A 57,671-nucleotide genomic window follows, 5' to 3' on the forward strand; every position below is an offset into this window, starting at 1 on the left:
AAAACCCCGGAGGACCCCCGTACAATCCATTTTAAGGGAGGCCCTCATGCCTTCTTTGAGGGTAGTAGAAAGAAGTACCGTAGAAAGCAGGGCCTGTCCAAGGGCTACCGTCTCGAGAATTCCGAGGCCATGATTTGCCTGAGCCTGGGCCACAAGATGGGTCCCCGAAACAAGGGCCCCCCGAATACTGCCCGATAAGAGGGTAAAGCGACACACCTCATCGGAAGGGATAGCCTCCAGATGGGTTTTAACAAATGCATTGTCTATAGGAGCAACAACCATGATTTCCATCCATACCCCTTTCTTCTCCCTTCGTCAAGCACTATGATAGAACCATGTGGGATCACTGGGAAGAAACTTTTAAGGTGTTTACCACCCCTGGTCAGGATAGGTTTCGGGTACTACAGAATCTTTTAGAACATCTAGGTCTCGAGAGTCGTAGCTGTACCATCGCCTCAGCGACCCATCTTATTCTTGGACCGGGTACGACAGAACCGCTGGTGCACAAAAATCCCACGGTGCTTATCGCCCATTACGATTGCGTGGAAGGGAGTCCCGGGGCAAACGACAATGGGGCAGCGGTCTTTGCCCTCATAGAAACGGCTCGACAATTGAAAAAAGAGGGGGTCCCCGACTGGTACATCATCTTTACCGATAAGGAAGAACGAATACAGGGAAGTGGGTATCACAGTCAGGGGGCCTATACTCTTTCCCTGGGACTAAAATCTATCGGCCTCCAGAGGGCCCGGTACTTCATTTTTGATGTGTGCGGGCGGGGAGATACCCTCATTTTTTCTACCACCCTCGATAAACTCCTTGCCCAACACCCCCAGCTCAGAAAAAAATCTCTGCACCGGGCCACGGTAGAACTTCGCCAGCGGGCCCTCGAAGCGGCCAAAAACATAGGATATACCCATATCCTCTTAGTCCCCACCCCTTTTTCCGATGACCTGGGTTTTGCGGCCACAGGCATTGCCGCCCAGACTATCACCGTCCTTCCCCGGAAAGAGGCGAATACCCTTTTGCAACATTCTCGACGGTCTGACCCAGGTCCTGTAGGCCCCAGGACTGACAAAAATCAACGCACCGCTTATCCAGAAACCTGGCACTACATCAACAGCGCCCTGGATACCGTAGATACCCTTACTCCTGCTATTTTGCCGGTCATATCCCGTTTTGCTTACGACCTCTGCCTACACTCATGAAGGTTTCTTTGCGACATCCTCTTCTTCATCAATTTTGAAGAAGGAAATTTCCTCTTCCAGCTGGCGGGCCTGAGAAGATAGCTCCTCTGCCATGGAAGCCAGTTCTTCTGAAGCGCTGGCGTTATGCTGAATCACCTGGTCTAGTTGAAGAATCGCCGCGTTAATCTGCTCTATCCCGGTGTTTTGTTCTTTGCTGGAAGCACTTATTTCCTGCACCAGTTCGGCGGTCTTCCGTATGTCCGGAACAATCCGGGAAATAAGGGACCCCGCTTCATCGGCGGTAAGCACACTCTTACGGGTAAGCTCGCTAATTTCGGCCGCCGCCTGCTGGCTCCGTTCTGCCAGTTTTCGCACTTCCCCAGCCACTACGGCAAAACCTTTGCCGGATTCGCCAGCCCGGGCGGCTTCGATGGCGGCATTTAAGGCAAGAAGGTTCGTCTGCCGGGCAATTTCCTCGATAATAGAAATCTTCTCGGCAATTTGCTTCATCGCTTCCACGGTCCGAGAAACCGCCTGTCCACCCGCTTCCGCATCCTGGGCTGTTCGCTGAGCGATAGCTTCAGTTTGCAGGGCGTTATCCGCATTCTGCCGAACGGTGGAATTCATCTCTTCCATAGAGCTGGATATTTCTTCGGCACTGGCCGCTTGTTCTGTGGCCCCCTGACTTAATTCCTGGGCCGTGGAACTAATTTCGTTACTGCCCACCGATACTTGCTGAATAGAAGAACGGATACCTTCGATAATCCGAAGAAGGTGTTCCTTCATGTCCTTTATCGATCGGAGAAGATCCCCAATCTCATCGTTTCGGGTAAGGTACCGCTCAGCCACCGTAAGTTGTAAATTCCCGGAGGCAATCTCTTTAGTGTATGCTGCAGCCCGGAGCACCGGCGTACTAAAGGAACGACCAATAAGAAACGTCAGGATAGAAGAAAAAGCCAGCCCCCCCACCCCAATGATAACCAAGAGGAAGGAGAACCGATACAGGGGCTGATAGATATCCGATAGGGGGCCCATGCTTACCACCCGCCAGGGCGTATTCTTGATGTGCACTGATACCACATACTGTGATGTTTCAGGAACAATAGTATAAAAATCATTTTCTGAAAGGATAGATTGTTGATATTTTTTTAAATATCCTTCGGCAAAAATATTCTCCTTAAGGATGTTTTCGGTTTTTTCATGGGTAATGAAACGCCCCTGGGGATCAATCAGGTAGGTGGTTCCCCCGGCGGAGATCTTCTTTGCCCCCACGATGGTCTTTACATCATCGAGGATCACATCCAGACCTACCACTCCTTTATCTCGCCCCTCCTGATCCTTTACCCGCTGAGAAATCGACACTACCAATTTATTGGTTATAAGGTCCACATAGGGGTCGCTACATACCCATGAAGAGGTTGCGAGGGCTGCTTTAAACCAGGGACGGACCGTCTGATCGTAATCCGCCGGAGGTTTCCACCCGCTTGACTCCAATACTTTGCCTCCAGTTTTATATGGAATCATTCCCATAAAATAAATAGAAGACAGGTCCTCATCGGCCTTCTGAAGAGCGGCTAATACGGCCCGAGCCGGTGTATCCTGAATCTCACCATAGGCAAAAAGGGTAACCAAATCCTCGACTACCTTAGCTTTTGCTTCTATCCATCGGCTCAGTTCTTCTTCAATAAGGCGAACCGTAAGGCGGGATTTCTCCTCTAATTCTTTATCCAGATTCTGCTTAAAGACGATATATACCGTCGCGGAAACAAGACCCACGAGGAGCACCAACAAGAAAATGCTTAATCCTATAAGGCGTGTAGCCATCCCAATCTTGCGCTTTTCCATAGGGAACCCCCCTTTATCATACTCTCCTAGTATAAAACATCCTACGAAAAAGCGCAAAAAATAGTGGTTTTAGTGATCCGGCAGAAGCTTTTTCTTTCCCCCATGGAAAGGCCTTTTGCCGGCGCAGGGCTTTCTTTCTCTATACGGCAGGGGCCTTCTCCCTGTGGAAGGCCCCTCGTTCTCCAGGATGAAACCACCTTCAGCACCGGATAAAGGTGGGGGTCCGGCTATGCCGGAGATATTCAAAAAATAGTGAAAGAGGTCTCGAGAAATGTACAGGCCTGCACCGGCGGTACCACTTATATGCCCAACAGCCCTGCGTAGGCATCAAGGGCCCCATCCCCCGAAGAATGGGAGAGGACCTTCTTGGTAAGCACCTTCCCTAGCTGCACCCCTTCCTGATCAAAACTATTCAGATTCCAGATAAAGCCCTGGAACATCACTTTATTTTCGAAGTGAGCAAGCAGGGCCCCTAGCGCCCGGGGAGTCAGGAGTTCTCCGTAGATTAAGCTCGAAGGCCGACCGCCGGGGAAATGCTTATTTGCATTTTCATCCTTTTTCCCCTTGGCAAAGGCCACAATCTGGGCAATAAGGTTGGCCTTAAGCTTTGTCTGGCTCGTAGAACCATCCACCTCCACATCGTCCTGTCGCTGGCTTTGCATGAAACCAATGAATTGAAGGGGAATAATGTCGGTTCCCTGATGCAGTAGCTGATAAAAGGAGTGCTGCCCATTGGTTCCCGGCTCGCCAAACACCACCGGTCCGGTACCATAGGAGAGGGGCTCTCCCCGGCGATTTACCCGCTTTCCGTTCGATTCCATATCTAACTGTTGAAGATGGGCGGGGAAACGGGAGAGGGCCTGACTGTAGGGCAACACGGCCGTACAGGGCCAGCCGAGGGAATTCCGCTCCCACACACCGATAAGGGCATCAAGAAGTGATGGGTTCCGTCGGATATCCCGTTCCAGGGCCAGCCGATCTGCTTCATGGGCTCCCGCAAGCAGTTCTGCAAAGACCTCCGGCCCAAAGGCAAGGGATAAAATCACCCCTCCTACCGCAGAGGTCGAAGAATAACGGCCTCCAATAAAGTCATCAATATAGAACGAATCCAGATACCCCGGGTTATGGGCTAAAGGACTGGTTTCACTCGTGACGGCCACCATGTGGCGAGCGGGGTTAAGACCGGCCTTTTGCAACTTTGCTTTTACAAAGAGTTCATTCGCCAGTGTTTCCTGGGTGGTACCGCTTTTTGAAACCAGCACAAAAAGGGTCGTCGCCAGGTCAAGCTGGGACACCACCTGGGAAGCATCGTCAGGGTCCACGTTAGAAATAAAGAGGGCCTTCATTTTTTGCTTTCCTCGGCTTTCTGCCCAGTTTTCCAGGGCCAGATACAACGCCCGGGGACCTAAATCGGACCCCCCAATGCCAATCTGCACCACCGTTTTAAAGGGTTGATTCGTGGAACCCCGGATTTCTCCCCGGTGGACCCTTTCTGCAAAGGCAGAAAAACGCTGGCGCTGCTCCGCGTAGAACTCGCCGAGGTCTTTTCCTTCGTGGATTACCGGTTTTCCCAGTTGGCCCCGAACCAGATGGTGGAGCACCCGCCGTTGTTCTCCCGTGTTCATGAGTTCCCCATCTAAAAGGGCCTGGTATTTTTCGATACATTGCTGTTCATCCGAAAGCTGCTGCAACGTCTGAAGGAGTTCTTCATCCACCGCTTTGGCCGCATAGTTATAGGTAAGCCCCCCACCCACGCTGACCTGATAGGAACGCACCCGTTCCGCTGTCAAATGGGTGCCAAAATCAAAGGTCCGAAGGCGTTGCACCTGGCCCTGGAGCCTCTGATACACCGTCGTTTCATCAAGATTACGATACTGAATCATAAAGCACTCCTCTTCTCCACAATATTTTATTTTTAAAAAAACTCGCCCCGAGGGCCTTCATCGTTCCTCAGTAACGACGGATCCTCCCCTGACCCATCGGACCGTTATAACAAAAAACAAAAGATAGACGAAAAGTCTTCTTGATGTCCCTTAACAGTATATAATTTTGGCTTTCTTTTCCAGAGACCCTGATCGCTTAATCTTCAAGCTCGGGGATTTTTTCCTTCATCCGGGCAAGGAATTCTTCCCCCGTCACGCCCTCTCGCAGACAAACAAAGACCGTATTATCCCGGCCCGCAATGGTACCGAGGACCTCATCAAGGGCCAAATTATCCACCGCTAAAGCCACCGAATCGGAATGGCCCGAATAGGTTCGAATCACCACCATATTTCCGGACCAATCAATAGAAATATAGCCCCGCAGAAAATCGTTGATGTAGGTTCGCTCACTTTCTTGCCGTTCATCTTCTCCTGGTAGGGTATAGACATACCCATTATGACCATCCGAGATTTTTCCTACCTTAAGAAGCTTAAGATCCCGAGAAAGGGTGGCCTGGGTTACCTGGAACCCTTCTTTTTGAAGGTATCCGAGAAGAATTTCCTGGGATTCTATCCGATATGTTTTAATGAGTTTTCGTATCGCCTTGAGCCGTGCAAGCCGTTCTTTCACCTGGCACTCCGCAACTACCCTTCGAATATTTATACTTCAGAACTGTATAAACATACACAAAAATAGGTTTCTTGACAAGGGTTAGTATAGGTTTTTGATATTGTTAAAAAATATTCACCCCGACACTATCCGATAATTCCCAATGTATCGTTTCCCTTATTCTATACCCTTAGTTTGCCGATATAGAGACCAGGGAATCTATGGGAACTCCTCAAAAATCAGAAAAACAGCCACCATCTCAGGACTCACAGGAACAAAAGAAGGGATCTGAAGGATCGGCGCCCAAAACAGAGGAAGAGCTTCGGGCTACCATTACGGGGATCCATCAAAATGATGGCACGATGGTGATCACCATCTCAGAAGACCACCTTTCAGCCCGGGCTGATTTTTATCCTCCCCTGGGAGACGGGAATCCCCTCAACCCCGACTATATTGCAGCCATGCTTGAAAAACTTTCCATTATCTATGGTATCCGATGGGACGCTATTCAGGAAGCGGCTCTTGAATGCAACCTGAACAGAAAGATCATAAAGGATGTCCTGATTGCCCAGGGGGACAGCCCGGTAGAAGAAATCCTGCCCTACTTTGAACTGGATAGCCGGTTTAAGAGTTCCACCCCCACCTATCGAGAAGAGGGGGGCCGGGTAGACTATCGGGCCATCTCTCATTTTTTCGTGGTAAAAAAAGACGAATGCATCGCCCATTATAAAGAAAAGGTCCCAGGGAAAGAAGGAAAAGATATCCACGGGAAAACCATCCCCATGCCAATCCGAAAAATGGAGTCCATCGTACCGGGGAAAAATACCAAACAGACCACCGACGGCATCGTGGCCACAGTGGATGGACGGCTTTCTATTAATGGCAATGAAGTTTTGGTAGAAGAGGTCCTGCAACTGAAAGGAAATGTAGGCTATGGGACAGGACATATCATTTTTCCCGGCGATGTGATCCTGGAAGGGGAAGTCTCCGATGGCTTCAAAGTGTACGCCGGAGGGTCTATCACCGCAAAACAAACCCTGGACGCCACCGATGTGGTTGCGAAGAAAGACCTGGTCGTTGCCGGCGGCATCATCGGGCGCGGGAACGGGGTAGTCAAAGTAGGGGGAAACCTCCGGGCCCGTTTTATTCAAAATTGCTACATTTTGTCTCGCGGAACCGTATGGGTAAGTGGGGCCATCGTGAATTCCCGGGTCTACAGCATGGATCGTATAGATCTGGGAGATAAGGGTAAGATTCTCGGCGGAGAACTCTATGCCATCCATGGGATCCGGGCCGAATCTATCGGGCGAGAAGGCGGCCGGGTCACCAGGATTCACTGCGGCATCGATTTTATTTCTCAACAAGAATTAGATAAACATAATGAAAGTCTGCGGCTTTTGGCGGGGAAAATAAAAAAGGTTCAGGAGGTTCTTAAAAATCCTGAGATTCCAGGGGAACAGAAAAAACGATTCCTTCTGTATTTACAAAAACTGCAGGAAGAACAGGGAAAGCTCCAGAACCGTATTGTAGAACTCTTACCCAAAATTAACGCGGACGAACAGGCGATGATAGAAATTTTTGGGTCCGTCGCAGAAGGAACGATCATCGAAATTTGTCATGTAGCCCTTTTCATCGAAAAACCCTTGAAAAAAGTACGGTTTCGCCTGAACAAGCAGGAAGGGAAGCTGGTATCCGAACCGTTAAAAGAACGGTAAAACGCCATCTTTATAGGTCCCCGTTACAGGCCGAAACCCTTGTCCCTTTAAGAAAATCCTGACAGTAAGGCCCTCGCAAAAAAAGCGGCCCGTTACGGTTCCCCGTAACTTGTCCTCTCTACGGCGAACATGATAGTATAGATACAGAGAGGTGTTGGCCTGTGTATAATCTTTTTATCGCCTACCTGTTGTGGTTCCTGTCTGGTTTTGGAGCCTTGGGATTCCATCGCTTTTATCTCGGAAAGATACCCACCGGGCTTCTGTGGATGTGTACGGGGGGTCTGGGGATGGTCGGTGCCATCTACGACTTTTTTACCCTGCCCGCCCAAGTGGCCGAGGCAAACATGAAACTTGCCCTCCAGGAAAGACAGGGGTCTTATCCAGGACCAGGGGGTTATACAAGCGGAGGCTGGCGCTATGCGGAGGATGCAGAGGCAAGAATCGTTAAAAAGGAAAGCCTTGAACGGGTTATTCTCCGGGTGGCCAAGGCAAACAAGGGGCTTGCTACGGCAAGCGAAGTGGCTTTAGAAGCGGACATTCCCCTTGAAGAGGCCAAGGCAGCTCTGGAAAAGCTGGTTGATAAGGGCTTTGCGGAACTGCGGGTTAAGAATAATGGCACCCTGGTATATGCCTTCCCCGACTTAATGGATCCCAAAGCATCCTACGAGGATCTTTCATTTTAAAACCGTCAATGTTGGTTATCTGAGGGCTACCGAACTCTTATCCGGGGGATCGAAGGGAGAGCCCGGGGAGGCGAGAAGAGAGGAATCTTCCGGCGCTGAGCAATTGAGAAGGAGCAAGCCCCTTTCATGCTTCGCCAGCCAGTTTTGGCATGAGGATAGCTCCCGCCAGGCAGCGGGTATCATCGTTTTAAGAGCACCACCGTCTTTCCAAAACCACCCTGCTCGGGGTGAGCAAAAGCAAAGGAAGCTACCAGGGGATGGTTTCTTAAGTAGTCCTGAACACCCTTCTGGAGAATTCCTTCTCCCTTCCCGTGAATTATAGAGAATTCCGAAAGCCCCGCCAGGGCAGCCCCCTGGATTTGCCGTTCCACCGCATCAAGGGCTTCGTCAAGCCGCATACCCCGCAGATTCAACTCCAGCACCGGTGGCGGCCTATCATCCCGCAGTTCTACCTGAGCGGCAACGGGTAAGCGCTGTTTTTCTTTTTCCTCTTTTATTGGTACGATGGAGCCTTCCTCTACCGTGATTTTTACGGCCCCCACTGCCACGACCCAGCGTTTTTCCCCCTTTCGGGAATGGCCGGCCTCTCGCACCAGTTCTCCCCGTTGTTTCGCCGGTAACACCAGGACCGCCATCCCCGGTTGCAAGGAAGATTTCTTTTCAGAGCCCTTTCCTTCCCCCGAAGATACCGTCCCTTCTTCTGGAGAACTCGCCTCACGCTCCCGCTGCAATTCCTCATGCTCCGCTTCATAGGACAGGACTTCTTTTTCAAGATGTTCCTCCAGGGATGCGAGGAATTCCTTTACCTGACGGGTTTTTTCTCTGGTAAGTTCCCCTTCCCGGATCTCGCGAACCAGGTTTTCCAGGGTTTTTCGGCTTTCCTGGAGAAAACGCTGGAGGGCCGATAAATCCTCTGAACGACGGAGGAGCTCCGCTTGTTTGAGTTTTAGGGACCTGAGGTCCACCCTTCGCCGTTCTTCCCATAAAAGGGCCTGTTCTTTCTGCAGCTCCTGCCGCAGGGCTTCTACCTCTCGATGCTTTTCTTTAAGCCCCACAATAAGATGGGCCACATCGGTCCGCTCTTCCTCTATGTAGTGGCGGGCCTGCTCCACAATTTCCCGGGGAATACCGTTGCGAAGCGCAATGTCCAGGGCCCGACTTTCGCCGGGTATTCCCATGAGAATGCGGTAGGTAGGGGAGAGGGTGGTACTATCAAATTCCACGGAGGCGTTCTCCACCCCCTCATGGGTATACCCATAATTTTTAAGCACCCCATGATGGGTGGTCACGAGGAGCCGGGCCTTTAGCTGCACCAGATAATCCATGAGGGCCATCGCCAGGGCGCCCCCTTCTTCGGGGTCCGTACCAGCCCCCAGTTCATCAAGAAGAATTAAACTGGAAGCGGTAGCCTTCTCGAGGATTCCCGCAATATTCACCATATGGGCAGAAAAGGTAGAAAGGGACTGACTTATGGACTGTTCATCGCCGACATCAGCGTAGACCCCATCAAAAAGAGGAAGCTGGCTCCCCTCTGCGGCGGGAATGGCAAGGCCATATTGATTCATGAGAGCACAGAGCCCCACCGTCTTAAGGGTTACGGTTTTTCCTCCCGTGTTCGGGCCCGTAATAATCACCGCCCGGATCCCCTCCCGGAAGGCTATATCGATGGGAACCGCCCGGCTCCCCAACAGGGGATGTCGGGCCTGACGCAAAACGAGGGGCCCCTGCTCCCCCGGGCTTTCCTCTGCAAACACCCCCCTGCTCTCCCGGCTATACCGCGAACGGGCCCGGAGGGTTTCCAGATACAAAAATTGACGGTGAAACAGTGCAAGGCTTTCCTGATAGGGGGCTATTCGCTGGGTAAGTTCCCGGAAGATGCGATGGATCTCTGCCTCTAGCCGTTGCTGCTCCAGGACGATCTGATTATTCTTTTCCACAATATCCAGGGGCTCGATAAAAACGGTCTGTCCTGTGCCACTGACCTCATGGACAATCCCCTTGATTCGTCCCCGAAAATTTGCCTTTAGGGCAAGCACAATCCGGCCATCCCGCTGGGAGGGGAGCTCCGATTGGAGCATCCGCCGGATCTCTTCGTTAGTGGTGTACGATCGAACTCGCTGGTCCAATTCCCGGGAAAGCCGCCCGATATTTTCCCGGATCATGCGTAATTCGGGGAGATCCCGCAGGTTCCCATCCCGATCGAGGATCTTGAAAATCTGTTCCTCCACGGGTTTACAATCCGGTAAGGAGGTCACTAAGGGCCAGAGGGGCGAATCGGGATATTCTTCAAGGGCCTTATAAAGCCATTTTCGAACCCCTTCGGCCCGATACAGAAACAGCCCCAGGGCATAGGCTTCTTCTATCTCCAGGGAAACGCCCTCCCTTGCCAGCTTGGCAAGGATCGAACCGATCGAGGGAAGGGTTTCCCTCGGTTCTTCGCCCAGTCGGTCCACCGCAGCCCCAAGGTGGGCTACCATGGTCTTTAGGTTTCGTACCGCTTCCCAGTCCAGGAGGGGTTGTTGTTCCATGACAAGGGCCGCCGCTTCTTCACTGTCGCACCGTTCGGCTACCCGCCGCTGGATCACCTCAAATTCTAAGATTCGTATCGTCCGTTCATTCATACTGTCTCGTTATAGGTTCTCGTAGGAACTACGCTCCGTAAGCTCTTGCACAATACTCTGAAAACTTTCGTAGCGATCCTCATGGATATAGCCCGCATCCAGGGCTTCTAAAATTTTACAGCCCACTTCAAACCGATGGGAACAGGAGAGTCCATAGGAACACTGACCGACAAGGGGCGCAAATTCCTTAAAATACAGGGCTACCTCTCTACTGGTAATGCCGTCGATCGTAAGCCGTCGAATGCCAGGGGTATCAAGGACCCAAAAGGAATGACCCCCATAGGTGCAGAGGATCATCTGAGCCATGGTAGTGGTGTGGGAACCCCGCTGGTACTTTGCTGAAAGGGCCCCTACTTTTAACGGAGGAGAGGCCCCCAGGGCGTTAATAAGGCTCGATTTTCCCACCCCCGATTGTCCGACAAGAAGGACCCGTTTCCCCTGCCAGTGACGGGTAAGTTCTTCAAGCCCTGCCCCACTGAGGGCTGAAACTCGAAACACCGGATAGCCTATGCGAACAAAATCACTGAGTCGTTCTTCCATATCAAGGAGAACACCCTGGTCTCGGAGCTCTTGATCCGTCTTATTTAGGATAATGGCTGCCGGAACATGGGCTATCTCCGCCTGAACCAGGACCCGATCGATAAAGCGGGGACGAAAGGGGGGCTCCTCGGCGGTGGTGACACAGCACAAAAGATCGATATTTGCGGCTATCACCTGGGGGGCATCCCCCTTCTGGTTAAAGCGGGTAAAAACGGTGCTTCGAGGCAACAGTTCAAGGATACGGCCCCGTCCGTCAGGAGAGGTCACCTCAAAAACAACCCGATCGCCCGGAGCAAGGGGGTTGTAAAATCCCTGGGAGGCCTTAAGGATCTTTCCCTTTATTTCACACATAACCCGTTCCCCTTCATCGCTTTCTACGAGGAACGAATTTTTAGAACAGCGAAGCACCATCCCCGTTAACGCCACGGCTCTCTCCTAAAGTTGTACAACCGCATCAAAGAGGACCAGCCAGCATCTAAGTCCTGACTCCCCGTAACCACAAGTCTATCAGGGGGAACAGAAAAGGGAAACGAACGGTGGGGTTGCGCTTCCCCTGCAGAAAGGACCTCTGAAACCATGGAGTTTCCCGTACCTTCTCCAGAAACCGACCGCTTCTCAGGTAACCCCATCCCCTTAAGAAGGGTAACCACCCGCTGGGCCACCCCATCCAGGGAATGGTAAATGGCAAGCTCCGGAGGAGCAAGGGCCTGAAATTCTTCGAGCAAAAATAGAAAATGGGTGCATCCCAATACCAGCCCGTCGCACCCCGCCTCAAGGCTCTGGACGAGGTAGGGACGGACCATTTCTTCCCGCATCGTTTTTGAAGCATGCACATACTCCCGTTCCACAAACTGCACCAGTTCAGGAGCTCCCTGCCCTATAACAGCACACTGAGCATTAAACTGTCTTGCCAGATCGTAAATATACGGATCCTGCACGGTCCGCTCAGTGGCCAGCACCAGGACGCGGTTTTTCTGAGTTGCCAGCACGGCAGGTTTAACCGCCGGCACGGTTCCCACAAAGGTAAGGCCAGGGAAAGAACTGCGAAGATATCCAAGGCTTGTTACCGAGGCGGTATTGCAGGCCAGGACCACCAGGGCTGGATCATAGCGAGTTACCAGTTGTTCCACCAGCTTTGCGAGAAGAGATGAAAGAAGCTCCTTCTCTTTTGGCCCATAGGGAAAATTTGCTCGATCCGCCACATATATCACAGGGTAGGTGGGCATACTTTTTTTAAAACTTTCATAATAGGGTAAGCCTCCCACACCCGAATCAATAAAAATTACCGGTTTATGCTGATTCATAGGTATTGCATGCTCACAGGCTTTTTACGATTCGTCATTAAAGAGTCGCAAAAAAGTATCCCGGGCCGAACGTTCCTGAGAACGACGGTGCAGGTCTCCCTCATGGCCAGTACGCAGGGCCTGATGGACCCGAAACCAATCACAGAAATTGGCCCGTTCTTTGTCTGCTGGCATCTCTGCCTGGCTTTCCCGGCAAGAAGCAGAAGCACTATCATAAAAAGCACAGTTCCGACAACAGCGAAGATCCCGTCCACAGGAATCGCATCGTTCTGAACGACCTACGGGATCCGGTAAACTAATAGGACTTCCACAGTACCAGCACATAGCAGGTATGATACTCCGGGCCGACAATTATCGCAAGGCCCTTGCATGAGGAGAGCACACCCTTTATTATATTTCTATGTTTTCACTTATTCCCTGTGTGGCAGGCTGTGGCCAGGCGGCCCTTTCAGGAGCAAAGACCTGTGCGCTCCATTCGATGAATCAAGAACTGGAAACCCTCCGATTTCTTCAAATTTTTCAGCAACAAAGGACTATTAAAGACTTAAATTTAGCGGGGCTTACCTTTGAAGCGGTGGATTTTTCCCAGAAACGTTTTTTTGGATGTAATTTTTCTCATGCCCGCTTTATTCGCTGTATCTTCTCCGGCGTGTTCGTTCGGATGAGTTTTTTTGATTTTGTTGAATGTCTCGAATGTGACTTTTCCCATTCGGATATGCAGTTTGTATCCTTTGGAGGAAGCCATATTCAGGATTGCACCTTCGAGGGTTCTGAACTTGTCCACGTAAACTTCGGAGGTTCCCGGATTACCGATTGTACCTTTAATAATTCGAACCTATATAACAGCCGCTTTGTTAACGCAAACCTTCGCTCGGTAGACTTCATCGATTGTAATATAAAAAAGACCTTCTTCGTTCGGGCCATGCAAGAGGGAGTCTCGTTCCGATCCTCCAATACGGCAGAAGCGGTGTTCGAACTGGGAGAAGGCCTATGAAAGTATACTTTCATTTTTGTCTTCCCTCCTTTACGAATTGCTACATTTTAGGAACAGAAGAAGGGGACGCTTCTCCCGGGGCTCTTATTATCGATCCAGGTTGTATCGCGGAGGATATTATCAATTTCCTGGAAGACCACTCGTACCCTCTCCTTGCCACACTCCTTACCCATGACCACAGCGGGCACTGTCAGGGGTTACGTACCCTCCGAAGGATATATGAGTTTCCAGTCTATGCGGTAAATCATGAAATAGGAGAGATTGCCACCCAGGTTATTCATGATGGGGATATCCTTTCCATAGGGCCCTTTAAGGTAGAAGTTATTTCCATCCCCGGTCATTCTTCAGATTCGGTGGTGTACAAGATTGGCCATTTTCTTTTTACCGGGGATGTTCTTTCGGCGGGTCTTACGGGAAGCACCTTAAGTTCCTATGGGCAAACCATTCAGATTAATGCTCTTCAGAGTAAAATCCTTTCTCTTCCAGGGGATTATCAGATTTTTCCCGGCCATGGGCCACCAACGACCCTTGCAACAGAACGACAGTACAACATAGGGTTTGACCGTAGAAATCATTCCCCGTTGGGCCGCTCCCCATGGCTACGGGAATTTTTGTAAGCCCCTGATAACGTCTCTTGTGTTTCCCGGTTACGGACTATTACTCCCGGCGAATCGTAAGGCGCCATACCTTACCTGCGGTAAGGCCATACCGTTCTTGCACAAAACGATTAAAAGCCTGAGCTTCGGCGGTAAATATGCGTCCTAAGAGGGGCCACGTACCTGATGTGGGGTGGCGGGGAGGTAAGAAGGAACGGCCCCAGCCAGTCTGGTATAACCGAGAGGGGAGTACCGTTCCAAAATAATGAAAAGTGGCAGCAAGGTTTTGTTGCAATACGTAGGCCATCAACTCATTCTTCATAAGATATTCATTCGTAGTATCATATTGCAAAGAATCGAGCGAAAAATAGCCGGTAAGAAATCGTTTTGCCCTGGAATCAAGGGATTTCCAGCGAGTTTCTGCAAACTTCTGAAATTCCGGATCAATAAAGAAAAGGCCATGAAAGCTTTCGTGAACCAAAAAAAGAATTCGCAGGTACTCCTCCGCCCCCCGAGCAATAGAGAGGACCGCACCTCTCCCAGGTACATAGGGAGAAAGGCCATCCCCTTTTTGAATGATTCCATTTGCCAAAAGGATTTCTTTTAGTTCCTTTTCCTCCTGGTTTAATGAGAAAGCGGCCTCTGCTGCTACAGAAAAAAACTGAGCCAAATCTTCAGCGCGATAGTCATGGGCATTCCAGCCTCGGAATTCTTCTATTTCTTCATTGTTCCACAGTTTTCCCCGGAACCCCTTTTTTTCCACAAAAAAGGCAAGCCGTTTAAAAAAACGATCCTGAAGGGCATAACTTGCCATGTCAAAAATAAGGATAGAAGGATAGCGGTCCCAAGAAAAAAGCTCATATCGGGGGTCTCGCCATCGGTTCTGGTGGTACGCAAGAATCACCGCGGGATCCACCGAAAGAGGACGAGGAAGAGGAACTCCTCCACTCCGGATCATCAGGCATGAGGGGGCCTGTGAAGCAGTATAAACAATAGGGGAAGGTTCTTCTGGCAAGGCTCCCCAGGGAATAAAAAAAGAACCAGCCCCCTCGTACTGAAAAGAATCCACCTGCAGCTTCCCCCCCACTGACGGTTCTTGGTGAACCTCAACTTCCTGGGGCCCCAGACAGTGATATTCTTTTGGAAGCCGGATAACAAAAGAAGGGCCCTCTCGGGAAACAAAGGGAGAAAAGAAAAGGGTTTGTCCTTCCTGTTTAAAACCAAACCACCGGGGCACAAGCCGGATTCCCCTTATTTTTAACTTCTCTGCAGAAAGAAAGGCCCCATCCCGAAAAGGAGCAACCCGTACTGTAAGATGCGTAAGGATTCCGGGCCTAAGAGGGATAGCGTATTGAATGGAAGTTATCAATGCTGAGCCTTGCCGGGAAGTATCAAAATCCAACGGCAATTCCCAAAAGACCCGGGCATCGCCAGCCTTAAGAGAAACCAGTCCCGCTCGGCCCCCTTGCGTTTCACGAGGAGTGTTTTGTTTTTCTGTCTTTTCCCGATAAGAATATTCCAGGGTATATTCAATTTCTATACTGAGATTCTCCGTTACCGTATAAGGTTGTTGGAGCGTCCAGACATATTCTCCCGGTTGAGCAAGAGAAATAGTTCCCTCCCTTAGTTCTAAGGCCGCAGAGTCCCGGGTATGGGAGATAAGCGAAATAGGCCCTGCCTCTGTCTCGAGGGTAAAGGGCAAAAAAACCGTCTGACTACAGGCACTTTCTACCGAAAGGGCGAGGACCAGGAGAAAAACCAGGCCTACTCTCATACGCCCTTACCTCTCGTCTTGTTATGGTAACGCTATAATAGAACGGGCAATGAGTTGGGCCACGGAATAACGCCGTTCCGGCGTAATGGATGGCTCATTCCGTAAAAAACTTTCGAATCGGCCTGCAAATTCCGCCGGGAGCACCGGGAGCTTTACCACTTCTTCGTAATAATATTTATGGGAGGGTTCAAATCGATGATTTATACAGAAGAGAACCGCACAGGCGCTCCGAATAAAGCCAGCGGCAGAAATAAGATAATAAAAGTCATCATTTTGTAAGAGAGCTGCCCCTAAATCGCTTAAAAAATGTTCCATTTTGGATTGATAGCTTTCCCGCATTTCTCGCCAGAAGGGTTCACTCAAACTGGTAAGGCGGCTCCGAAGACTTTCTATCCAGGGGGTTCGCTCGAATAATACCTCCCCATGGGTAAGCCGGTAAAACCCATAGGTACCGCTGTCTTTGATAAGCCAAAGGTTCTCCGGATGAGCGGTAGCAATATCCACCAATTCTTCTATTTTATTTTTATTTTTGAATTCAATCCGTACGGGTAACGAATTCAGAATAAACCGATCCTTATTTTGCTGAGCAGAGGTTTCAAAGGCCGCTACCTGGGACCCATACAAACCCTGGCGCTCCGCTGGCGGAGGAACCTGATCCCGGTAATACACATCAAGGATAAGAGCAAAATAGGGATCCAAGACATCCGGCTGAGCAGCCTCATTTAAACAAATACACTCCACCGTAGGCCAGCTCGAAAGGGCCTTAACAAGATGATCACAGAGGAGCTTGGTCTTACGTTTCATGGGTCTTCCTTCCTTTCGGTAGTTCTGATACACTCTATCATGATTTTATTCTTTTGAGAATATGAAAAAGAGCCCTTTTGCAAAGAAGAGCATAGTACGCCTCTTGGTGCTTATTCCTCATCCAGACATCCAGCGAATTGCCCGCCAGTACAGCGGCGAGCTTTTAAGGGCAGGATGGAAAGGAGCCCGCCTTTTTCCTCCGGTCATCCCTCTTGCAGTCCTGGATAAGCCCATACCACTACTTCTGGTCCAGAAGGGAGCCCACAACCTCGCCTTCATACAGAATCAAGAAGCAGGAACGCCCTTTTTTTATCCCCGCCGGTGGGAGTCCCTTGCCATCACGCCCTTTCTCCATATCGGAGGAATTTCTTTTTCCCTACCTCCCATCGAAAAATGGCTTTCTCCCGGGCTCTATCAACAGGGGCTTTCTCCCCTTCTGGCCCTTAGCCTCTGTACCCAAGCTGCCGGGAAAACACTCCCGGAAAACCTTGCGCGGAGATTCGATACCTCTCTATCGCAACTCCGTTTTCGGGCCGCGGCCCTCGCCAACTGTGTGATCCACCTGAGTCAAATACCGGGCCAGCCCAATGCCCATGCGCGGAGAGAACCGGCGGAGGTATACTTCAACCTTCTGCCCCCTTTTTCCGTTGAACAGCCGGAAGAAAGAATACAGTGTTCGTATTCTTCCCGCTGGATAATAGGAAAGCCCTGCTGGCTTCCCAAGAAGCCTTCGATTGCCAGGGAATTCTCTTAGCCTTGAAGTATCAATATAGTTGTTAGGAGTCCTTTGATGAAGAGCTTTTACGAAATACAAGGGGAGTACATTCTTATTCACTGCAAAATAAACGCCGGAGCCTCCCATACGCAGATAATGAAACACGAACAGGGACGCCTGTATATTCGAGTGGCTGCGGCCCCCGAGGACGGCAAGGCTAATCGGGAGTTGCTCTCATTCCTTGCAAAAACCTTTCATTGCCCTAAAAGGAACATCTCTCTTATTCAGGGAGAGCGGAGCCCCCTTAAAACACTAGCCCTTCCCCTCTCATGCTTAGAAATCTGCAGGGAAATAGAAAAAAACACCGCCCCTACCCCGCCACCTGCCCATGCTGCCGACACCTGAAACCCTCTGGGGATTTTCGTTTTTATTGCATCAATGTTTGATAGATCCGATAATTTTCTTCATCGAAGCACACAAAAAATACTTCCTCCACCGTAGAACAAAGGGAGAGACCTTCCTGCACCGCCTTGAGAGCAATAGGGGCCGCCCGTTCTTTGGGGAAGCCATACACACCGGTGCTAATGTTGGGGAAGGCCACCGAACGGCACCCATGGCGCTCGGCCAATACCAGGGACTCCCGATAACAAGAAGCAAGGAGGGCATCCTCTTCCTGGTTTCCTCCCCGCCAGATGGGCCCCACCGTATGAATCACATAGCGACAGGGGAGCCTCCCCGCCCTGGTAATGACCGCCTTTCCCGGGGGACAGGGGCCATCCCGTTGCACAATGGCTCTGCACTCTTCTAATAGGGTAGGCCCCGCCGCTCGATGGATAGCCCCATCTACCCCGCCACCTCCCATGAGACCCGAATTAGCCGCATTCACAATAGCATCAACGGAAAGGGTGGTAATATCCCCTTTAATGAGACGAAGCTTTGTTTCTTTTGCCATACCTAACCCCTTCTAAGGGAATCTGGACTACCGCTGACGTTGTTTCTTGTTTTTCTATGACAGAGAAATTTCCTTTCAACTGATCTACCATCTGTTGCAGCAAGTAACGGCCAAAGCCGATACTTTCTCTTTTTTCTTCTCTTCCCTCTACTTTTGCTTTTTTATTAGTCACCGAGAGAAGCATAGTTCCCTTTTCAGTGGCCAGGGATACTTCAATAGAGCTGTTAGGGTCCCCATGTTTAAGGCCGTTGATGATAAGCTCATTCATGATGAGCCCTATGGTAGAAACGGCCTTTGGGGTTCCCCAGAGGGATTCCTTTGGCCCCATGAAATGGATAGTTCGGGAAGAAAGATGATATGCCTTATTAAGGGCATCACACACCTGACGGAGATAGGAAAACAACTCAATCGTTTGTCCCCCTTGATGCTGATATAACAGATCATACAGACTTCCCACCGTTTCGATCCGGGATTGTAGTTCCTGAAGTGCCGTTTCCACCAGGGGATGTTCTGCTTCAGCTATTTGAAGGGACACAAAGCTGGATAAGGTAGTAAAGGAGTTTTTAAGGCGATGTTGCAATTCTCGGTACAAAAGGTGCCGTTCCCGCTCGCGCTGTTCTTTTACAAGGAACAAAACCAGAAACACAAAGACCAGGACCGCCACAACCACCAGAAGAATGAACAATCGCTGATTCCGAGAACGGACCAGAAGGATCTCTTCCGTTTTTTGACGAACCAAGGCATTTAACCGTTGCTGATACAGTACAGAGTCTTCCCGGGCCAGCATCTTTCCCGTTGCATCATGCACAATAGAAAGGAGCAACATCTTCTGCTTCGCCGGGGAATAGACCGGAGAGGAATACACTTCGACGGTTCGAATTTCTCCAGAGGCAAGCCGATGGGGAAACACAAAGTAATTCCGTTCTTCCTGAACGGCCTTTTTTCGCTCCTGGGCAATTTCTTCCGGATTTAGCACATTGATCTCATCTATCTTCATGGTAAGCAGTTTTTCCCGGGGATAGCCATAAAAACGCACCGCCGCTTCATTGGCATTTTCTATGGCCCCCGTATCAGGGTCGATAAGGAGCATGATGGCCACATGATCTTTTAGATAATCAAAAAGAAGCTGCTGTCCAGAAAGAAAAGAGGGAGCCCCCCCTAGTAAAAAGAAGGTCAAACCAATCCTCACAAGGTTTACCCATCCCTTCTTTTTGAGGAAGGTAAACAAAAAAATAGTCATGCTTACATAGTACGCTGTTTTTTAAAAAACGCAAGAGAATCCGAAGAAGCCAAAAGGGATTGCACTTGGAAAGGCACTACAACGTTCCTGGGCTTCCATTCAAGGAACTTACAAAACTTTTCTATTATCAATCCGCCGGCTTACAGGACAAAAAATAAAAAAGGCCCCTTTAGGGCCTTTTATTCCACTGACCAACTATGGTGATAGTCCTGAGCTGCACTGGATTCGAACCAGTGACCCACGCCTTAAAAGGGCGTTGCTCTACCTACTGAGCTAGCAGCCCATGTAGGCAGTACCATACCGAAATTACTAACTTTGGTCAAGCCCCCACGGTACCTTTCTCCGGAAGAAACGGGATACCGAGGGGACAACCGGGTCGCAGTAAAATTTACTCAATACCGGAAAAGCAGATTGAGGTCAACCCCATAGGTGGGCCGTACCCCCGGATCAAGGCCAAGCTCCACTCCCCGCATGGCAAGATCAAACCGCATAAAAGAAAAATCGATGCCAAGACCCAGGGCAGGGAGAGCATCGGCAATACCGGCTCGTAGTTGGAATACATCCAGCAGGGTCACTTCCATCCCAAGCCCAATATTTAAAATCGGATTCCGGGGAATGAGGGCAAGGAAAAGATCGAGCAGATCTCGGTAGTCCATATAAAATCGGACGCGGGTACTGTATCGTTCAAGGAAAGGAAAAGAGGGAGAAAGGGAAAGGCCCACATCAAACTCTGGTTTTATGGTCACATAGTCGGTAGCCAGGGAAGCATTTCCTTCTAAAAAGTTTTGCGTTGAGGTATAGCGATTCCGCAGGGCCGGAGAATACACGTCATGATAGGTAATTCCCAGGCGTATCCATTGCTCGTATTGGTACAATAATCCCAGATCGGCCCCCACTCCCATAAGCACATCCAGGGGTTTACTCGCAAAGATATTTCCACTAAAGAGGTCTTGCACCGAAAAGATAGAAGAAGAAAGGGGTATACTTCCCCGCACAAAACCCTTGGCAAGGAAGCCCCCGTCAAGAGTGTGGGCGTCCACTTTTATAAAACGGAAGGAATAGCCACCCACCACAAGGATATCCGCCGTCATAGCTCCTGCCACCGAAAGTCCCACTGTTTTAGCATCCAGCGAAACCCGATCAAAGAAACCAAAACCAAGCCCCTTCCCCACATACCCAAAGGAGAGGGGACCGGTAAGGGTTCCTCCTGTTGCAAGGCCCTGGGGGCCTACGATTCCCGAAAGGTCAAGAGAACCGGATCCCCCAAAATACCCCGTAAGGAGATCGAGAATATCAAAAATAGGTCCATATAAAGAAAGACTTACCTCCGCGGCGGACCATTCCTCGGGGCTTGCGAGAAAACCCGCGGGATTCGAAAAAAGGGTGCTAAAACCGTCGGTCATGGTGGTGTGGCGCCCCCCCAGGGCAGCCCACCGGGCATTACCGTAGGTAAAGCCAGAAACGGTTTCGGCGGTAAGAGATGGCGCAAAGAAAACCACCCCCAGCCCCATGAAGATCAGGGATAAAAAAGCTCTTTTTCTTACAGAGTTCTCTAGAGTTTTCCGTTTATAGATGTGCTTCATAGTTTCCCCCTTTCCTGGCCCATTCATCGGCAGCATTCCCTAGAAATCACTGAAGGTTAAAAAGATCAATAAAGGTATCGAGGAGATCCCCCGTCCCTCCGGAAGAGACCGCGGCGTTCACTAACGCCACTGCAATCGCCGCATTACCGGAAGCGGAACTTGGATCAAAACTAGAGATATAATTTTGAACGTCCCCCAAGGCCTGGGCTTCTGCGGCAACAAGGACTATCGCGGCAGCCACCAGATCTTCTGGTGTGGCGGCGGCCACAAAATCAGCATCCAGGGTTATAGATGTTCCCGAACCCGAATAGGGAATTATATCTGCCAGGGTCGCGGCCACTGACTGAAGGGTATCGAGTCCCGCCAGGGTGGCGCTTATTGTGTCCAAGAGGGCATTCTGGTCGATATTCTGTATATTATTGATATCGATGGTGCTCAGGGTTCCATACAGGGCGGTCGTAACCCCACTGGCGTTGGCCGCCACATCCAGGGCTGCCGCCTGAAGCGCCGCCGCATCCTCCGGGGAAGCTCCCGGGATAGCTGCGGCAATACTATCGAGTAAGGCCGCCGCGAGGTCAGGATTATCCGCCGTTTGTTGGGCGAGATCCCCCACATTCGCCGCCGTTACCGTGGGAATTAACGTCGCCGGGTCCCGGGCAGCCCAGGGGGCAAGGCTCGTGGTAAAGAACTGCCGGCATCCACTTGCCACACCTACCGCTATGACAATCACCAAGAATCCTATGGTCCACCCCTTCCCGCGAAGGGAAAAATATCCCTTTCCTTTCATACCCAAACCTCCGGGGAGTGCTATACCACATCCCTATTCAAGTATAACACAAATTCCCCGGCCGTCCACGCTGTCCTCCACAGAAAAGGAAGCTTCTTCCTCGGTAGACAGGGACAAGGAAGGGGGCCCTTCTGTATCGGCTTGTTGTTCCAGGAGAAAAAAGGAACGGGGCGGTACCTCTTGTTCCGGAACCGTGCCGGGGAGGGCTTGCCCTTCGATTCGACAGTAAAAGGCCTGCCCAGGATATAGGTGAGAAACGGAAGGGCTATCTTCAAGGAGCAAGCTGAGATAGTTTTCCGTAAGGGCCCGGTGGATCCCCCCACGGGAAGAGCCCTTTCCCTCATATACGGCCTTTACGGTGCGACCAAGCCACCGAGCAAGGTAGGCCTGCTTTGCCCTACGACTATAGCGTACCAGTGCATCCGTTCGTTGACGGGCCTCCCTTTCGGGAACCCGATGAGGTAATCGGGCCGCCTCCGTCCCCGGCCGGGGGGAAAACGGAAAGGCATGGACATAGGCAAACTCTAGGGATTGCAGGAGATCAACCGTAGCGGCAAAATCTTCCGCCGATTCACCGGGGAACCCCGTAATAATATCGCAGGCCAGGAAGGGATCCTCCTTTACCCGACGGAGTCGCTCTACCGCCTGAATAACAGAGGCCCGGTTATACCGTCGCCGCATGGCCGCAAGAATAGCATCACTGCCGGACTGGACAGAAAGATGAAAATGGGGCCGTATCCGGGGCTCTTGCAAAACCTCTGCAAAGGCTTCGGAAACTCCCTCTGGCTCCGTACTGGATAAGCGAAGGGCAATACGATGGGTATGGATAAGAAGATATTCTAAGAGCCCCCGGAGATCATACTTTTCGTCGTGGTACTGATTCAGGTTAACCCCCGTCAGGACCACCTCGCCAAAGCCCCGCCGTTCTAGCTCTTGAATTTCCTCCAGAACCCGGCTGACCGGTAAACTCTGACTTCTTCCCCGGGCCAGACGCACCCGACAAAAAGAACAGACATTATTACAGCCCTCTTGGATCTTTAAAAAAGGGCGGCTATGAAAAGAAAAATCCCGGACGTGAAAGGCAAAGGGATCCGAAGCCTCGTCAGCCTTTTCTTGAGCAAACCAGACAGAAAGGTGATGCCGGAGATCCTCCGAGGAACCGCCCGCATCGGCAAGATAGGCGGGCAACGAAAGAAGTCGATCCTTACTTATTCCAGGGATAACAAAGAGACGCCCCGCAAAGAGGGGATCCTCCCGTTGTAATTGTTCGATGGCGGCGGCCTCCATCTGGGCATAACAACCGGTAATAAGGAGCACCGCCTGAGGATAATCCCGCAGGGCCTTTCGTATAAGGCGGCGCGCCTTTTGTTCTGCCTTACTGGTTACCGTACAGGTATTCAGCACCTGGATATCCGCACCATTTCCCCAGGGAACGAGGGTAAAACCGGCATCCTGAAACGCTTCGGCGATAGCCTCTGTTTCTACCTGATTGAGTTTACACCCCAGGGTCTCAAAAGAAACGGTCCACATGGCTAACGGGGAATATTCCTATTCTGCAGGGATTGGAGCACCCGTTCTCGCCCCCGCTGAGCATCGGTTAACTGGGAGTTTAAAGAAAGGGCCCGTTCATAGGCCGCAAGGGCCCCCTGTAGTTCTCCCGCATTTTCCCGGGCAAACCCAAGCCGGTTCCACCAAAAGGCATTTCCTTGCACATAACGGACCGCTGTAGAAAGGGCAATATCGGCATGCCGGTACCGACCAAGTCGAATGTACAGTTCCCCCATGAAATAGTAGACCACATCCACCCGTCCCCCTTCTGGGGCCAGGTTGATATACTGCTGAAAATAGCGGAGGGCTTCCTGGTTATTACCCTGGTAATACCGAATTTCTCCCATAATCTCGATGAGCCGGGGATCGTACCGATACAGGGAAAGCCCCTTCTGGGCATAGGGTTCTGCTTCGTTGTAACGGTTAAGTTTGAGAAGGCTCCAGCACAGAACCACATAGGAATCGGCATTATTAGGGTTTTCTTGCAGTTCCTTTTTGCAGATAGCGATTGCCTGCTCGTAATTCCCCTGACGGTACTCTTTCAGCGCGTCCAATTTTTCCTGTGCGGGGAGAGAAAGCCCCACCGCTACGCCGAGGATGAGGCCATAGATCCACCTCTGTCGCATGGGTCCCTCGTTTTATCCTTTTTTCGTCATGGTACACTTGCCATTAAAGGTACAGCCTGTTTCCATATACACCTCTGGGGCTTCCACGTCGCCTAGAATCGTTCCCGAGGCATAGAGCTCTACCTTTTCGGAGGCCCGGACATTTCCCCGCACAAACCCCAAAACAAGCACCCGTTTCCCCGTAATAGAGGCCTCTGCCCGGGCCTCCGTATCAATAACCAGAAGATCGTGGGCAATAATTTCACCCGAAACGGTACCTCTGATAAGAAAGGGCTTATCAAATTCAATGGTCCCTGCAAACTCTATGTCTCTTGAAAGAATCGTATCAAAGTCCTCATCATCTAATCGATCATTCTGGACATCGGTCATAGTACACTCCTAGCGCTAAGGTTAAGATCAAGCGTTTTGCGGATCCTCGGTTCCTCTGGGATCCAAAGAAAAAGTTTCTCCGCTCAAAGAGGCATCTCCCAGGTCTTCCAGGGTTTTTATGATACTTTGTACCACATCCCGCCGCATTTGAGAAGCATAGGGATTAAGGGTTTGCATGTCTTCAAAGAGCTCATGGGAATCCCGCACACACTGCTTTACCACCCCGTGGAGTTTCCGATACCAGCGGGTTGCAATGGGGGTTTCGGGTAAGCCCACCCGGTACAGAGAACGCCCAATAAAATGGGTTAATGCCTGAGAATAGGCGGCCTGTCGATCGTGCTCATCACAGGACATGCGAACCACCGAAAGCCCAAAGGAAGCAAAAATATCTTCCCATTTTTGGGCCTCCGACTCAGAAAGCCTAATGGGATCCATCATGATCGCCAGCCCTTCGAGCCCTTCCCGGGCCGATTCGGGACCAAACATGGGATGGGTTGCCAATAACGGGGTACGGGGCGGCAGAATTTCCTGCATCCACTGGGAAGGTTTCAGTTTAACTGAACAGGTATCGGCCACCATTGTATGCTCCCCAAGATAGGGCGCAATCATGCTGCATACCTCGGGAACCGCCCGGATGGTCACACACAAAAAGACCGCGGGACAGGAACAGACTTCCGCGAGGGTACCCCGCCGGACTCCTTCCGGAGCCCTGATGTCTGGATCCCGATCGTAGGCTACCACCGAGAAACGTCGCGCTAATAGACCCGCCCAAAAGGAACCAAAACGTCCGAGCCCAATAATACCAACGGTCATGATAGGGAAGTATAGCGGCTTTGGGAGATAAAAAACAAGGCCAGGTTAATCAAAAGATCCTTTGATGGCTCTATCATTTTTCCTTGTTATGCTATGCATTCTTAATAGCCCGGCAAAAGGCATCGTAGACCCGCTGGTCAAAACAGCGCCCAATATAGTGCTGCATAAAATCCAGGGCTCGGCCTATCTCCATCTTAGGATGATGGGGCCGATCCGTGGTAAGGGAATCGAAAATATCCGCGATACGAATCACCATCACTTCCCAGGGGTATTCTCCTTTCTTAAGGAAATAGTAGCCCGAACCATCCATCTTTTCGTGGTGATATTTAATCAGATCCCGGATATCATCAAAAATCGTGGCCCCCTCAAGAATCCGAAACCCGATATCCGTGTGTTCCCGGAGTTCTACCGACTCATCCTCTGTAAGCTCATTGGTTTTAGCAATAAGCTCATCCTTAATACCGATTTTCCCAATATCGTGCATCATCGCGGCATAGCGAATTTTTCGTACCGTTTCGGGCATCAGTTGGAGTTCCTGCGCGGTCATCACCGCATATTTCATGACCCGTTCGGAATGTCCATGGGTATAGGCGTCCTTGGCTTCCAGGGCGTTGGTAAGGGCGCAAATAGTAGAAAAGTAACTTTTCTCTAGCTCATCCCGAATCTTACGGTTGTCTATTTCGAGGGAAAGAAAATTCACCACGATCTGAAGGGCATTCAGGTGTTCCTGGCTATATTGCTCATTGCCAGAACGGATCCGCCGAGAAAGGGTAAGCACCCCAAAGAAGGCCGTTTCGGTCATCACCGGAATAGAGATACAACTTTCGTACAGGAAGGGTTCCTCTTCCACCGTAGTAAAATAGGCATTATACCGGCGATCCGGAATAAGGAGGGCCTTCTTTTTCGCCAACACAAAACCGGATACGGCCTTTCCCCGTTCAATATACTGGGGGACCGTATCAAGATTATAAAACGAAATAGGAGTCAGAACATCCCGATATTCCAGAAAACCATAGTAAATACCATTGTCAAAGGGAATATGGACCCGGATATCATTAAAAATTTGCTGGACAATATCCGTAATGGTTGGATGATTCTTAATCCTCCCCGGATAGGTGGCCAGTTGTAAAAGTTCCTGCTGCTTTTTTTCGGCCATCAAGATAGAATAGAGATTCACCCGCAATCGATCCCCGATGGCCCGAATGTACTCAAGGGTCTCCGGGGGAGGGAGGGGACCATCCCCCGGCGCCTCTTCGTGGTGACAGAAAAAAATAATGGCCACCAGTTCACAGCCATGAATCACGGGGTATAAAAAATGTACCCTGTAGTGTTCTTTAAGAACCTGATAGATCAGGGGATCATTATTTCCATATTCGGTGTAAAAATCATCCAGGAGGGCAAAGTTGTTGTGCATAAAAAGACACGCCACAAACAGAGAATCCTCTGGAATTGCTGCAATCCCCTCCGAAAGGATTTCCCGGTACTCCCGGGATTCGCTGCGATGAACAAAAATCTGAACCTCATAGTCGGTTATTTTTTTCTTAATAAGCTGAATTGCCCCTTGAATCAAACTGGTAGTCGTCGTGTAGTTATCCAGGAGATCTATCTGTAAGCGGGTATTCAACTTTTCGATATCCCGGGTGGTAATCTTAGAAAACCGATCCTCTTCCTGGGTATTCACCTTCGCAATCGATTCTTCCCCAACCATGGAGCACCCCTTTACTTTTCATCTTTAATTAGAAATTGTAGACACTCTCTATTTTTCTGTCAATCTTTTTTACCCATTTTTTTGTATTACAAAAATATATCCAAAATCTAAAAAATCTACAAAATCTATAGTCTGCACAAAAAAGGCTGCCGTATTGGAGGGCAGCCTTTTTCACTTTTTCACCAAGAGGACTCCTGAATGAAAAAGGAGCCCTTTTTACCATCCCCCCGAGGGGGCTTATGATTATTCTCCTAAGGCCGCGATGATAGCCTCCGCTGCGGCCCGTCCATCGGCAATGGCCCGTACGACAAGGCTCGCCCCATTGCGGGAATCCCCCGCGGCCCACACCTTGGGATTAGAGGTATGGAAGGTTCCCCGGGTCCGGATATTCCCCCGTTCGTCCAGTTCAAGCCCCAGGTCTTTGACCAGACCATCCTGGACCACATGGGTAAATCCCATGGCAAGGAGTACCAGGTCTGCCCCTATCTCAAAGTCTGAACCAGGAATTTCCTGCATGGTCCAGCGGCCATCCTTTTCGATCCACTCAACTTTACAGGCCTGAAGGGCTTCCACCTGTCCATGGCGACCGATAAAGGCCTTGGTATTGATAGACCACAGCCGTTCACAACCTTCCAGGTGGGAACTTGAGGTCTTAAGCACCTTGGGCCACAGGGGCCAGGGTTCGCTGGGAGGGCGATGCTCCGGCGGCTTTGGTAATACTTCAATCTGGGTAACCCGCAGGGCCCCCTGACGATTAGCGGTTCCCACACAGTCGGCCCCGGTATCTCCACCTCCGATGACCACCACCCGCTTTCCAAAAGCATTCACCGGCTCTAGTCCATCCTCACAGGCCTCCTGTGCGCAGGTCCGGTTCTGCAGGGCGAGGTAATCCAGGGCCTGCACAATACCCTTAAGGTTCCGCCCCGGAACCATAATATCCCGGGGGTCCCGGGCTCCGATGGTAAGAAGAATGAGGTCATAGTTCTTTTCCAGATCTTTAGGATCGATCACCGTTGCATCCGATCCGAGGGTTCCAAATCCAAAACGGGCAGTTCCTACCCGGGTATTTGTCCTAAACTCAACCCCCTCAGCCTCCATCAAAGCAAGACGGCGATCAATAAAGCCCTTATTAAGTTTAAAATCGGGAATACCGTAGCGGAGATAGCCCCCTATTTTTCGATCCCCTTCAAAAACCGTGACCGTAAATCCGGCCCGATTTAAGTAATATGCCGCTGCAAGCCCTGCAGGTCCTCCTCCAACAATGGCTACTTTTTTGCCATTCCGTTTTTTGGGAGGCCGGGGCTTTACCAGTCCAAGGTCAAAGGCCTTTTCGATGACCGCCAGTTCGTTCTGGCGGATAGTTACCGGTTCATCATTGGCGCCGAGCACACAGGAGGCCTCACAAAGGGCGGGACATACCCGGCCGGTAAACTCCGGGAAGGGATTCGTATCCTCCAGAATTGCCCAGGCCCCAGCCCAATCTCCCCGATACAACCGATCCTGCCATTCGGGCATCACGTTCGATACAGGACAGGCCCAATGACAGAAGGGAACTCCACAATCCATACAGCGGGAAGCCTGCAGTTGCCGTTCTTCGTCGGGGAGAAACAGTTCCACCTCGCTATAATCGTTTATCCGCTCTTCTACGGGTCGATAACCCGCCACCTTTCGTGGTACCTTTAAGAAACCCCGTACATCACCCATACTTATGCCCTCACCGTAATATCTTCTTGTTCGCGAATTTCAAAGAGCTTGCGGTCCAACTCGGCAAGCTTCATCTGCTGCAAGGCCCGCTTGTACTCTACCGGTAACACTTTAATAAAGAGGGAGCGGAAGGAACTCCAGTTATCAAGAATGGAGCGGGCGTACTCCGATCCCGTCCAGTAAACATGTTTGCGGATCATATCCTTTACAAAGTTTTCGTCCTCTTCATTGTCAAGTCGGGATAGTTCCACCATTCCCTTGTTCAGGAAGAATTCAAAGTCCCCATCCCGGTCCAGGACATAGGCAATACCGCCGGACATACCGGCCGCAAAGTTCCGCCCCACCCGACCGAGCACCACCAGGCGCCCGCCGGTCATGTATTCAGCCCCATGGTCGCCCACACCTTCCACCACCGCAAAGGCCCCGGAGTTACGGACACAGAAGCGTTCCCCCGCCACCCCGGCGGCGTAGAGTTCCCCTGAGGTTGCCCCGTAGAGCACCGTGTTACCTACGATGATATTTTCTTCGGTTTTAAAGGTACTTCCCACCGGCGGCCGCACCACAATGCGACCTCCCGAAAGCCCCTTACCAAGGTAGTCATTGGCATCCCCCTCGAGCCGGAAGGTAATCCCCGGCGCCAGGAAGGCCCCAAAACTCTGGCCCGCGGAGCCCCGGAAATCCACGGTAACAAAATTTTCCGGCAACCCCTGGGAACCAAAGCGCTTTGAAACTTCGTAGGAAAGCATGGTCCCGACCGCCCGGTCCGTATTGTGAATCGGTAGTTCGAGGGCAATGGGAATCTTCTTATCCAGCGCCACAAGGCACTTTTCGATAAGTTTCTTGTCCAGCACCGTATCAATCTTATGAATCTGGTCATGGGTACAGTATCGATCCTGGCCTCCCGGAATATCCGCCGGTCCTTCCGGCTTGTAGAGGATATCCGACAGATCGATTCCCCGGACCTTTGGTTTATCAACCCTTCTCTGTACCAGAAGATCCGAACGCCCCACCAGTTCATCAAAGGTTCTGAAGCCAAGGCTTGCCATGATTTCCCGGGTTTCCATGGCAAGGAAGCGGAAAAAGTTAATCAGGTATTCGCTTTTTCCGGTAAAGCGCTTACGGAGTTCGGGGTCCTGGGTAGCCACTCCCATGGGGCAGGTATTTTCGTGGCACTTGCGCATCATCACACAACCCATAACGATGAGGGTGGCGGTACCAAAACCGAATTCCTCTGCCCCGAGCATCCCCGCAATGACAATATCCCGGCCACTCTTGAGCTGCCCATCGGTCATGAGCCGCACCCGTCCCCGCAGGCCGTTTAAAACGAGGGTCTGGTGGGTTTCCGCAAGACCGATTTCCCAGGGAAGCCCCGCATGGCGGATAGAACTCTGGGGACTCGCGCCGGTTCCTCCATCATAACCAGAAATCAGGATATTATCCGCGTGGGCCTTGGCAACCCCCGCAGCGATGGTCCCCACCCCGCTTTCAGATACCAGCTTCACACTGATACGAGCCCGCGGATTGGCGTTTTTAAGGTCAAAGATAAGCTGGGCCAGGTCTTCGATAGAATAGATATCGTGGTGAGGGGGCGGACTAATAAGGGTAACCCCCGGCGTGGAGTGACGGGTCTTTGCAATAATCGCATCCACCTTGTGACCGGGAAGCTGCCCCCCTTCACCGGGCTTCGCCCCCTGGGAAATCTTGATCTGGATTTCATCCGCATTGGCCAGGTATTCACTGGTTACTCCAAAGCGACCGGAGGCCACCTGTTTAATGGCGCTCCGGGCCCAGGTCCCATCGGGGCGCACCGCAAACCGCTCAGGGTCTTCCCCACCCTCCCCGCTGTTGGAACGGCCATGGATGGAATTCATGGCAATAGCGATGGTTTCGTGGGCCTCCTTTGAGATAGACCCAAAGGACATGGCCCCGGTGGTAAAGCGTTTCATGATCGATTCTACGCTTTCCACCTCTTCTATCGGGATGGGCCCCCTGGGAGCGCCCGGCACTGATCCAGGGGGAGCAAAATCCAGAAGACCCCGGATCACATGGGGAGTCTGGTTTAAGGCGTCCACCCGGCTGGTAAACTCCTTGAATTTCCGGTAATCCCCACTGCGGGTTGCCCATTGCAACAGATAGATAGTCTCAGGGTTCCAGGCATGCTTTTCCCCGTATTTTCTCCACTTATACTGGCCAAGCCCTACCAGAAGCTTCTCCGATACATCCGGCTCGCTTCCCTGCATGGTCTCGCAGGCCTTCCGGGCATCCTTGTACCAGGCGAGGGTTTCCGCTTCTAGATCCGCAAAGGAAGCCCCCCCAATGCGGTTGGTAGTTCCCCGGAAACAATAATCCACCACTTCCTGGGAAAGACCAATGGCTTCGAAGATCTGGGCCCCCCGATAAGAACGGAGGGTACTGGTCCCCATCTTCGACATAATCTTAAGGATGGCCTTGTGAATTCCCTTAAGGTAATTTTTCTCCGCGTGGAGATAGTCCCCCGTCCGAGAGGCATCGGGCCCCCGACAGAGGGCCGCTAAGGAGGCCAGGGCCCCGTAGGGCACGATGAGATCCGCCCCATATCCAAAAAGAAGGGCAAAATGCATCACCTCCCGGGGTTCTGCGGACTCCACAATAAGGCTCGCCTTCATCCGCAGCCCCGCCTTAATAAGTCCATGATGGATGGCCCCCACCGCAAGCAGGGCGGGAATTCCGCAGCGCCCCGCATCGGGATTCAGGGCCGCCTTATCAGAAATCACCAAAAGGGAAAAACCCTTTTCTACCGCCCCACAGGCCTCGGCCACAAGCCGATCCAGGGCTTGTTTTAAGGCCGAAGGCTCTTGCACACCGGCGCTGGATCCCGACGGGGCCTCACCGGCAGCTTTTCCTTGGCCGGTCCCAGGACCTATCTCTCCCCTTAGACGGGGAACATAAAACGTCGCATCCAGGGTGGTCCATTTAAAGGCCGGATCCTGCCAGGCCTTAATCCGCTCCAGTTCTGCGGGGGTCATCACGGGATTTAAAATCTTAAGCCGGTGACAGTGCTCCTCTGTCTCATCCAGAAGATTCTTCTGGGGACCCACAAAACTCGTCAGGGTCATGACCAGTTCTTCCCGGATCGAATCGATGGGAGGATTCGTGACCTGGGCAAAGACCTGTTTAAAGTAGTTGTACACCCGTTGGGGCTTTCCGGAAAACACCGCCAGGGGCGTATCGGTTCCCATGGAACTCGTGGGCTCCTGTCCCGTTTCGGCCATCACGAGGAGAAGATTTTCCCGATCCTCCCGGGTATACCCGAAGGCCCGTTCCATAAAAAGCACCCGACCTTCCTCGGTAGGATACACCAGGGGACCGGTAATACCCGTTTCGGGAAGTTTTTCCAGGGTAACCACCTGTTTCTTTACCCACTCGGCATAGGGCTTCTGGGTATACACCTGTTTCTTTATTTCCTCATCGGGGATAATCCGGCCCTGTTGGAGATCCACAATAAGGAGCTTCCCTGGCCGGAGCCGGCCCTTGTAGGCAATTTCCTCAGGGGAAAAGTCCTGGACCCCCGTCTCAGAGGCCATCACGAGGAGGCCCGATTTGGTCAGGGTATACCGGGAAGGCCGCAACCCGTTTCGGTCCAGGGTGCCACCCACGTAGTGCCCATCACAGAACACGATAGATGCGGGACCATCCCAGGGTTCCATCATACAAGCGTGGTATTCATAAAAGGCCTTTAATTCCTGAGGAATCGGGTTTTTATCGTTCCAGGATTCGGGGATCAGCATCATCAGGGCATGGGGCAAAGAACGCCCCGCCATCACCAGAAGTTCCAACGCATTATCCAGGCTCGCCGAATCGCTTCGATCCGGCTCTATCACCGGGAGGATATCTTTAAAATGGGGCCCCAGGGTGGGATGTTCAAACAGGGCCTCCCGGGCAGCCATCCAGTATCGGTTTCCCCGCACCGTATTGATTTCCCCGTTATGGGCCAGCATCCGGAAGGGCTGCGCCAGGGGCCAGGCGGGAAACGTATTAGTACTAAAGCGGGAATGAACCATGGCCACCGCGGATTTCACGCGGGGATCCGTCAGTTCCGTAAAATAGTGCCGGAGCTGACTGGACATTAACATCCCCTTATACACCATGGTTTTTGAAGAAAGGGAGGGAATATAAAAATCCTTTGCCAGGGCAAAGCGAGGATCTTCCCGGATGATTTTTTCCAGTTTTTTTCTATATATGTACAGCCGCAATTCTAGATCGGCCCCTCCTGTCCCTGCAGAAGGAACCAGGACCAGTTGTTTAATAGTAGGTTCAGCCCTACGGGCGATTAAACCAAGCACCTCAGGGTTGGTGGGAACATCCCGCCAGCCATGAATCGTAAGCCCCAGTTCGGCCGCAAGCCGTTCCATCTCCTTAACAATAAGAGAAGAAAGTTTTTCATTCCCCTTTTCTTTGAAAGCATCAGGAAAGAAGACCAACCCCGTTCCGTACATTCCCCGGGGGGGGAGCTTTTTAAACACCTCTTCATAAAACTCATGGGGAATCTGCATAAGAATCCCTGCACCATCCCCCGTCTTATTATCCGCGCTTTCCGCTCCCCGATGTTCGAGCCGTTCCAGAACCTCAAGGCCCCGTTCGACAATATCGTGGGAAGCATTCCCATTCACCTGCGCCACAAAACCAATACCGCAGGCATCATGCTCATAGTCGTGCCGATACAACCCGTATGCGTTTCGTTGATGGTCGCCCATGGCGTCTCCTTATATACCAAAAATCAGCATATTTATACAGTATTACGCAATTTTATGCAATACCACTGCATATTTTTGCAAAAAAATAAATTTTTAGCCAAAAAAAAGCCGTTACCGTAAGGAGGAACCGGTAACGGCGCTGCGCAAAACTTTTGAAAGCCCATGATACTATTCTACGATAATAGTATACTTTATTTTCTTTTAGATTTCAATCAAATCTATTAGGAATGTATATTATTTTTTGGGGGAGCACTGCAGATTCCCTCCTATCGGCTTAACCCGCATCGGGGCCCACCACCATCGCCGCGGCTCCCCCCACGCGCCTGCTTCCTTCGCCGCTTGTCTTCGCTCCCAGCCCGGTCTTTCAGCCCGGCCCACATCCCGAGCCTCCACGGCTCAGGCGATCAGGCGCTCCCCCCACGCCGGGCTTCCCCGTACTCCGGTAAGCAGGCTATTGCCCGGGGAATAAGACCGTTTGCCCAGGCAAGAAAGAGCCCGTAGTTAGTTACCGGCACTCCCCGTTCTCGAAGCTTTCTGATCCGCTCCTGCATGGTTCGGGCCGTAATCATACAGCCCCCACAGTGAATCACGAGGTCTTCAGGGCCCACATCATCGGGAATCTGACGGACCGTATAAAAGGGTGTTCGGGGGTTCACCAGGGCCGAAAAAAGCCGGGGGATCTTTACCGAAGCAATATCATCGGCCGTTCGATGATGGGAACAGGCTTCCATAACAAAGACCCGACCCCGCCGAGAAAAGTTTTTTAAGCAATCAAGACCTTCGAGGAAAAGAGAAAGTTCCCCCTTCTTCCGGGCAAAAAGTATAGAAAAACTCGTCAGGGCCTGATCTTCACCAATATCTGCCGCTACTTTAGAAAAGACCTGACTATCGGTGATTACGAGACGAGGTGGCCTGGGTAAGGAATGATACGTATCGTAGAGTTCCCGTTCTTTTACCACCGTCACCGTACAATCCCGGTCCAGGGCATCCCGAATTGTTTCCACCTGGGGCTGGATAAGACGCCCCTTTGGAGCCGCCAGATCGATAGGCACCACGAGCAGGAGGTGATCCCCTTCCTGGACCAGTCCTTCCAGAACTCCCGGTTCATGGCAAAGGCGCTCAGAAAGGGCACTCAAGGCCTTTCGTACCGCTGCGGCTCCTTCTTTCTTCTGGTTACTGATAAAAATAGGCCTATGTCCCCGCGCCTTAGCTATTTCAAGCCAACGGCCCTTTTCCTCATGGAGGGGCAGGTCACTATGGGTCACCACAACAAGGAAGGGCTTTCCCCCTTTCTCTAACTCCTCGTATAATTCCCCTTCCTCAGGGCGGGGAGGAAGATGGGCCGGGGTCACAAAAAGCGCCCCATGGGCCGTAGCAAGCCGTTGCCGGGTCCGGGCTACCCGCTGTTTACCCAGATCCCCTTCGTCATCGATCCCGGCGGTATCCACAAAGGCCACGGGGCCCAGCCCCGGCAACTCCATTTTACGGAGCACCGGATCGGTGGTTGTCCCGGGAACAGAAGACACCAGGGACACCTCCTTTTCAAATAGCTGATTGATAAGGCTCGATTTCCCTGCATTGCGGATTCCCACCACGACGATATGGAGAGAAAGAGAGACCGGACTTTCAAAAGAAGGACTCTCCGCAATGTCAGAAGATATTTCAAATTGTACCATAGGGTTCTCCCTCTTGTGCTGTCGTTTCAAGGCCTTCTACGTCTGTTTGGGAAAGGCCCACAAGCCGAAATAGTTCTTCAAGGGGAACACCCGCCTCGCTGGCTAAAGAGACCAATCGGGCGTGAAGCTCCGGGAAGTTCACCTCGGGGCGATGCGGTGGTTCCAGGACTTTCAATTTTTCATAGGGGAAAAGGGGCCGCAGGGCGTTTAACAGAGCCGGTGACGAAAGGAGATTCGTCCGACAACGGTGTATGTCTACCTCAAGACGAGGTAATAACCCCAGAGAAAGGGCATCTAAGGCCTTCACCAGATCTTCCTGGAGCGATAAAAAGGCCGCCACCATAAACGGCACAAATGGGTTTAGCTGTAAATGCCCGGACGCCGCATACTCCACGATAGTAAAGGCCTGGTAGCGACAGCGAATTGCAAGGCCCATGGCAAATTCTAGTAGGACCGGGTTGTTCTTTTGGGGCATGGCGGTAGATCCCCATTGCAGGTGGGGAAGCCTGAGCTCTCCGACCACAGTAGCAGAATAAAACATAAGATCCCGACAGAGTTTGATAAGGTTTGTCGCCACAAGGCCAAGCCCTTCTGCGACCTCGGCCATTTCATCCCGCTGAGCTATGGTATCGGTGAGGTTCTGGCTTCGTTGTATAGGAAGTCCCGTAATACGGCGTAACTCCCGTTCTGCCACAAACACATAGGCCGGCGAAGCTCCTGCGGCGGTTCCTACCGCAGTACCACCGAGGGGAACCGTTCGGGACCGTTCTTTAAGTTTATTAAGCCGCCAGCGATCCCGTTCTACTGTCCCCGCCCAGGCCGCAACCACCTGAGCAAGATCCATCGGCAGGGCATCTTGATATTCCGTACGACCCGTAATAGGGATACCCCGCCAGGTCCGTTCCCGTTCTACCAGGGCTTCTTGCAAACGGATTACCCCTTCTTCTACCGTTCGAATCACCCGTTGGATCACAATAATCGCCGCGGTACTCACCACATCATTGGTCGATTGGGAGCGGGCCCCATCATCCAGGGGATGAAACATATTCTCCTTGCCAAGTCGTCTCGAAATCTCCTGAGCAAGGACTTCACAGATATTCATATGGAGGCTCGTTCCGGCTCCCCCCTGGGCAAGATCCAACGGAAATAAATCGTTGAGGAGGCCCTCACGAATATCTTTCAGCACCGACAGGGCGATATGATATACCTCTTCTGACCAGGGATGCTCCGTTTCTTGCAAGGCCCGCAGGGTCGCTTCTTTCACCTCTGCCAGAGCCCGGAGAAAAGGATAAGGCGTAAAGCCCCATCCAAAGTTTCGGGCCGCCGCCAGGGTTTGCGGCATAGAGGAAAAGGTCTGTTCTCGATCATTCATCTCCTAACTTCTCCTTCTTCTTCCGTTGTTCCCCGAAGGAGGCTTCTCTCTGTTGTATCCCCCAGCGAAGGGCATCCCCCCGAGCCCAGGAAAGCTCAAGGCCCTGGCTCTGTACCCGACGGGAAAGGCACCCCAGGCAATGGAAGCCCGACTCATCGATACAGATTTTGCCGGGGTACAGGGCATAGTCTTTTTTATGTTCCACCGGTGTAATGTTGGGCATAAGGACATTCGCCCCTGCGGCAAGCACCATTTCCCTCCCCTCTGGATGGATAGAACCGGCGGCGGTGGTAGCCGGAATATGGCAAAGGGGCAGGGCAAGGCGAAGCAAGGCGGTGGCGCGAAGGGTCTGTTCGATGGTGCCGCCGGTCTCCGCCGCCAGGGGCGTCTCAGGATGGGGAATAAAGGGGCCTACCCCACCCATATCCATCTGGAGTTTTTGGGCCAGGAGCACATTGCGGAGCAGGGTTTCTTCGGTTTCACCGGGGAGGCCCACCATAAAACCTGACCCAAGCTGGAGACCGGCGGCACGGATATCCTCCAGGGCCCGAAGGCGGCGCCGCAGGGGAATACCATTACGCAGGCGCCGGTGCAATTCCGGGTCCGCCGTTTCAAAACGCAGGAGGTACCGGTCTGCCCCGGCGGCCCGGAGTTCTTCGTATTCCCGGCGGCTACGGATCCCAAAACTAAGAGTAAGGGCCGCCTCGGGCCCCGCGGCGGTCCGGGCTATTTCGGTTAAGCGTAGGAGTCCTTCCCCTTGCAAGGCCGGATCCTCCCCTCCCTGCAGGACAAAGGTCTTAAACCCGGCCCGCCGCCCCTCCCGAATCACCTGGGTAAGGGTTTCAAAAGAAAGCCGATACCGCCGTACCCTGCGATTATCATGCCGGATGCCACAGTACAGGCAGTTCATGGCGCAATAATTAGTTACCTCTATGAGTCCCCGGAGCAAAACCGCCTTCCCATGGATGCGGTTGGTAAGGTCCCGGGCAAGGCGACACAGTTCAGAGAGGGGAAGGCGGGCCGCTTCTCGAAGGGCCCTTGTATCCCAGGGGGAAGGCACATCAGGGGGAGGTAGTTGTCTCTCCTGCCCCGTTTCCTCCTCATCATTATGTGCAGTACCAGAGGAAAAACACCCCCGGGGATAGAAAAGTTTTTCGTCCTTCATAGATACAAATCCCGGACTCCCGCCGCAGTCTTTGACAGGGCATCGCGGAGATACTGTTGTCCCTGTGGGGTTGCTTCTCCTTGCATTTCTTCGATCAGCGCAAGGCCCTTTTCCCGGGTATGGAAGGAAGCATAATCATACAGGTATTCCGCGAAGGACACGAGCCCATTGGGTAAACAGAATTCTCGGATCAGGCCCGGTTTTGCGAGATCCATAAAATCGGCTCCTGTCCGCCCCCGACGGTAGCAGCCGGTGCAAAAACTCGGCACGTACCCATCATCGATCAGGTCGGAAATAACCTCTTCAAGAGTTCGGGTATCTCCCAGGGCAAACTGGGCTCCCGCAGCACCATGAGTACCGGCGGCACTTTTCCGTTGAGGGGTCTCTTCGTATCCTCCGGGGTCGGTACGGGAACCGGCGGATATCTGGCTTACCCCATAGGCAAGCAGTTCCCGCCGCAGTTCCGCCCGTTCCCGGGTAGAAAGGATGATCCCCACATACGGCAGGGCGATACGGAGGATGGCCACAATCTTTTTAAAGTCCTCATCAGAGACCGGGTGGGGCACCACCTCTGCCCAGGGAGCCCCCGGCGCATGTTCAATCCGGGGAACGCTCACCGTATGGGGCCCCCAGCCAAAGGTTTTTTCTAAATGACGGGCATGTTCAATAAGGGCCACCAGTTCATACCGCCAATCCCCAAGACCAAACAGGGCGCCAAGGCCAATATCGTCGCAGCCCCCTTCCATGGCCCGATCCATCACATAGAGCCGATAGCGATAGTCCGCCTTAGGCCCCGAGGGATGGGCCCGTTCATACAGTTCCGGGTCATAGGTTTCCTGAAAACACACATAGGTTCCAATCTGGGCTTTTTTCAGGGCCCGGAAACCTTCCACATCCAGCGGTGCCAGTTCTACATTAATGCGTCGTACCCGGGCGGGCTCAGAACGATTTCCATCAGCGGGAAGACGATACCGCTGGGCATAGCAGGTTTCAATCGCCTGAAGCGTATACGAAAGGGATTGTCGGGGAGATTCTCCACAAATGAGAAGGAGCCGCTTATGTCCCTGGGAAAGAAGAATCTGGGTTTGCCGGGCAATCTCTTCCTGACTGAGCACCACCCGGGGCAGGCTCTTATTATCCCGCCTGAAACCGCAGTACACACAGTTATTCACACAGTAGTTCCCCGTATACAGGGGCGCAAAGAGAACCACCCGCTTACCGTAAATAGCCTCTTTTACTTCGCCGGCCACTTGGAAAATCTTCGCTTCCTGAACCGGGTCCTGCACCGCCGCAAGGGAACTGGCTTCTTTGGCCGACAACCCCAGGAGCGCTCGGCCTTTTTGAAGGATCCGCTCTAGTTCTGCCTCCGAGGGGGGCTCCACAAGGGAAAGTTCCCGGAGCTTTCCATAATCAAGAAAAGTTTGAGGATGGTTCATGGGTCTCCTCCCGGTATCCGGTAACGATGGACTTAACCTGTACACCCTTAAGACGTCCTAAGGGACCGGTTAAGGCACTGATTTCGTCCATGGTTCCTTCCACCACCAGGGTAATCACCTGGATGCCCTTGTCCCGGAAGGGCATCCCCAGCCGACCCTGGATGATATGATTCTGGGAGGAGAGGATACGGTTTACTTCGGGCACCGATTCACGGCCCTGAATAAGAATGGCTACCACACCAATACGCTTTTCCATAGGAAACTCCTCTGGATCAGGATGGCTTGTCGCCCGGCACAGAAAACCAGGCAGAGATAACCTTGAGGTCGGGACAGTCCTCCCTCTCAGTTAGCACCTATTTTATCGATTCTTTTTTATCGAGTCAAGAAGGAGAGACAAAGGGGATAGTATGGATTACAGTACCAAAATTTAGGCGACAGCTTCATTGACAAAGAGCACGAGGTATCACTATGATGAAAACAGTTTACATAAAATCCGGAATGGATCATTTTTGCGATCGTTACGCCGCAAAAAGTGCGCCAACAACGGGTATACCTTAAGCAAGCGTTAGGTCGACATCTTCGTCGCCAGAGGATAAGCATGGAATTCCTTGGTTTGTCATTAATAACGGAAAATGTTCCAAAACTTGTTTCGTTTTATGAAAAAATATTTCGTGTAAAAGCAGAAGGAAATGAAATTCATAGTACATTACAACTGAACGGATTAGTATTATCCATATATTCAAAGGAAGCATCCATAAATGATATGGGATTTTCATATCATGAGAATGCCAATTATGGGCATACAACACTTATGTTTCTTGTTAAGAGTGCAGATGATGAATATTCATTACTGAAAGATGAAGATATAGACTTCATTACGGTACCAACTGAATATCCATGGAATACCAAAGCATTTCATTTTAGAGATCCAGATGGAAACATCATTGATTTTGTTGAGAGACTAAAAAAATGAAAGTACCCCTTTTCCCGCGAATGCCCCTTTTATTATAAAAGGAGCACTCACGGAGTCTTTTTAAAATAGTTTAAAACCGGGCTCCCACTCCTTGGGGTACAACTGCTGTGGGAACCAGGAATCCCTGAAGATCGATACTACCCTTTGCATCCCAGCGAGGAACGGTTGTCATATCCACGGAAACAAAGGCATCTTTACCAAGGGTTCGTCCCTCGCTATTTACACAAGCCGCACCATTCCAGAAGAAATTATGGGGAGCCGCGAGCTCCGGCATTTCCCGGTATACATCACCGGAGCCACCCCCAAAGGAAAGGACGTTCCGTACCACAAACAGGCGTTTTCCATCACCCTTGCCGTACAGATTAATGTTTGCCCCTTTGTTTCCATAGGAGGTACAATTTTCGATGATAAGGGCAGGATTAGAGTTACTGGTAATTCCACTGGTACCATTCCCAAAGGCAATGCTGTTTTTAAGCACGTGGGAGACCGCAATGCCATCCCCTCCCATTTTAAAGCCGTTTCCATCGCCATTCCCTGAACCATCAGAAAGGAACCCGTTGTTATAGGCAACGCAGTTTTCTACCAGCACTGATCCAATAGGGCCACTTTCAATTTTGGAAAAGAGATCCCACCCGTCATCAATATTATGATGAGCGATACATCCATAGAAGCGATTTCCCTCTCCTACCGTTAGTTTTGCCGCAAACCCATCGGCATTGTTTGAAGCAGGGTCCTGGTTATCATGGGAAAGACAATTAATAACCTGGTTATACCGGGGCCACTTTTCCCGAGGTTCAGCACTTACCCCGCTTATCTGGAGTCCCGTATCACCACAACGATAGGTTCGTACATCCCGAATAATATTGTAATTTCCACCGACTTGGAGGCCCTTTACATCACCAGGGGTGCTCCGGATATCAATACTTTCGATGGTCCAGTAATTTCCCCACAGGATGAATCCCGCCGTTTTTGCCCGGCTTGCACTAAAATCAAGGATAGCCCGTTCACCAGGGGCTGAAATAAGGACTTTTCGCTGCTTTTCCGTTCCATTATTTCCCCGCTCGATAGTCACGGTCCGTGAGGGGTAATACACTCCCCCTTTCAGGATAATCCGCTGACCGGGGCCTACAAAATACAGGGCCGTGGTAAGATCCAGAGGATCTGTGGTGGTTCCCTTCCCAAAAGGAGAGCCCTCAGGACTTACGTAGAGGTCTTTCCCTTCATATTTGTTATACAAAACCGAAAGGTTTATGTAGTAGGGACTATAATTTTCTACGTAGGCCCGCTGTTCACTATCGTAGCGACCGATCACCTGTTTTGGTCCCGGCTTATAGGACGGATCTGGCGTAAACTGGAGCACAAAATCGTTACTTCCCCCTTTCAGGCGAAGGGTCGTCGTATAATCCACCAGGGGCTTAATCGGCACATCCCGGACCAGAACTTTCCCCGCCGTATCCTGCACCGTAAGGCGCCCTGCGGCATTAGCATAAAACACCAGGGGATAATTTTCGCTCGTATACGTCGTAGGAGAATCAACCTTTGCAATAAGGGGTACCACTTCCGGTGGTTCCGGCACTCCCGGAGGATCCTTTTGGGCATCGGTTACCCGAAACTCTACATCCCGAACCGTCACATTACAACCCCGGGCTACCGCAAAGCCCACATAGATGTGATCAGGATCCAGGACCTGGAGTTTTTCTGGCCCATATAAAATAAACTCTGTGCGATCCTCTTCGGTGGCATAGGGTTTCTGGTAAATAGCATGATAGCCCGTGTTTGTCTTCTTCAAGGTAATCCGGTATATATCTCCCCTTCGTATAAGGGCAGAACTATCATAACTAAAGGCCCGACCAACACTCACCCCTTTCTGGGCAATACCCGAATCGCCAGAGGCAATCACCTCCTTTGAAAGTCCCGTCACAAATCGGGCCCCCAGGGTATCCTTACTCGTCCGTTTAACCCCATCGATCGTTTCTTCAAACTTGGTAGCAAGGATCCCTGCCGAATTGGTATAGTGATTAACGTTATTCACCCCATGCTGCCCCAGACTATCCAACACGAGGAGACCAAATCCTTCCTGCCCATCGGCGGTGGGGTTAATGTAATCTACCTGGAAGGTTGCCGAAAGCTCGAAATTTTCTCGCCGGGGATCGAGGACCGTATAATAGAAAGAAATACCATCGTGGAAGGCGGTAAATTTTCCCCCCTTTTGGAGGATTTCCCCCGTTTTAGGATCATACTGACAGGAAGTAAGCTGGAACACAAAATTATCGTTATCGAGCATTTTGAAGGTATTGAGATCTTCCCGGCTCGATTGCCCAAACCAGGTAAAGCGCCATTCTCGCTCTTCCACATCCCGAATCGTTTTTACCACCGGGGCAGAAACCACCACATCGCTCCCCCGCAACACGGCCAGACTAATGGCATAGGGCTTTCCTACCGAAAGACCTTCCAAAGAACATTCGAGACTACTCCCCGCTTTTTGTATCATCGATCTCTTCTGATATACCGAAGCATCCGTCAGGGAAGGAACTACATCTTTGTTCGGTAGTTCCACGTACCGTAGTTCGTAGGCCTCCGCTTCGGGGACCGATGTCCAGCGAACAAGCAGGGTCCCTTTTCCTTTGTTTAAAAGCTGCAGTTCCGGCACAACAAGGGGAAGACGAAAATCATAGAAAAAAAGAGAAGACAGTCGGGCCTCGGTTTCTCCGTTTCGATACAGGGCAACCTGGAACTGGTACCGAGCAGTTTTACCAGGTCTGAAATCCGCTTGTTTTATAGACCGGGAGGTTCTCCCCATGGTACGGGATTCCAAAACCTTCCCCTTTTCGTCCATGAGGGAAATCAGCGCCCTATCGGCCCCCTGGGCACTTAAATCAGCCTCAAACGAAAGGATAAGCCGGGAAGGATCCCCCTGGTCAGGGTTTACTGAAACAATACGAGGCAGAGGAACCTCTTGCCAGGGCCGCCGTCCCTCCTGGGCAAATATAATAACCGGCATCATGCCAAGGGCAAGGACACCCCCAAAAAAAGAGAAAAATCGCCGCATAAAAATCATAACTGTCCTTTTATCACTTAATCACAATCTGATAGATGTTGATGCCGCCGCTTTTGGAATAGAGGGCATAGGTTCCCGCCCCCGGAAGGGTGGCCTTTACAAGGCCCGCCTTAGTTCCCGTATCCGGTTCTGCGCTGAGTTCTGCTACCGTCTGGCCAGAGGAAAGATCAACCAAAAGCAAGATACGAGCATCGGTTTTGCTACTGGAATTACAATACACCACCACTTCCCCTTTTTGCTTAACCGTAAATGCCACCGCCCGATAATCGGCGGCTCCTGCGCCATTAAGTTTGATACGGTTATTGAACAGTTCCTTATCGGGCGCTTCCCGGGGAACATCCATGGCTTCAATAGTTACATTTTTGTCACTCCGGGCGGCAATCTTAAAATTACCCCATGTTTTTGTCTCTACCAGATTTGCCGGATCAAGATCATTGGCTGAAAACACTTCCTGCGCCACTAGAGAGGTAAAGGCACACACCATCCCCATTCCGAGGGCAAGTATCCATCGTTTCATAGGAACACTCCTTGCTTCATGATTTTCCAAGCTCCCCAGGGAGCTTTTTGAATTTCCCCGTACCTCTGGGAAATATCATCCCAGAGTCGGAGAGAAGGGGAGAATATTTCTCCTGTATCAGGATATCCCACTATTCTAGAATTGAACCGACCAATTTTTTAACAAAGGAGACCTTTACCGCTCTTTGCAGAACAAAGGGCCCCTTATACTGGTCACGGGAACCTCGAAACCTTCTAGGTGCTCGTATACTGAGGATTTGTTTTCCTTCGATATTCCAGAGGATGCTGCCCTGTCAGTTGACGGAACAGCCTGCCAAACTGGGTAACACTCCCAAAACCACACCGTTCGGCAATACGGTACACCGGTTCACGGGTGGTGGCCAAAAGGCTACAGGCCCTCTGGATTCGAACAGAGGCAAGGTATTCATGAAAATGGATCTGGGTGGTTCTATAAAACAATTTTGAAAAATAGGCAGGACTCATACTGGTCTGCTGCGCAACCCGTTCTAAATCGATAGGTTCGGCATAATGCAGATCGATCCAGTGAAGGGTTTCCTGGATGCGGGGGTCGAGCTGTTGTTGCCCTGTTCCCCGTTGAGCCTGGGCCGCAGAACGGCAGGATAGGGCCACAAGCAGGGCCAATTGGGCCCATACTACCTGGACATACCAGGGCTCTTTCCTTTGAAGTTCCATCCCCATAGACTGAAAGAGGGACTCCACTTCGTAACGGCTTTTTTCATCAAACTGGATTACCGGATCGTGCTGTTCAACCCAGGAAACACAGAGGGGAAGAAGGGAAGAAAAGAGAGGATTGTTTTGATCAAGCACATATATATTATAAAGCTCGCAGGTCTCTCCCTTCTGGTTGAGTCCCCGATGCAGAATTCCCGGAGGAATAATGGCGATCGCGCCTTCACCCATCGCATAGGTGGCACTGCGATAAAAGAAGGTGCGAGAACCAGAAGCCACGTACAGGAATTCCCAGGAACTATGAAAATGTCGTTCCGGGTTGGTGGTAGCCCGGGACTTTCTAATAAATCGAAGATTACAAACTTCGTCCTCTATCCGAATATCAGGGGGAAGCATAACAATAAACAATATTTGAACATTTTTTTCATAATTAGACAATAATTGCACAACCTTTTTTCTCATCTTTTGGTATAACCATGCTTCATGAGAAAAGCAGTTTCCTTGAAAACCGACAATAGAACCGCTACTAGAGATCGTCGGGATTTTATTCTGTACGGCAACCTCTGGAGCGTGGTGATTCAACTCGGCCTCCCCTTGGTGTTTTATAACGGGATAAGCCAGGTTTTTAGCTTCCTCGATACCCTTATCGCGGCATCGATGGGAGCTCGAATCGTTTCAATTGTCTCTTTTGTTTCCCAGATTCAGTCCCTTTTTACGACCCTTAGTGCAGGGCTCGGCGTGGGCGGTGGGGTACTCATTGCCCGGGCAATTGGAGCCCATGATACCCAAAAAGCCCAGCAACGGATGGGTATCCTTTTTATGTTTACGCTGGTCCTTATATTCGTCATCCTTGGGATTATGATTCCCCTTGCCCCCTGGATTCTCCGTTTTTTTAAAATGCCCCCTGATCTATTAGATCCCGGCCTTACCTTATTCAGAATAGAACTGCTCGGCCTCGTATTCATATGTCTTAACAGCGTATATTTTGCGATTGAGCGGGCCCGGGGAAACACGGAACGAATTTTCTGGTGGAATCTTCTTATCCTTTCTACAAAGTTAGGGGCCACCCTTCTTTTCGTATACCTATTCCGCTGGGGCCCCCTTTCGCTTTCCATTGCTTCCCTTATTGCCCAGGGAACAGTCTCCCTTTTTGCGGGGGGGACCTTTCTTCTTAAAGAAGGGAGTGGTATCATACAGACCCTTCGCCACTATGGGGTGGATACCGCTGAAATAAAGCCCATCGTTTCTCTTTCTACCCCCGTTTTTCTTGAAAAATTCATTTTTAACTATGGGAAAGCGGTGGTTAATTCCATGAGTGCCGCCTACGGAAGCATGGCTATCGGGGCCCTCGGCGTTTCTAACCGCATTGGGGGCCTGGTCACCATGCCTCCCATCGGCTTTCAGGAAGCAGAAGCCACCATTATTAGCCAGAATTTGGGAAATAAAAACAGTCACCGGGCCTTTGAAACTTTTAAGATCACCTGTACTATCAATATAATCTTGGGAATCTTTTTCTTTATCCTTATGAGTATCTGTAAGGATACCCTTATTCATCTCTTCGCTCGGGGGGATCCCCTCTTTTCTCAAGAAATTGCAGAGGTGTACAACTATGAACGCTATGCCTCGGTACTCCTGGCTATCTCGAGTTCTGTTATGGGTCTCTTATATGGTTTTGGGTATACCCGGATTTCTATGGTTTTGAATCTATTACGGCTTTTTGTGTTCCGCATTCCACCCCTGTGGTATTTCCAGCATTATACCAACCTCAAAACTGAAGGGCTTGGCCTTTCCATGATGATCAGCAACATGATGATGGGTATAAGCGCCATCATTGCGGCGCTGCTCGTGATATACCGCTGGAAAAAGGGGACCGCCGTTATTACTGGTTCCCCCGCAGAAATAGAAGGGAAAGGGGTTACCGCCGAAACAGAAGGGACATGATAGTACCAAGGCCTTGATAAAGAGCCTTGGATTTTAGGCCTTGGATCTTTAGAAGGATCATAATAAAGGAAAAAAACTATTCGCGGCTTATGCTTTGAGCCTCAGAAAACATAAAGGGACCGGCTCTTCACCGGTCCCTTATTTCTTTTCTTTTCTTTATCTTTTGTTGTGTATCGGGAATTCGCTCTGGCCTTTCCCTGGGGCCCCAAAGAAAGCTTTTTATAACTTCCTTGCTTCAGGCTCCCTGGCTAGACCAACCCATGACCGTACCTATTTTAACAGATTGTTCGCCCGGGCATATTCGATACCGGCCTTTTCCCAGTCAAGACCGCCCATCTTATCGAATTCGGCCACCCAGGCCTTCCAGTTCTCAGGAGTAAGCTGGCGAGCACCAGTCACAAACTCCACAACCCCCTGTTCATAGAAGCGCTTAAGATCCGCCGAAGGATTGGGAAGGGTATCTGCGCCGACCCCATTGGTCCAGGGTCGCTTCTGCATGTCCCGAAGTACCGTGAGGGCACTCATGGTCTTACCAGAATAGGGTGCCTTATAGGTGGGATAGCGGGCTTTCAGTTCCAGGTCTCCATTATAGAACACCATGTTCCGTAGCTGGGTAAGGGGCTGCATCTCGGGTTTGCTGAAACCTTTGGCAGGATCGGGGATCCCGTTCACCGTCGGAACCCCATCGGGACCTTTCACATAGTTTACCCCTTCTACACCCCACCCAAGGAGGAAATACCCCTCATCGGAGCTCATCCATTCAAGGAGTTTTGCAATGGCCGGCCCTTTACCAGCCTTCATGGCCTTGGTAGAAACCGCATAAATCCGGTAACTCTGGGTAAAGACCCCCACCGACTGGAACCCTTTCGGTCCTTTAGGAGGATCGATCACAATCCATTCACCGTTGGGGAAATTCTTATCAAAGGGAGTATAGTTGGATTCTGCTGCATAGGCGGCATTCTGTTCCCGCATGATCCCAAAGCGCCCCTGTTTCCAGGCAGCCCGGAAATCATCTTTCTTATAGCTAACCCAGTTAGGATCGATAACCTTTTCATCCACCATGCGCCGGACATAGGCCAGGGCATCGTAGTATTCGGGTTTGCGCACATTAAGACCGGGGTTTTTAGCCGAAAGATTCCAGGTTCCCGCTACTCCAAAGGCTCCAAAAATAGGATCGAAACGGCGGCCAAGCCCTTCTTCAAAGTTATTGATTTCAATAAAGGCCCCAAACCCATAGGTATCATCTTTGCCGTTTCCATCGGGATCCTTTGTGGTAAAGGCCTTCATCACCTGGAACAGTTCTTCCGTGGTGGTAGGAACCTTGAGGCCTAACTTATCAAGCCAGTCCTTTCGGATCAGAAGCCCCTCATTCTTGGCAATAGAACCAGGGGAAGCAAGCCCATAGGATTTCCCATTGACGGTAGTAAACGCCCGGCTATCCTCATCATAGTGATACTTACAGCGGTTCGGCATAAGGGGATACAAATCATCTACCGGAGCGATAAGTCCCTGTTTAATAAGGTTCATCCACACAGGACGGCTTACCATAAAGAGATCGGGCAGGGCGTTAGCCGCCGCAGCAGTGTTAATCTTTACATCCTGATCTTCGTTCGCCGAAGGAAGGGCGGTAATCTTAAGATCGATATTGAGCTTTTCCTTGATGATCTTAAGGGCTACCCAGTCAGCCGGGGGTGGTCCTGCTTCGGTAACCGCCGCCCCATACCAGAGTTCAATCGTCACCGGTCCCGAGGAAGATCCCCCTTTCCCATCCGCCTGTCCTTCAGCAAAGGTAAATGTTACCATTCCAAAGGCCAGGAGGAGTACGAGTACCATCGACACAAAACGCTTCATACAAAGCCTCCTTGTTCCATCTATCTAGAACCCCGTCGAACCATGTCCACGGAGGTTCTTGAATTCTTATTTAGAGCCCTTACACTCTCTGGGTCCCCCTAAAAATTGTCGGGGTTCCGTTTTTTACCTCATCCCTTATACCCAAGGGGTCCACCCCAGCTTTCTCTGCCCGTGAGGAAGAGATACTCTTCCTGGGAAGAGGGCGCTTTCCCCTTACCCCTTAATACTTCCCAGCAGGGTTCCCTTGGTAAAGAATTTCTGAATAAATGGGTAGGCAATAACCATGGGAATCGCCGCCATAAACACACTCGCTGCTTTAATCGACTGTACCGAGGCTTCTCCAAAGGCATTCACCTCCACAAACTCATTCATACCGCTTGCAAGGAGTATGTTTCGGAGCAAAATAGGTAGCGGATGGAGGGAAGCCTTATTAAGGTAAATGAGGGCATGCAAGAAGTCATTCCAGAACGCCACTCCATAGTAGAGCCCTATCGTTAACAGAATAGGCTTTGATAGGGGAAGCACGATACGGAGCAGGATAGTAAGTTCCGAAGCTCCATCGATACGGGCCGATTCTTTGAGTTCTTCCGGGATTCCTTCGAAAAATTGCCGCATAATAAGCAGGTTGTAGGTACTAATGGCCACTGGCAAAAACACCGCCGCTAACCTATTAGTAAGCCCCACGGTGGTTACCACCAGGTAGGCCGGAATGAGTCCCACGTTAAACAGGTACGGAATAAGCACAAAGATATGGAAAAATTTGTGGCCCGGGAGCCCCCGAATCGAAAGGGCATAGGCCATGGGAACCGTAAAAAAGAGGGCGGTGATAACACCAAAAACCAGAATCTTAAGACTGTTACTGAAGGCCATCAAAAAGCCCCGGTTTCCCAGCAGGGCCCGATAGGCGGCGGTAGACCATTTCCAGGGAGCAAGAAACATCCCTTCCAGATTACTTCCTATAAAGTGGTTCGGTCGAAAGGAGAGGGTAATCGTACTCCACAAGGGAACTGCCACAATGATTAAAATAAACACTAGGAGAACATCGATAATCCCATAAAAAATCCGATCACTCGGTGAAAGTCGTATCTTCATCGTTCCTTGAGCCATAACACCATCACCTCATCAATACATTGAAGAATCGGAGAACCGCTTTACCAGCCGGTTTGCGATAATCACCATGATCATTCCGATGGTTCCCTTAAAAAGGCCCACCGCCGTGGCAAGACCAAAGCGGAATTCCAAAAGACCCTGGCGGTATACCCAGGTATCGATAATATCCGCTACGCTGTATACCGGGATTGAATAGAGCATGAAGATCTGGTTAAAGCCCGCGTCCAGAATCGTTCCCAACTTAAGGATTACCACTGTCATGATCACTGGTCGAATGAGGGGCAGCGTAATGTACCACACCCGCTGAAAGGCCGTAACCCCTTCGACAGCCGCGGCTTCAAACAGGGTAGGATCGATGGCCATGAGGGCCGCAATAAAGATGATGGCACTCCACCCCATTTCCTTCCAGGCATCGGAAAGAATCACGATCCAGGGAAAGTACTTAGTGTTGGTTAAAAAATCGATGGGTTGCTGTCCCATGGCCTTAAGGACATCATTTACAAGGCCATCCCCGGGGGCGAGAAGCACCAAAAGAATCCCATACACGATAACCCACGAAAGAAAGTGGGGAAGATAGGACAGGGTCTGGACCACCTTTCCGAGCTTGGGGTGATTGGTTTCATAAATCATGATGGCCAGGATGATGGAAACAGGAACCCCCACAAGGAGCTTACCAAAACTGTAAAAAACCGTGTTTCTCAGGAGTTCCCAAAAATAAAAGGAATTGAAAAAAGAACGAAAATTTTCAAAACCGATCCACTTGCTTCCCCACACGCCATCCAGGGCCATGTAATCCTTAAACGCGATTTGGCCGTTTACAATAGGCCAGTACCGGAATATCGCATAGTACAGAAGCGGAAGCACCATAAGCATGTAAATCGGCATATACCGCCGGATCTCCCGCCAGAGCGATTTTTTTGAAGTCGCCGCTGCATAACTACTCATAAAGATAGGTACTCTCCTTCAGTAGGGAAAATAAAAACATTCGAGGCCCGTGTCGGAGGACGAACCATAGAGAGACAGAGCACCCCATCACTGTGCTCTATCTCACATCTTAATTGTATGCATCTTTCTACAAATTTGCAGATACGTTTTTGTACTTTTCCGACCTTTCGAACAGAACAACACCACCTCCTCTCCGGGAGGAGAGGGAAGTCGTTATAGTACAAAATAATGGCGCTTCTTTCCGTTCCTTTTTACAGAAACTTTACATATACTCAAGGTGGGACCAGAAGGTTTCGAGGCGCCTTCTTGTTTCTTCAATGTGGGAAGCCTTAATATCCTCAATAAGAATGGGGACCGCTTCCCGATTGAGAGCCCTAAGACGGCGTAGAATATCAGGCCAGGGAAGAAGGCCCGTACCGGCCGGTAGGGAGGGGGATTTTATCATTCTTCCGTCAACCAGTTCCATCCGGTAATCCTTGGCATGGACCGCCACAATTTTATGCCCAAAGGCTTCAAAACAGCGGTCAAGAAAGGCCCCCATATCATCGATCCCCGATGAGGGAACCAGGTTGGTAGGATCAAAGATAACCCCCAGGTGGGGGGAATCGATCTCTTTAAGAAGCCGGGCCATCTTTTCGGGAGTCGAGATGGTGTGTTTTTCTGCTACCGCTTCGATCCCAACGATAACAGAGCCTATTGTTTCGGCACAGCGGACAAGCCGTTCCGCCGAAGCGACCAGGTCTGCAAAGGTTGCATCCCGCTCTGTATCGGGATGGTAGGAACAGTCGGCGGCACAGGAGCCCGTTTCGGTTCCCACGATGGAACAGCCAAAGAGAGGGGCCGCCCGGAGATGGGCCTCAAAGCGCCGAAGGGCGGCCTCTCGCTGATTCCGGTCTGGATGTACCGGGTTGATATAACATCCCAGGACCGCAATAGAAAGGCCCTGACGCTGAAAGGCCCCAGAAACCTGGGGAATATTGACCTCTTCCGGCACCAAAGGAGCTCCCGGCAAAGCCTTTGAAAGGGCAAGCTGGACACAGCGCACGCCAGTAGCGGCGACCTTTTCTGCAAGAAGATCAGGGGGGAATATGCCTACATCATGGCATCGGACACCAATATTCATCATAATGAAACATAGTACCATTTTTTATAGGATTTGCCTATGGAACTAGAACTCATCGCAGAACAGGGAAATAATCCCCGGGACGACAGTCGCCGCATCCAGTCAGCAATTAACAACCTTGCCGCAGCTGGCGGAGGAAGCCTCCATCTGCGAGGCGGCTTATTTCAGAGCGGCCCCATACTTCTTCGATCACAGGTATATCTGATAATCGAAGAAGACACCGTTCTTTCTTTTATTCCGGACTTCGATCGCTACGGACCTGTCTGGACTCGCTGGGAGGGGGTTGAATGCTGGGCCATGCATCCCCTTATTTTTGCCCGAGACTCAGAGAACCTGGGAGTCAAGGGCAGCGGCATTATTGATGGGAACGGAAAGGCCTGGTGGGATTTTCTCCGGCAATCCCGAAAAGAAGGGCGTCGAGAACCTAAACATCCTTTTGAAGAACGTCTTGCGGCATTAAATCCCACCTATCGCACCCAGCCATCGGGAGGAGGAGGGCGGGAACTGCAATTTCTGCGCCCTCCCCTTTTACAGTTTTTCAATTGTAAAAATGTAGAGATTTTTGACGTGCACTTGCAGAATTCTCCTTTCTGGAATACCCATCTTGTGTATTGTGAGCAGGTTCATATTGCGGGGGTTACCTTCCAGAATCCCCATGACGGTCCCAACACCGATGGGCTTAACCTGGACTCCTGTAACCAGGTCCACATAGAACGCTGTCATTTTGATGTTGGGGATGACTGTCTGGGCCTAAAATCCGGCTCCGGAGAAGATGGCCTTCGGGTAAACCGCCCTACCGAATCGGTGCTTATTGAAAACTGTACCATGCAAGGAGGCCATGGGGGTATTGTGATCGGCAGCGAAACCGCCGGTGGGGTCCGAAATGTAACCATCCGCAATTGCCAGCTTGATGAAACTGACCGGGGCCTACGGATAAAAACTCGACGAGGTCGGGGAGGAACTATCGAAAACATTCAGTTAGAAAACTGTATTATGCGGGGAGTTCTCTGTCCCCTCGTTATTAACTGTTACTACGGACCTGGCGGTCCTCCGCCGGAAGACCCTATTTTTAGCCGTTCTCCTCAACCCATAACCGTTACCACACCGTTGATTCGAGATATTCGAGTTCACAGTCTTAAGGGAGAGGACTGCAAGGCCGCAGCCGCCTTTATTGTAGGACTCCCCGAACGGCCTATCGAAAACGTACATATTGAAGATTGTGTATTTACCCTTTCGGAAAACACGGACCATCCTCCGAGCGAAGCTGCCATGTACCGGGGCTTACCGCTCCCGGCAGGCCGGGGCATCCGTCTGCGCAATATTCGTCATCTCCAGGTGAAAAGAACCACCGTGGAATTCCCCGCCCGTACGCAGGAACAGAAAGAACCGTTTTTGATAGAAGATAATGTAGAAGATCTTTCCATTGAGATAGAAACATCGGTTCCACAGGTGTAAGGTGTAAAAGAAAAGGAAGGGCTCCCAGAGGGCCCTTTTTTATTAGAATCCTGGGGCGTCTATTTCCTGATTTCTACCGTATAGTGACAGGTAGATATTCTTACGTGGAGCAGGGCTGGGAAGACCTGCTCCGTTTGTTTTCAACTATCTTTTACAGGGAACTCTGGGTCCCTCCACCACGTTACGCCTTCACCAGGTGTACCGCAAAGCCCCCAATTTCTTTATCCAGATAGATCACTTTCAGTTTGCCCTTTTCCCGCTTTGCCGTTTCCTCTACCCCTTTAAATCCATAGGGAGCAAGGTATGCCAGGGCCCGTTCTACGTTATAACAACTGATCGCAATGTGACCCTTTGTGCCCCGGAAGGGACTCTTCATAATTTCAAAGGGAGTCCCTGCAAATATTGAAGAATTTCCCTCTTTTAGAGCAAAACCGAGGGCGGCAAACACATTGGCCGTCTTTTTTGCTTCCTCTGGAGTGTCCTGATTAATCCCCAGGTGGGCAAAAGAAAAGCCCTGAAGCTTAAGCCGAGCTTCCCGACAAAGGGCCGTAATGGTATCCCACTGTTCATTTTGAATAAGGTCCGCCTTTACCATCCAACTACCGCCGATGGCAAGAACCGCGTCAAGCTTCGCATACTCAGCCAGATTGTTTGCATCGATTCCCCCGGTTGGTACAAACTGAATCGAGCCGAAGGGGGCAGAAAGGGCCTGAATCATGGGGGCCCCACCGGAGTTTTCGGCGGGGAAAAACTTAAACACCTCTAGCCCCCGGGAAAGCCCCTGCTCAATAAGACTCGGGTTATTCACCCCAGGAAGAACTGGTATATTCCGTTCCAGACACCAGTCTACCGTGGCAGGATTAAAACCGGGGGAAACAATAAAACTTGCCCCCGCCTGGACCGCCTTTTGCGCCAGGGCGGGGTTGATCACCGTACCGGCCCCCACCAGAAGCTCAGGAAGTTTCGCCTTCATTCGCCGAATTGCCTCTTCCGCCGCATCGGTTCGGAAGGTAACTTCCGCCACCGGCAAGCCCCCTGCCACAAGGGCCCGCCCCAACGGGACCGCGTGATCGGGGTTATCGATTTTTATTACCGGGACCAGTCCAATATCCCGGATCTTTAAAAAAAGATCATTCATATCTATCCTCCATGAATCCTACTATACCATAAAACAATTAAAAAATGAACCATTGTTTCAAAAATAATTGACGAAAGTGCTGATTGATGTATAATACAAAGAGGGAAAGGAATCCCAAAGCTGTACCAATAGACACTCCAAACAAGAGCACAGGCTGGTAGGTCCCTGGACCGTTAGCCAGCCCTGGCGGAATCCTTTCCCTATTTCAATTTTGAGGAGCGTTTTGTATGGCCCATCGAATCATAAGCTTTGGCGAAATCATGCTTCGCCTTAAGTCGCCAGAACACGAGCGTTTTTTTCAGTCTCCCCTCCTGGAGGCTACCTTTGGAGGAGGAGAAGCCAATGTGGCGGTCTCCCTTGCCCTTTTTGGAGAATCGGCGGCCTTTGTGACGGCCGTTCCCGACAATCCCATTGGCGAAGGGGCAATTCGGGAACTGCGAAAATACGGTGTAGACACATCCTTTATTAAAAAGACCGCCGGCCGGCTTGGTATCTATTTCCTTGAAACCGGAGCAAACCAGCGGCCCAGCAATGTGGTCTATGACCGGGATGGGTCCTGTATTTCTCGGGTTGGACCGACAGACTTTGACTGGAACACTATTTTTGCAGGGGCCCAGTGGTTCCATATCACCGGTATTACGCCGGCCCTTTCCCAATCGGCGGCGGATAGTGCCCTGGCGGCTATTAAGGCCGCAAAAGCCGCGGGATGTACCGTATCCATCGACCTCAACTACCGCAAGAAACTCTGGAATTATGGTAAAAAGGCCCCCGAAATCATGCGGGGCCTTGCCCAGTACGCGGATGTCCTCATTGCTAACGAAGAGGATATTCAAAAGTGCCTTGGGATTGAGGTAGCGGGGATCGATGTGAGCAGTGGCTCCCTTAATATTGAGGCCTACAAAGAGCTCGCAACCCTCGTGCAAAAGGAGTTTCCCCAGGTACAATACCTGGCCATTACCCTCCGGGAAAGTCACTCCGCAGACCACAATGGCTGGTCCGCGGTCCTTATAGGCAAAAAAGGGGGTATCCTCTCTCGAAAGTATGAGATCACCGATATCGTAGACCGGGTAGGAGGAGGCGATAGTTTCTCCGCCGGTCTTATCTATGGACTGCTCAATTTTAAAGATGATGAGGAACGGGCCCTGAACTTTGCGGTGGCTGCATCGGCTTTAAAGCACGCCATCCCGGGGGACTTCAATTTGAGTACCCTGGCAGAAGTGGAAACTCTCATGAAGGGTGACGGTTCCGGCCGGGTACAGCGATAAAGAAGTACGGGAGAAACCTTTTCTGGCCAGTTGAGGGGGAGTGCAGGTTTTACCAAAAATTAGATCCTGTAGCCGCCAGAGTTCGTGGCTGAGACACTAATAGAGCCAGAAAAGGAACCCCTCTCATTACAGGAGGAAATACCATGAAATTTGATATACGGTATGCGAGCCATCCAGAGGATGCAAAACAGTACGACACCGCAACACAACGGCGTCATTTTTTAGTGGAACAGGTTTTTGTTCCCGGAGAAATTCGCCTTACCTACAGCCACCAGGATCGGCTTATTTTCGGCGGCATCGTTCCCACCATAAAGGCTTTGGTACTCGAGTCGGGGAAAGAACTGGGGACGGAATATTTTCTTGAACGACGGGAATTAGGGGTGATTAACATCGGTGGTCCCGGTCTCCTCGTGGTAGATGGCACTAGGTATGAACTTGCTAAAAGCGAGGGATGCTATGTTGGGATGGGGGCGAGGGATATTCGTTTTGAATCCCTATCTCCTTCAGAACCAGCCAAGTTCTACCTTGCCAGCGCTCCTGCCCACCAGAGTTACCCCACCATAAAGATAAGCCAGAGCCAGGCCAACCCTAAAAAACTGGGGAGCAGCGAAACCAGCAACGAACGGACCATCTATCAGTATGTGCATCCGGCGGTTTGCAAAAGCTGTCAGCTCGTGATGGGGATGACGGTTCTTGCGAAGGGAAGTGTCTGGAACACCATGCCCTGTCATACCCATGAACGACGGATGGAGGTGTATCTGTATTTTGACATGGCCCCCGATGCGCGGGTATTTCACTTTCATGGAGCGCCCTCAGAAACGCGGCACCTGGTGGTTGCCAACGAACAGGCGGTTATTTCTCCCAGTTGGTCTATCCACTCTGGGGTAGGGACGGGGGCGTACACCTTTATCTGGGCCATGGCTGGAGAAAACCAAACCTTTGATGATATGGATTTCGTCAAACCCGAGGATCTACGATAGGAGGTAGTTCATGGCTGGAATTCTTGAACAATTCAAGCTTGATGGGAAGGTGGCTATTGTTACCGGCTGCAACCGAGGTCTCGGACAGGCTATGGCCATAGCCCTGGCCGAGGCGGGGGCAGATATCCTCGGGGTGAGCGCTTCTCCCCAGGCCCCCGAAACAGAATCGGCGGTTCGGGCGGCGGGCCGCCGCTTTGTCTATGTCAGTGCGGATCTCCGTTCTCTTGAACCGATTCCCCGGATTATAGGTACCGTCCTTGAGACCTACGGCCGGCTGGATATCCTTGTAAACAATGCGGGGATCATCAAGAGAAACGAAGCCCTTTCCTTTACCGAGGCCGAATGGGACGATGTCATGAACCTTAACCTCAGGACGGTTTTCTTTTTAAGTCAAGCGGCGGCCCGCCACTGGGTTGCTCAAAAACAAAAAGGGAAAATCATCAATGTGGCGAGCATGCTTAGTTTCCAGGGAGGCATCCGGGTTCCTTCGTATACGGCCAGCAAAAGCGGCATCCGGGGACTTACCATGGCCCTTTCCAACGAATGGGCCAAGCATGGCATCAATGTTAACGCCATTGCGCCAGGCTACATGGCCACCGATAATACCGAAGCCCTGCGTAACGACCCCCAGCGCAGTCAGGAGATTCTTTCCCGTATTCCCGCAGGCCGTTGGGGCGAAGCCTCCGATTTAGCCGGCGCGGTAGTGTTCCTCGCATCTCCTGCATCCGATTATGTGCACGGCCATACCCTTGCGGTAGACGGTGGGTGGCTCGGAAGGTAATAAAAAACATAAAGAGGCCCGCACATTCAAAAGCTCCACGCTAGGTGGTATGGAAAGCCGATGAAAATAGACGAAAGGGGCCCTTTTTATTATTAGTGTACTTATAGGGGCGCTGAAAGGGCCTCCTCTTGCTGAAAGGGGAGGCTCAATTCTTTTTTACCCTATTTTCCCCTCCCCCTACAGAATCTCTTTTAAAAGCCTTAGAATTTCTTCCTCTTCTTCCACCCCTACCGAATTCCGTAAAGAAAAGAGGGCTGTCAAAAAGCTATATTGGGCGGTTATAAGAGATTCTTTGCTCGAGCTAAGGAGGGCTTCTGCGCTCGCAAGGTCAGAAATGGCAGCACTGGAAAGACGGAATTTTTCTGCCACGTTGTCATAATTAGCCTGGGCATACTCGAGGGCCTTCATAGATGAAGAAATTTGAAGGGCCGACGAAATCCATTCATACAGGGTCTGTTCAATGGTGAGGCTAAGGGTTTGCTCTTGGCTTGCCCGGTCAATTTCAGCCTGGGAAAGGGCTTTCTGGGCCTGTTCTACCGAATTCCTTGTAACCCAGAAATCAAGGTTCCAGGAAGCAGATAGGCTCACACTCCCTGTTATCTGGTTAGAACTGTTTCCCTGGAGGGGAAAATTCTGAGATACCCCTGCAGAAACAGAAGGGAACCAGGAACTCCTCGCAGAATTAAGACTTGCCCGGGCCTCCCCTATCGAAAGCTGATACACTGCTAGCTGGGGATTCTGTTTCCGGGCCAGGGCCACAAGGGCATTCATCAGAGCAGCAAGTTGTTGATTTTCAAGGGCAGCAAGCTTCCCGATTACTTCATCA

The 57,671-nt window shown here is 51.2% G+C and carries 48 protein-coding genes and 1 tRNA gene (2 of these 49 cut by a window edge); 13 read left to right on the top strand and 36 right to left on the bottom strand.

Translation table 11 applies throughout. The annotated features are described in order from the left end of the window. Positions 1 to 291, bottom strand: the 5' portion of a protein-coding gene (locus tag C5O22_RS01990; protein ID WP_132779524.1) for an Hsp33 family molecular chaperone HslO. The gene continues 627 nt to the left of window position 1, outside the view; only the first 291 of its 918 coding nucleotides appear in the window; it begins with the start codon at positions 289 to 291; the stop codon falls past the left edge of the window. A 44-nt stretch (positions 292 to 335) separates the two neighbouring features. Between C5O22_RS01990 and C5O22_RS01995 the strand changes: the two genes are divergently transcribed. Further along, positions 336 to 1,205 (top strand): M28 family peptidase, encoded by an 870-nt coding sequence (locus C5O22_RS01995; protein ID WP_132779525.1) that lies wholly within the window; start codon positions 336 to 338, stop codon positions 1,203 to 1,205. Here the strand turns inward: C5O22_RS01995 and C5O22_RS02000 are convergent. The 3 genes from C5O22_RS02000 to C5O22_RS02010 all read right to left on the bottom strand — a co-directional run bounded on the left by C5O22_RS02000 (position 1,200) and on the right by C5O22_RS02010 (position 5,582). After that, complete coding sequence (locus C5O22_RS02000) at positions 1,200 to 3,029, bottom strand: methyl-accepting chemotaxis protein (protein ID WP_132779526.1); 1,830 nt, start codon at positions 3,027 to 3,029, stop codon at positions 1,200 to 1,202. The genes C5O22_RS01995 and C5O22_RS02000 overlap by 6 nt on opposite strands. 299 nt (positions 3,030 to 3,328) lie before the next feature. Then, positions 3,329 to 4,912, bottom strand: a complete 1,584-nt coding sequence (locus tag C5O22_RS02005; RefSeq protein ID WP_132779527.1) for a glucose-6-phosphate isomerase — start codon at positions 4,910 to 4,912, stop codon at positions 3,329 to 3,331. Positions 4,913 to 5,108: 196 nt separating this feature from the next. Further along, entirely contained in the window at positions 5,109 to 5,582 is a 474-nt protein-coding gene (locus C5O22_RS02010) for an arginine repressor (RefSeq protein WP_132779528.1), read from the bottom strand. 200 nt (positions 5,583 to 5,782) lie between these two features. Here C5O22_RS02010 and C5O22_RS02015 point away from each other — a divergent pair, with 200 nt between their 5' ends. Next, a complete protein-coding gene (locus tag C5O22_RS02015) occupies positions 5,783 to 7,276 on the top strand; it encodes a flagellar assembly protein A (protein ID WP_132779529.1) in 1,494 nt (497 codons plus the stop codon). A gap of 161 nt (positions 7,277 to 7,437) precedes the next feature. Beyond that, positions 7,438 to 7,959: an NINE protein gene (locus tag C5O22_RS02020; RefSeq protein ID WP_132779530.1), complete on the top strand. Its 522-nt coding sequence runs from the start codon at positions 7,438 to 7,440 to the stop codon at positions 7,957 to 7,959. 179 nt (positions 7,960 to 8,138) lie between these two features. Here C5O22_RS02020 and C5O22_RS02025 read toward each other — a convergent pair whose 3' ends face one another. Genes C5O22_RS02025 through C5O22_RS02040 form a run of 4 tightly spaced genes read right to left on the bottom strand, consistent with a single transcriptional unit; the run spans position 8,139 to position 12,748 of the window. Beyond that, the gene (locus C5O22_RS02025) at positions 8,139 to 10,580 is read right to left on the bottom strand and encodes an endonuclease MutS2 (RefSeq protein ID WP_132779531.1); all 2,442 of its coding nucleotides are present in this window, start codon (positions 10,578 to 10,580) and stop codon (positions 8,139 to 8,141) included. Positions 10,581 to 10,589: 9 nt separating this feature from the next. Then, positions 10,590 to 11,546 carry a ribosome small subunit-dependent GTPase A gene (rsgA, locus tag C5O22_RS02030; RefSeq protein ID WP_243692847.1) on the bottom strand — a complete coding sequence of 319 codons (957 nt, stop codon included), beginning with the start codon at positions 11,544 to 11,546 and terminating at the stop codon, positions 10,590 to 10,592. Then, positions 11,537 to 12,424, bottom strand: coding sequence for a glutamate racemase (gene murI / locus C5O22_RS02035; protein ID WP_132779532.1), 888 nt, complete (start codon positions 12,422 to 12,424; stop codon positions 11,537 to 11,539). The genes rsgA and murI overlap by 10 nt, the downstream gene beginning before the upstream one ends. 24 nt (positions 12,425 to 12,448) lie before the next feature. Continuing rightward, entirely contained in the window at positions 12,449 to 12,748 is a 300-nt protein-coding gene (locus C5O22_RS02040; protein ID WP_207895328.1) for a hypothetical protein, read from the bottom strand. Between the two features lie 76 nt (positions 12,749 to 12,824). Here C5O22_RS02040 and C5O22_RS02045 point away from each other — a divergent pair, with 76 nt between their 5' ends. Together C5O22_RS02045 and C5O22_RS02050 are read left to right on the top strand one after the other, a co-directional pair. Continuing rightward, positions 12,825 to 13,418 (top strand): pentapeptide repeat-containing protein, encoded by a 594-nt coding sequence (locus C5O22_RS02045; protein WP_132779533.1) that lies wholly within the window; start codon positions 12,825 to 12,827, stop codon positions 13,416 to 13,418. Next, positions 13,415 to 14,035 carry an MBL fold metallo-hydrolase gene (locus C5O22_RS02050; RefSeq protein ID WP_132779534.1) on the top strand — a complete coding sequence of 207 codons (621 nt, stop codon included), beginning with the start codon at positions 13,415 to 13,417 and terminating at the stop codon, positions 14,033 to 14,035. Before C5O22_RS02045 ends, C5O22_RS02050 begins: the two co-directional genes overlap by 4 nt. Positions 14,036 to 14,075: 40 nt before the next feature. On the opposite strand, the gene C5O22_RS02055 is transcribed toward C5O22_RS02050, so the two are convergent. After that, positions 14,076 to 15,788, bottom strand: a complete 1,713-nt coding sequence (locus C5O22_RS02055) for a hypothetical protein (RefSeq protein WP_132779535.1) — start codon at positions 15,786 to 15,788, stop codon at positions 14,076 to 14,078. A gap of 21 nt (positions 15,789 to 15,809) precedes the next feature. After that, complete coding sequence (locus C5O22_RS02060; RefSeq protein ID WP_132779536.1) at positions 15,810 to 16,592, bottom strand: DUF4037 domain-containing protein; 783 nt, start codon at positions 16,590 to 16,592, stop codon at positions 15,810 to 15,812. Positions 16,593 to 16,653: 61 nt separating this feature from the next. Here C5O22_RS02060 and C5O22_RS02065 point away from each other — a divergent pair, with 61 nt between their 5' ends. Continuing rightward, positions 16,654 to 17,346 (top strand): hypothetical protein, encoded by a 693-nt coding sequence (locus C5O22_RS02065; protein WP_132779537.1) that lies wholly within the window; start codon positions 16,654 to 16,656, stop codon positions 17,344 to 17,346. Positions 17,347 to 17,382: 36 nt separating this feature from the next. Beyond that, positions 17,383 to 17,712 (top strand): DUF167 domain-containing protein, encoded by a 330-nt coding sequence (locus C5O22_RS02070; RefSeq protein WP_132779538.1) that lies wholly within the window; start codon positions 17,383 to 17,385, stop codon positions 17,710 to 17,712. 22 nt (positions 17,713 to 17,734) lie between these two features. Here the strand turns inward: C5O22_RS02070 and C5O22_RS02075 are convergent, their stop codons facing one another. The 17 genes from C5O22_RS02075 to C5O22_RS02150 form a co-directional block, all read right to left on the bottom strand. Continuing rightward, on the bottom strand, positions 17,735 to 18,259 hold the full coding sequence (locus C5O22_RS02075; RefSeq protein ID WP_132779539.1) for an O-acetyl-ADP-ribose deacetylase: 525 nt from the start codon (positions 18,257 to 18,259) through the stop codon (positions 17,735 to 17,737). Next, positions 18,228 to 19,499 (bottom strand): PAS domain-containing sensor histidine kinase, encoded by a 1,272-nt coding sequence (locus C5O22_RS02080; RefSeq protein WP_132779540.1) that lies wholly within the window; start codon positions 19,497 to 19,499, stop codon positions 18,228 to 18,230. The genes C5O22_RS02075 and C5O22_RS02080 overlap by 32 nt, the downstream gene beginning before the upstream one ends. A 210-nt stretch (positions 19,500 to 19,709) precedes the next feature. Next, positions 19,710 to 19,782, bottom strand: a tRNA-Lys gene (locus C5O22_RS02085). Positions 19,783 to 19,891: 109 nt separating this feature from the next. Next, entirely contained in the window at positions 19,892 to 21,082 is a 1,191-nt protein-coding gene (locus tag C5O22_RS02090; RefSeq protein WP_132779541.1) for a porin family protein, read from the bottom strand. 46 nt (positions 21,083 to 21,128) lie between these two features. After that, entirely contained in the window at positions 21,129 to 21,869 is a 741-nt protein-coding gene (locus C5O22_RS02095; protein ID WP_132779542.1) for a hypothetical protein, read from the bottom strand. Positions 21,870 to 21,902: 33 nt separating this feature from the next. Then, positions 21,903 to 23,399 (bottom strand): tRNA (N(6)-L-threonylcarbamoyladenosine(37)-C(2))-methylthiotransferase MtaB, encoded by a 1,497-nt coding sequence (mtaB, locus tag C5O22_RS02100; protein WP_132779543.1) that lies wholly within the window; start codon positions 23,397 to 23,399, stop codon positions 21,903 to 21,905. Between the two features lie 2 nt (positions 23,400 to 23,401). After that, entirely contained in the window at positions 23,402 to 24,043 is a 642-nt protein-coding gene (locus C5O22_RS13580; RefSeq protein ID WP_207895329.1) for a tetratricopeptide repeat protein, read from the bottom strand. A gap of 12 nt (positions 24,044 to 24,055) precedes the next feature. After that, on the bottom strand, positions 24,056 to 24,412 hold the full coding sequence (locus C5O22_RS13585; RefSeq protein WP_207895330.1) for a bactofilin family protein: 357 nt from the start codon (positions 24,410 to 24,412) through the stop codon (positions 24,056 to 24,058). A gap of 27 nt (positions 24,413 to 24,439) precedes the next feature. Further along, positions 24,440 to 25,225, bottom strand: a complete 786-nt coding sequence (locus C5O22_RS02110; protein WP_132779544.1) for a prephenate dehydrogenase/arogenate dehydrogenase family protein — start codon at positions 25,223 to 25,225, stop codon at positions 24,440 to 24,442. A 91-nt stretch (positions 25,226 to 25,316) separates the two neighbouring features. After that, complete coding sequence (locus tag C5O22_RS02115; RefSeq protein ID WP_132779545.1) at positions 25,317 to 26,933, bottom strand: HD domain-containing phosphohydrolase; 1,617 nt, start codon at positions 26,931 to 26,933, stop codon at positions 25,317 to 25,319. A 243-nt stretch (positions 26,934 to 27,176) separates the two neighbouring features. Next, positions 27,177 to 28,637, bottom strand: a complete 1,461-nt coding sequence (locus C5O22_RS02120) for a glutamate synthase subunit beta (protein WP_132779546.1) — start codon at positions 28,635 to 28,637, stop codon at positions 27,177 to 27,179. Between the two features lie 2 nt (positions 28,638 to 28,639). Continuing rightward, entirely contained in the window at positions 28,640 to 33,370 is a 4,731-nt protein-coding gene (gltB, locus tag C5O22_RS02125) for a glutamate synthase large subunit (protein ID WP_132779547.1), read from the bottom strand. A 404-nt stretch (positions 33,371 to 33,774) separates the two neighbouring features. Then, positions 33,775 to 35,046 carry a [FeFe] hydrogenase H-cluster maturation GTPase HydF gene (gene hydF, locus C5O22_RS02130; protein ID WP_132779548.1) on the bottom strand — a complete coding sequence of 424 codons (1,272 nt, stop codon included), beginning with the start codon at positions 35,044 to 35,046 and terminating at the stop codon, positions 33,775 to 33,777. After that, positions 35,033 to 36,418 (bottom strand): lyase family protein, encoded by a 1,386-nt coding sequence (locus tag C5O22_RS02135; RefSeq protein ID WP_132779549.1) that lies wholly within the window; start codon positions 36,416 to 36,418, stop codon positions 35,033 to 35,035. Before C5O22_RS02135 ends, hydF begins: the two co-directional genes overlap by 14 nt. Continuing rightward, positions 36,411 to 37,583 carry a [FeFe] hydrogenase H-cluster radical SAM maturase HydE gene (hydE, locus tag C5O22_RS02140; RefSeq protein ID WP_132779550.1) on the bottom strand — a complete coding sequence of 391 codons (1,173 nt, stop codon included), beginning with the start codon at positions 37,581 to 37,583 and terminating at the stop codon, positions 36,411 to 36,413. The genes C5O22_RS02135 and hydE overlap by 8 nt, the downstream gene beginning before the upstream one ends. After that, complete coding sequence (hydG, locus tag C5O22_RS02145) at positions 37,580 to 39,019, bottom strand: [FeFe] hydrogenase H-cluster radical SAM maturase HydG (RefSeq protein ID WP_132779551.1); 1,440 nt, start codon at positions 39,017 to 39,019, stop codon at positions 37,580 to 37,582. Before hydG ends, hydE begins: the two co-directional genes overlap by 4 nt. Continuing rightward, on the bottom strand, positions 38,994 to 39,275 hold the full coding sequence (locus C5O22_RS02150; protein ID WP_132779552.1) for a TM1266 family iron-only hydrogenase system putative regulator: 282 nt from the start codon (positions 39,273 to 39,275) through the stop codon (positions 38,994 to 38,996). Before C5O22_RS02150 ends, hydG begins: the two co-directional genes overlap by 26 nt. Before the next feature lie 342 nt (positions 39,276 to 39,617). Between C5O22_RS02150 and C5O22_RS02155 the strand changes: the two genes are divergently transcribed. Then, a complete protein-coding gene (locus C5O22_RS02155) occupies positions 39,618 to 39,992 on the top strand; it encodes a VOC family protein (RefSeq protein ID WP_132779553.1) in 375 nt (124 codons plus the stop codon). A 70-nt stretch (positions 39,993 to 40,062) separates the two neighbouring features. Here C5O22_RS02155 and C5O22_RS02160 read toward each other — a convergent pair whose 3' ends face one another. The 3 genes from C5O22_RS02160 to C5O22_RS02170 form a co-directional block, all read right to left on the bottom strand. After that, positions 40,063 to 43,050 carry a right-handed parallel beta-helix repeat-containing protein gene (locus tag C5O22_RS02160; protein ID WP_243692848.1) on the bottom strand — a complete coding sequence of 996 codons (2,988 nt, stop codon included), beginning with the start codon at positions 43,048 to 43,050 and terminating at the stop codon, positions 40,063 to 40,065. Between the two features lie 13 nt (positions 43,051 to 43,063). Then, a complete protein-coding gene (locus C5O22_RS02165) occupies positions 43,064 to 43,567 on the bottom strand; it encodes a hypothetical protein (protein ID WP_132779554.1) in 504 nt (167 codons plus the stop codon). Positions 43,568 to 43,800: 233 nt separating this feature from the next. Further along, a complete protein-coding gene (locus C5O22_RS02170) occupies positions 43,801 to 44,718 on the bottom strand; it encodes a helix-turn-helix domain-containing protein (protein WP_132779555.1) in 918 nt (305 codons plus the stop codon). A 21-nt stretch (positions 44,719 to 44,739) separates the two neighbouring features. On the opposite strand from C5O22_RS02170, the gene C5O22_RS02175 reads away from it, so the two are divergent. Continuing rightward, positions 44,740 to 46,197 carry an MATE family efflux transporter gene (locus C5O22_RS02175; RefSeq protein WP_132779556.1) on the top strand — a complete coding sequence of 486 codons (1,458 nt, stop codon included), beginning with the start codon at positions 44,740 to 44,742 and terminating at the stop codon, positions 46,195 to 46,197. Positions 46,198 to 46,467: 270 nt separating this feature from the next. On the opposite strand, the gene C5O22_RS02180 is transcribed toward C5O22_RS02175, so the two are convergent. The 4 genes from C5O22_RS02180 to C5O22_RS02195 all read right to left on the bottom strand — a co-directional run bounded on the left by C5O22_RS02180 (position 46,468) and on the right by C5O22_RS02195 (position 51,229). Next, positions 46,468 to 48,048 (bottom strand): extracellular solute-binding protein, encoded by a 1,581-nt coding sequence (locus tag C5O22_RS02180; protein ID WP_132779557.1) that lies wholly within the window; start codon positions 48,046 to 48,048, stop codon positions 46,468 to 46,470. 213 nt (positions 48,049 to 48,261) lie between these two features. Beyond that, on the bottom strand, positions 48,262 to 49,155 hold the full coding sequence (locus C5O22_RS02185; protein WP_132779558.1) for a carbohydrate ABC transporter permease: 894 nt from the start codon (positions 49,153 to 49,155) through the stop codon (positions 48,262 to 48,264). 15 nt (positions 49,156 to 49,170) lie between these two features. Further along, complete coding sequence (locus C5O22_RS02190; RefSeq protein ID WP_132779559.1) at positions 49,171 to 50,103, bottom strand: ABC transporter permease; 933 nt, start codon at positions 50,101 to 50,103, stop codon at positions 49,171 to 49,173. Between the two features lie 262 nt (positions 50,104 to 50,365). Then, positions 50,366 to 51,229 (bottom strand): sugar phosphate isomerase/epimerase family protein, encoded by an 864-nt coding sequence (locus C5O22_RS02195; protein WP_165910366.1) that lies wholly within the window; start codon positions 51,227 to 51,229, stop codon positions 50,366 to 50,368. A 36-nt stretch (positions 51,230 to 51,265) separates the two neighbouring features. Between C5O22_RS02195 and C5O22_RS02200 the strand changes: the two genes are divergently transcribed. After that, positions 51,266 to 52,681 carry a glycoside hydrolase family 28 protein gene (locus tag C5O22_RS02200; protein ID WP_132779561.1) on the top strand — a complete coding sequence of 472 codons (1,416 nt, stop codon included), beginning with the start codon at positions 51,266 to 51,268 and terminating at the stop codon, positions 52,679 to 52,681. Positions 52,682 to 52,862: 181 nt separating this feature from the next. Here C5O22_RS02200 and C5O22_RS02205 read toward each other — a convergent pair whose 3' ends face one another. Continuing rightward, positions 52,863 to 53,819, bottom strand: coding sequence for a bifunctional 4-hydroxy-2-oxoglutarate aldolase/2-dehydro-3-deoxy-phosphogluconate aldolase (locus C5O22_RS02205; RefSeq protein WP_132779562.1), 957 nt, complete (start codon positions 53,817 to 53,819; stop codon positions 52,863 to 52,865). 227 nt (positions 53,820 to 54,046) lie between these two features. On the opposite strand from C5O22_RS02205, the gene C5O22_RS02210 reads away from it, so the two are divergent. From C5O22_RS02210 to kduD, 3 genes are all read left to right on the top strand, one after another. Continuing rightward, positions 54,047 to 55,084, top strand: coding sequence for a sugar kinase (locus C5O22_RS02210; protein ID WP_132779563.1), 1,038 nt, complete (start codon positions 54,047 to 54,049; stop codon positions 55,082 to 55,084). Between the two features lie 143 nt (positions 55,085 to 55,227). Further along, positions 55,228 to 56,064, top strand: a complete 837-nt coding sequence (kduI, locus tag C5O22_RS02215; RefSeq protein WP_132779564.1) for a 5-dehydro-4-deoxy-D-glucuronate isomerase — start codon at positions 55,228 to 55,230, stop codon at positions 56,062 to 56,064. A 10-nt stretch (positions 56,065 to 56,074) separates the two neighbouring features. Beyond that, positions 56,075 to 56,845 (top strand): 2-dehydro-3-deoxy-D-gluconate 5-dehydrogenase KduD, encoded by a 771-nt coding sequence (kduD, locus tag C5O22_RS02220; protein ID WP_132779565.1) that lies wholly within the window; start codon positions 56,075 to 56,077, stop codon positions 56,843 to 56,845. A gap of 177 nt (positions 56,846 to 57,022) precedes the next feature. Here kduD and C5O22_RS02225 read toward each other — a convergent pair whose 3' ends face one another. Further along, a protein-coding gene (locus tag C5O22_RS02225; RefSeq protein WP_132779566.1) for a TolC family protein crosses the window boundary here: on the bottom strand, positions 57,023 to 57,671 show its 3' portion. Its footprint extends 731 nt past the window's final position; the window shows 649 of its 1,380 coding nt (coding positions 732-1,380); the start codon falls outside the window, past its right edge; its stop codon occupies positions 57,023 to 57,025.

Origin of the sequence: Treponema sp. J25, from assembly GCF_004343725.1 — a bacterium.
In the GTDB taxonomy this organism is placed as follows: Bacteria; Spirochaetota; Spirochaetia; order Treponematales; family Breznakiellaceae; genus J25.

What these genes read in the sequence shown, in the direction of transcription:
- C5O22_RS01995 (WP_132779525.1), top strand. Translation starts at nt 336, where the DNA reads ATGTGGGATCACTGGGAAGAAACTTTTAAGGTGTTTACCACCCCTGGT.
- C5O22_RS13585 (WP_207895330.1), bottom strand. Translation starts at nt 24,412, where the DNA reads ATGACCGATGTCCAGAATGATCGATTAGATGATGAGGACTTTGATACG.
- C5O22_RS02175 (WP_132779556.1), top strand. Translation starts at nt 44,740, where the DNA reads ATGAGAAAAGCAGTTTCCTTGAAAACCGACAATAGAACCGCTACTAGA.
- C5O22_RS02070 (WP_132779538.1), top strand. Translation starts at nt 17,383, where the DNA reads ATGAAGAGCTTTTACGAAATACAAGGGGAGTACATTCTTATTCACTGC.
- C5O22_RS02000 (WP_132779526.1), bottom strand. Translation starts at nt 3,029, where the DNA reads ATGGAAAAGCGCAAGATTGGGATGGCTACACGCCTTATAGGATTAAGC.
- C5O22_RS02040 (WP_207895328.1), bottom strand. Translation starts at nt 12,748, where the DNA reads ATGTGCTGGTACTGTGGAAGTCCTATTAGTTTACCGGATCCCGTAGGT.
- C5O22_RS02055 (WP_132779535.1), bottom strand. Translation starts at nt 15,788, where the DNA reads ATGAGAGTAGGCCTGGTTTTTCTCCTGGTCCTCGCCCTTTCGGTAGAA.
- kduD (WP_132779565.1), top strand. Translation starts at nt 56,075, where the DNA reads ATGGCTGGAATTCTTGAACAATTCAAGCTTGATGGGAAGGTGGCTATT.
- C5O22_RS02080 (WP_132779540.1), bottom strand. Translation starts at nt 19,499, where the DNA reads ATGACTATTTTTTTGTTTACCTTCCTCAAAAAGAAGGGATGGGTAAAC.
- gltB (WP_132779547.1), bottom strand. Translation starts at nt 33,370, where the DNA reads ATGGGCGACCATCAACGAAACGCATACGGGTTGTATCGGCACGACTAT.
- C5O22_RS02170 (WP_132779555.1), bottom strand. Translation starts at nt 44,718, where the DNA reads ATGAGAAAAAAGGTTGTGCAATTATTGTCTAATTATGAAAAAAATGTT.
- murI (WP_132779532.1), bottom strand. Translation starts at nt 12,424, where the DNA reads ATGAATCAGCATAAACCGGTAATTTTTATTGATTCGGGTGTGGGAGGC.
- C5O22_RS13580 (WP_207895329.1), bottom strand. Translation starts at nt 24,043, where the DNA reads ATGCGACAGAGGTGGATCTATGGCCTCATCCTCGGCGTAGCGGTGGGG.
- C5O22_RS02155 (WP_132779553.1), top strand. Translation starts at nt 39,618, where the DNA reads ATGGAATTCCTTGGTTTGTCATTAATAACGGAAAATGTTCCAAAACTT.
- kduI (WP_132779564.1), top strand. Translation starts at nt 55,228, where the DNA reads ATGAAATTTGATATACGGTATGCGAGCCATCCAGAGGATGCAAAACAG.
- C5O22_RS02065 (WP_132779537.1), top strand. Translation starts at nt 16,654, where the DNA reads ATGAAAAAGAGCCCTTTTGCAAAGAAGAGCATAGTACGCCTCTTGGTG.
- hydG (WP_132779551.1), bottom strand. Translation starts at nt 39,019, where the DNA reads ATGAACCATCCTCAAACTTTTCTTGATTATGGAAAGCTCCGGGAACTT.
- C5O22_RS02050 (WP_132779534.1), top strand. Translation starts at nt 13,415, where the DNA reads ATGAAAGTATACTTTCATTTTTGTCTTCCCTCCTTTACGAATTGCTAC.
- C5O22_RS02025 (WP_132779531.1), bottom strand. Translation starts at nt 10,580, where the DNA reads ATGAATGAACGGACGATACGAATCTTAGAATTTGAGGTGATCCAGCGG.
- C5O22_RS02115 (WP_132779545.1), bottom strand. Translation starts at nt 26,933, where the DNA reads ATGGTTGGGGAAGAATCGATTGCGAAGGTGAATACCCAGGAAGAGGAT.
- C5O22_RS02090 (WP_132779541.1), bottom strand. Translation starts at nt 21,082, where the DNA reads ATGAAGCACATCTATAAACGGAAAACTCTAGAGAACTCTGTAAGAAAA.
- C5O22_RS02200 (WP_132779561.1), top strand. Translation starts at nt 51,266, where the DNA reads ATGGAACTAGAACTCATCGCAGAACAGGGAAATAATCCCCGGGACGAC.
- C5O22_RS02135 (WP_132779549.1), bottom strand. Translation starts at nt 36,418, where the DNA reads ATGAATGATCGAGAACAGACCTTTTCCTCTATGCCGCAAACCCTGGCG.
- C5O22_RS02120 (WP_132779546.1), bottom strand. Translation starts at nt 28,637, where the DNA reads ATGGGTGATGTACGGGGTTTCTTAAAGGTACCACGAAAGGTGGCGGGT.
- C5O22_RS02165 (WP_132779554.1), bottom strand. Translation starts at nt 43,567, where the DNA reads ATGAAACGATGGATACTTGCCCTCGGAATGGGGATGGTGTGTGCCTTT.
- C5O22_RS02060 (WP_132779536.1), bottom strand. Translation starts at nt 16,592, where the DNA reads ATGAAACGTAAGACCAAGCTCCTCTGTGATCATCTTGTTAAGGCCCTT.
- C5O22_RS02075 (WP_132779539.1), bottom strand. Translation starts at nt 18,259, where the DNA reads ATGGCAAAAGAAACAAAGCTTCGTCTCATTAAAGGGGATATTACCACC.
- C5O22_RS02205 (WP_132779562.1), bottom strand. Translation starts at nt 53,819, where the DNA reads ATGAATGATCTTTTTTTAAAGATCCGGGATATTGGACTGGTCCCGGTA.
- C5O22_RS02210 (WP_132779563.1), top strand. Translation starts at nt 54,047, where the DNA reads ATGGCCCATCGAATCATAAGCTTTGGCGAAATCATGCTTCGCCTTAAG.
- C5O22_RS02150 (WP_132779552.1), bottom strand. Translation starts at nt 39,275, where the DNA reads ATGGAAAAGCGTATTGGTGTGGTAGCCATTCTTATTCAGGGCCGTGAA.
- C5O22_RS02180 (WP_132779557.1), bottom strand. Translation starts at nt 48,048, where the DNA reads ATGAAGCGTTTTGTGTCGATGGTACTCGTACTCCTCCTGGCCTTTGGA.
- C5O22_RS02095 (WP_132779542.1), bottom strand. Translation starts at nt 21,869, where the DNA reads ATGAAAGGAAAGGGATATTTTTCCCTTCGCGGGAAGGGGTGGACCATA.
- C5O22_RS02110 (WP_132779544.1), bottom strand. Translation starts at nt 25,225, where the DNA reads ATGACCGTTGGTATTATTGGGCTCGGACGTTTTGGTTCCTTTTGGGCG.
- C5O22_RS02045 (WP_132779533.1), top strand. Translation starts at nt 12,825, where the DNA reads ATGTTTTCACTTATTCCCTGTGTGGCAGGCTGTGGCCAGGCGGCCCTT.
- C5O22_RS02195 (WP_165910366.1), bottom strand. Translation starts at nt 51,229, where the DNA reads ATGATGAATATTGGTGTCCGATGCCATGATGTAGGCATATTCCCCCCT.
- C5O22_RS02190 (WP_132779559.1), bottom strand. Translation starts at nt 50,103, where the DNA reads ATGAGTAGTTATGCAGCGGCGACTTCAAAAAAATCGCTCTGGCGGGAG.
- C5O22_RS02160 (WP_243692848.1), bottom strand. Translation starts at nt 43,050, where the DNA reads ATGATTTTTATGCGGCGATTTTTCTCTTTTTTTGGGGGTGTCCTTGCC.
- C5O22_RS02185 (WP_132779558.1), bottom strand. Translation starts at nt 49,155, where the DNA reads ATGGCTCAAGGAACGATGAAGATACGACTTTCACCGAGTGATCGGATT.
- hydF (WP_132779548.1), bottom strand. Translation starts at nt 35,046, where the DNA reads ATGGTACAATTTGAAATATCTTCTGACATTGCGGAGAGTCCTTCTTTT.
- mtaB (WP_132779543.1), bottom strand. Translation starts at nt 23,399, where the DNA reads ATGTGGACCGTTTCTTTTGAGACCCTGGGGTGTAAACTCAATCAGGTA.
- C5O22_RS02015 (WP_132779529.1), top strand. Translation starts at nt 5,783, where the DNA reads ATGGGAACTCCTCAAAAATCAGAAAAACAGCCACCATCTCAGGACTCA.
- C5O22_RS02005 (WP_132779527.1), bottom strand. Translation starts at nt 4,912, where the DNA reads ATGATTCAGTATCGTAATCTTGATGAAACGACGGTGTATCAGAGGCTC.
- hydE (WP_132779550.1), bottom strand. Translation starts at nt 37,583, where the DNA reads ATGAAGGACGAAAAACTTTTCTATCCCCGGGGGTGTTTTTCCTCTGGT.